Genomic DNA, 57,671 nt, shown 5'->3' with positions numbered 1-57,671 from the left:
CCTCAAGACCGAAGACAATCTGGCGTTCCAGGCACGCCTGGCCGGACGCCATGACCCGCTCTGGCAGGCGCAACTGATTGAACGCCTCGGCCTGGGTGATCTGCTCCATCGCTATCCAGAGCAATTGTCCGGCGGTCAACAGCAGCGGGTTGCCATCGGACGCGCACTCGCTTCGCGCCCTGCCCTGCTGCTGGCCGACGAGCCCACCGGCAACCTCGATGAAGCCACCAGCGATGAAGTGCTGCAATTGCTGCTGGACCTGCTGAATGACAGCAGCACCAGCCTGCTGATGGTCACTCACAGCTCCCGTGTCGCAGAACGATTGGCCCACAAGGTCACATTGCACAGGGGGCGCCTGGTCGTAACGGGCGAAGGCTGATATGCGAGTGTTTTATTGGACAGTGCGCGCCCTGCTCAGCCATTGGCGTCGCCATCCGGTGCAGTTTTTCAGTCTGCTCACCGGGCTATGGCTGGCTACCAGCCTGTTGACCGGTGTTCAGGCCTTGAACAGCCAGGCACGGGAAAGCTATCAGCGGGCCAGTCAGATGATTGGTGGCGAACCGCAAACCAGCCTGACAGCGCCAAACGGCGCGGCTTTCTCGCAGGATCTATTCATCGAGCTGCGGCGAGCCGGTTGGCCGGTATCGCCGATGGTGCAGAGTCGCATCACACTGAAGGGGCTGGAGGATCAACGCCTGCAACTGATCGGGATCGAACCGGTGACGTTGCCCAGTGGTTCAGCAGTGGCCGGGCAGACGCTGGATACCCGGCAAGTCCTCGACTTTCTCGCTCCGCCGGGCGCGACCTGGATTGCTCCTCAGACCCTTCAGGCACTTGGCCTGCAAGAGGGGCAGCGCCCGGAAACCCATGACGGTCTGGCCCTGCCGCCTCTGCACATCAAGAAAGATATGGCACCGGGAGTCTTGCTGACCGATATCGGCTTTGCTCAACCGCTGCTGCACCTGCCCGATCAATTGACCCGCCTGCTGCTGCCCAAGGAGTTTGCCGCTGACAATCCGGCTCTGCCGCCAGCCCTCAGCGAACAATTGGTGATCAAAAAGAGCGGCGAAGAAAATAATCTGCAACGCCTGACCGAAAGCTTTCACCTGAACCTGAATGCGCTGGGGGTGCTGTCCTTTGTGGTCGGGCTGTTTATTGTTCATGCCGCGATTGGTCTGGCACTGGAACAACGTCGGGGTCTGCTGCGCAACCTGCGGGCGTCAGGCGTCAGTGCTCGCCTGCTGATCGCTGCGCTGGCTCTGGAGCTTGGGGCAATGGCTTTGCTCGGCGGGCTGCTGGGCGTCGTCAGTGGTTACTGGCTGGCCAGTCTGTTGTTACCGGATGTCGCGGCCAGCCTGCGTGGCCTGTACGGGGCCGAGGTGGACGGACAGTTGAACCTGAATATCGGGTGGTGGCTCAGCGGCATTGCCTTGAGCCTGCTCGGCGCATTTCTGGCCGGGGCCAACAGTTTGTTGCGCGCCGCACGCCTGCCACTGCTGGCTTTGGCCAATGCACAAGCCTGGCAACAGGCCCATGCACGCTGGTTGCGGCGTCAGGCCTGGGTTGCCGCTGCCAGTGCAAGCGGGGCTCTGGCGGCCTGGCTTTTCGGCAACAGCCTGGGCTGGGGCTTTGTATTGATATCTGCCTTGCTGTTGAGTGCGGCGCTGGGGTTGCCGGTATTGCTGGATGCGCTGCTGAACGGATTGCTGAAGCGCAGCCGTTCGGTCCTGGGGCAGTGGTTTCTGGCCGATTGCAGACAGCAACTGCCCGCCTTGAGCCTGGCGTTGATGGCCCTGCTTCTGGCAATGGCAGCCAATGTCGGGGCCGGCAGCATGACTTCAGGCTTTCGCCAGACCTTCAGTCACTGGCTGGAGCAACGCCTGAGCGCAGAGCTTTACGTCACGCCGCAAACCCCGGATCAATCCAGAGAGATGCAGGCCTGGCTGGGCAAGCAGCCCGCCATCACGGCAGTGCTGCCCAACTGGCAGGTGCCGATCCAGTTGCAAGGCTGGCCTGCGGACCTGTTCGGCATCATCGAGCATGAGACTTATCGCCAGCACTGGGTATTACTGGAGTCGACGACAGAAGATCCCTGGAACCAACTCGCCCATCAGGACACCCTGATGCTCAGCGAGCAACTGGCCAGGCGGCTCAAGCTCGGGCTGGGCGATACCCTGAACATTCCTGTCCCTGCCGGTAAGTGGTCGCCACGTATCGTGGCTATCTACGCCGACTACGGTAATCCCAAAGGCCACCTGCTGGTCAATGCCAGGCACCTGCTTGAGCACTGGCCGCACCTGGCGCCCATTCGTTTCAACCTGCGAATCGATCATGCTGCCACACCGCCACTGGTGAGTGAACTGCAAACCCGGTTTGCACTCGACGACAATCGCATCATCGATCAAAGCCAGCTCAAGTACTGGTCGAATCAGGTGTTCGAGCGCACTTTCGCCGCCACTGCCGCACTCAACAGCCTGACGCTGGCTGTGGCGGGTGTGGCGCTGTTCATCGGTCTGCTGACGCAAAGCCAAAGCCGACTCGGACAACTGGCCCCGCTCTGGGCGCTGGGCGTTACCCGTCGCCAGTTGATGTTGCTCAATCTGGGCCAAACCTGGTTATTGGCTGTGCTGACACTCCTGCTCGCCCTCCCTCTTGGGCTCATGCTGACCTGGTGCCTGAATACCGTGATCAATGTCCAGGCATTCGGCTGGCGCTTGCCTTTACAGGTTTTCCCCCTGCAACTGCTGCAATTGATGGGGCTGGCGTTACTGGCCACCTTGCTGGCATCGGCCTGGCCACTGCTGAAGCTGCACCGCACCCGACCAGCCGACCTGCTCAGGACATTCGCCAATGAAAACTGACTGGCTGCGGCTGGCAGGCTTAACGCTGTTGCTCACCGCATGCGACCAGCAACCACCTCCAGAAACCGGCTTCGCCGGGATGGGCAACCAGGCCGACGAATATGCTCAGGTCAAACCAGGCCGGGTGTTTTCATTCCCTGAGGATCACGGCCCGCATCCCGGATTTCGTATCGAGTGGTGGTACATCACCGCCACCCTCAAGGACGAAAAGGGCCAGGACTTCGGCGTGCAATGGACGCTGTTCCGCAACGCCCTGCGCCCTGAACCAACCGGCACCGGCTGGAATGACAACACGATCTGGCTGGGCCATGCCGCCGCAACCTCTGCCAGCCAGCATCATGTGGCCGAGCGCTACGCCCGCGGCGGCGTCGGGCAGGCAGGCGTCAAGCTCACGCCCTTCTCGGCCTGGATCGACGACTGGTCGCTGAACAGCGAATCGCAGGCGCAAGACCCGCTGGCGAAGATGCAATTGCAGGCAGCCGGGAAGGACTTTCAATACGACCTGCAACTCACCTCCAGCAAACCCCTGGTGCTGCAGGGGGAACAGGGATATAGCCAGAAGTCCGATCAGGGCCAGGGCTCGTACTATTACAGCCAGCCCTTTTTCGAGGCCAGCGGCAGCCTGACGATGGATGGCAAGACCTATCAGGTCAGCGGTCACGCCTGGCTTGACCGGGAATGGAGCAGCCAGCCCTTGACCGCCAACCAGTCTGGCTGGGACTGGCTATCCCTGCATCTGGACGGCGACGAACACGTGATGCTGTATCGCATGCGCCACAAAAACGGCGAGCCTTACCTGAGCGGCACCTGGATCGGCGCAGACGGCACAACCCAAAGCCTGCATGCCCGTGACATCGACATGAAGCCCCTGAACGAAACCGAAGTCGCCGGGCGACGCTTGCCGACTCGCTGGTCGATCAGGATCCCCGGCAGGAATCTGGATATCACCACCGATGCCCTGAACCCCGGGTCATGGATGGGGTTGAGCATTCCTTACTGGGAAGGGCCGGTGAAAGTCAGCGGGAGTCAAAGCGGGGTCGGCTATCTGGAGATGACGGGGTATTAGGCGTTTTCTTTTTGCCGAAGCGAATTTCTTCGCGAGAAACCCATTGAGGAAATGCATCGACTTCAATGATGTCTCGCGGATAAATCCGCTCCTACACGGCCTGCTTATAACCTATTGATCTAAAACTCCCACAACGCCTACGGGTCAGTTTCTGGGTGACTGCACTTTTCGGTCACCTCCCCAACGGAAACCCGGTAAGGAATTATGTGCGGATTAGCAGGTGAATTACGTTTCGACCAACAACCAGCGGATCTTGCCGCTGTTGAACGCATTACCCATGATCTGGCGCCACGCGGCCCGGATGCCTGGGGCTTTCATAGTCAGGGGCCGATTGCCCTGGGCCATCGGCGGCTGAAGATCATGGACCTGTCCGACGGTTCGGCACAGCCCATGATCGATAGTCAGTTGGGCCTGTCCATGGCCTTCAACGGCGCCATCTACAACTTCCCCGAACTGCGGGACGAGCTGGAAGGGCTGGGTTATCAGTTCCATTCCGGTGGCGACACCGAGGTGTTGCTCAAGGGCTATCACGCCTGGGGCGTTGATATGCTGCCCAAGCTCAATGGCATGTTTGCGTTCGCCATTTGGGAGCGCGACACCCAGCAGTTGTTCATTGCCCGCGACCGTCTGGGCGTCAAGCCGCTGTATCTGTCGCATACCGACAAGCGCCTGCGTTTTGCATCGACGCTGCCGGCCCTGCTCAAGGGTGGCGATATCAGCCCGATGCTCGACCCGATCGCCCTCAATCACTATCTGAATTTCCATGCCGTGGTGCCTGCACCACGCACGCTGCTGGCCGGCGTCGAGAAACTGCCCCCAGCCAGCTGGATGCGCATTCAGGCCAACGGCAAGATCGAGCAGCAAACCTGGTGGCGTCTGCCTTACGGCCCCCATGACGACGAGCAGAATCTGACCCTGGAAGACTGGCGCGACCGCGTACTGGACAGCACCCGCGAAGCGGTAGCGATTCGTCAGCGTGCGGCGGTGGATGTGGGCGTGCTGCTTTCCGGCGGCGTCGATTCAAGCATGCTGGTGGGTCTGTTGCGTGAAGTCGGCGTCGAAGACCTGTCGACCTTTTCCATCGGTTTCCAGGATGCCGGTGGCGAGCGCGGGGATGAGTTCCAGTATTCGGACCTGATCGCCAGACACTATGGCACTCGTCACCATCAGTTGCGTATTCAGGAAAGCGAGATCATCGAGCAATTGCCTGCGGCCTTCCGGGCCATGAGCGAGCCGATGGTGAGTCACGACTGCATCGCGTTCTATCTGTTGTCACGGGAAGTGGCCAAGCACTGCAAGGTTGTGCAGAGCGGTCAGGGCGCGGACGAACTGTTTGCCGGTTATCACTGGTATCCGCAGGTCGATGGCGCGAGCGACCCGGTGGCCGCTTATCGTGCAGCGTTCGTGGACCGCAGCTACGACGAATACACCGCCACCGTACAAGCCAAATGGCTGACCGCCACTGACGCGGCAGGTGATTTCGTACGCGATCACTTTGCCCAGCCTGGCGCAACGGCTGCCGTGGACAAGGCTCTGCGTCTGGACAGCACCGTGATGCTGGTTGAAGACCCGGTCAAACGGGTGGACAACATGACCATGGCCTGGGGCCTGGAAGCACGGACACCGTTTCTCGACTATCGTCTGGTTGAGCTGTCTGCACGCATCCCCGGCAAGTTCAAACTGCCGGATGGCGGCAAACATGTCCTGAAGGAAGCGGCGCGACTGGTCATCCCTTCCGAGGTGATCGATCGCAAGAAAGGCTACTTCCCGGTGCCGGGCCTCAAGCATTTGCAGGGCGACACCCTCAACTGGGTGCGCGAGCTGCTGCTGGACTCCAGCCAGGATCGAGGCCTGTTCAACCCGGCGATGATCGACACGCTCTTGACCAACCCTCAGGGCCAACTCACGCCGTTACGCGGCTCCAAGCTGTGGCAATTGGCTGCGCTGAATCTGTGGCTCAGCGAACAAGGACTCTGATCGATGAAACACAATGCGACGGCTTACAGCCAACGATTGTTGCGCACACAGTCGCCCTCCTATGAACGCCTGCAAGCACGCTTCGCCGAAGACGGCAGCCAGCCGGATAACGAACCACTGGCGCTGCACTGCGGCTGGGGCCGCTTGTTGATTGGCCATACCTACCCCGACGCGACCGCGCTGGCCCAGGAACTGCTCAACGAAAAACCCGGCGAACGCGATATCGCGCTGTACGTGGCGGCGCCCCAGCAAGTGCTGGCACAGTCGCCGCAGCAGTTGTTCCTCGACCCGTCCGATACGTTGCGGCTGTGGTTCAGTGACTATCGCCCGGCGCAGCGTGTCTTTCGGGGCTTTCGCATCCGTCGGGCGCAGAACGAGGCCGACTGGCAGGCCATCAATAACCTGTACATCGCGCGCGGCATGCTGCCCATCGATCCTGCCCTGCTGACGCCACGCCACCTGGGCGGCCCCGTCTACTGGCTGGCCGAGGATGAAAGCAGCAACTCGGTGATCGGCAGTGTCATGGGCCTGAATCATCAGAAGGCATTCAACGACCCGGAAAACGGCAGCAGCCTGTGGTGCCTGGCAGTCGATCCGCAATGCACACGTCCCGGCGTTGGCGAAGTGCTGGTGCGTCATCTGATCGAGCATTTCATGAGCCGTGGCTTGAGCTATCTCGATCTGTCGGTACTGCACGACAACAATCAGGCCAAGGCGCTGTATGCCAAGCTGGGGTTTCGCAACCTGCCGACCTTTGCCATCAAGCGCAAGAACGGCATCAACGAATCGCTGTTCCTGGGCCCTGGCCCTCAGGCGGATTTCAATCCCTACGCACGGATCATCGTCGAAGAGGCGCACCGGCGCGGTATCGATGTGCAGGTCGATGATGCCGATGCCGGGCTGTTTACCTTGAGTTACGGCGGACGCCGCATTCGCTGCCGTGAATCGCTGAGCGATCTGACCAGCGCGGTCAGCATGACGCTGTGTCAGGACAAGAGCCTGACCCACCGGGCCCTCAAGGCAGCCGGCCTGCGCCTGCCTGCTCAACAGCGGGCAGACAGCGCCGATGACAATCTGGCGTTCCTTGAAGAACACGGGCGGATCGTGGTCAAGCCGCTGGATGGCGAGCAAGGTCAAGGGGTTGCCGTGGACCTGCGCACCTTCGATGAAGTGCAGGAAGCCATCGAGCGCGCCCGTCAGTTCGACACCCGCGTGATTCTGGAAAGCTTCCATGAAGGTCTGGACTTGCGCATCGTGGTCATCGGTTTTGAAGTGGTGGCCGCTGCGATTCGCCGTCCAGCGGAAATCATTGGCAACGGTCGCGACACCATCAAGCAATTGATCGAAGCTCAAAGCCGCCGTCGCTCTGCCGCAACCAGTGGCGAAAGCAAGATCCCGATGGATGAAGAAACCGAACGCACGGTACGCGACGCAGGCCATGACTACTCCAGCATCCTGCCAATGGACCAGCGCCTGGCCGTACGGCGCACCGCCAACCTTCACACCGGCGGCTGCCTTGAGGATGTCACTGCAATCCTGCATCCGGTGCTGAGCGACGCCGCAGTGCGTGCCGCACGGGCGCTGGACATCCCGGTAGTGGGCCTGGACCTGATGGTGCCTGCCGCCGACCAGCCCGAATACGTTTTCATTGAAGCCAACGAGCGCGTCGGACTCGCCAACCACGAACCACAACCCACCGCCGAACGTTTTGTCGACCTATTGTTTCCGCACAGCCTGCCTGTGCATGGTTGAACCATAGCTGCAAGTTTCAAGCGTCAAGCTACAAGTAAGGGCAGCTACCCCACTTGCAGCTTGCATCTTGAAGCTTGCAACTGCTTTAAGGAGCTCCCTCCATGCCTGTTGAGAAAATCCCCGATCCGGATCTGAACTACCTGCAGAAAGTACTGCTGGAAATGCTCGCCATTCCGAGCCCTACGGGTTTTACCGACACTATCGTGCGCTATGTCGCCGAACGCCTGGAAGAACTGGGCATCCCGTTTGAACTGACACGGCGCGGCACCATCCGCGCCACGCTCAAAGGTAAGCAGAACAGCCCCGACCGCGCGGTTTCTGCGCATCTGGACACCATTGGTGCGACCGTTCGCGAGGTCAAGGACAACGGACGTCTGGCACTGGCGGCGGTCGGCTGCTGGTCAAGCCGCTTTGCCGAAGGCAGCCGGGTCAGCGTGTTCACCGATACCGGCGTGATCCGTGGCAGCGTATTGCCGCTGATGGCGTCCGGTCATGCGTTCAATACCGCCGTGGATGAAATGCCCATCAGCTGGGAACATATCGAGCTGCGCCTGGATGCCTATTGCACGACCCGCGCCGACTGCGAATCGCTGGGGATCAATATCGGTGACTTCGTGGCCTTCGATCCGCTGCCGGAATTCACCGAAAGCGGCCATATCAGTGCCCGCCACCTGGACGACAAGGCAGGCGTGGCCGCATTGCTGGCGGCACTCAAGTCGATTGTCGACAGCGGTGAGGAACCACTGATCGATTGCCACCCACTGTTCACCATTACCGAGGAAACCGGTACCGGTGCAGCGGGCGTCCTGCCCTGGGATGTCAGCGAGTTTGTCGGCATCGATATCGCGCCGGTCGCACCCGGCCAGCACTCCAGCGAACATGCCGTGAGCGTGGCGATGCAGGATTCGGGCGGGCCTTACGACTATCACCTGTCGCGGCATCTGCTGCATCTGGGCGTGGAGAACGAATTGCCTGTGCGCCGCGACCTGTTTCGCTATTACTACAGCGATGCCCATTCGGCCGTGACTTCGGGGCATGACATTCGTACCGCGTTGCTGGCTTTTGGCTGCGATGCCACCCACGGTTACGAGCGCACGCATATCGACAGCCTCGCGGCCCTGAGCAAACTGCTGGGTGCCTACATGCTCAGCCCACCGGTATTCGCCAGCGACGCCAAACCGGCACAGACTTCACTGGAGCGTTTCAGTCATCAGATCGAACACGATGCACAGATGGAGTCCGACACCCGTGTGCCACCGGTGGATAGCCTGATCGGGCAGAATCGCGAAGAGGTTTGAGGTTCCTGGCCTTTCGCGAATGAATTCGCTCCTACCACGGTCTGTGTAGGAGCGACTTCAGTCGCGAAGAGGCCTATCATCGCGGGCTACCGATACGAGAACCAGCATGCTGATCCCTTACGACCAACTTGAACCCGACACCCTCACCCGCCTGATCGAAGACTTCGTAACCCGCGACGGTACGGACAATGGCGATGAAACACCTCTGCAAACCCGCGTGCTGCGCGTACGTCATGCCTTGAGCAAAGGTCAGGCGGTGATTTTCTTCGACCTCGAAAGCCAGCAGTGCCAGCTAATGCCCAGGCATGATGTGCCCAAAGACTACTTCGACTGAGGCTCAGGCCGCTGGCGACTCGGGAGCGGCCTCCTGCTGCGAGAGCTTTCTGGCTATGCGTCGAAACACTTCGGCACGGTGGATCTTGATGTCTTTGGGGGCGTCGATTCCGAGCCTGACCTGATTGCCGTTCACACCGAGGATTTGCACGGTGATGTTGTCACCGATGGAGAATGACTCGCCAATTTCCCGCGTCAATACCAGCATTTTTCCGACTCTCTTGTTATTGCAAAGAGTGCAGAGTGCGCCCCTGAAAAGGCCGCTTCAATGAGGCTGCGGTAAATCAGTAACGTCCTTCAATGCCAACAGATCACGCTGTCGGAAACGTCTTACTTGCAGACCTGACGAGTAGGAAAAATGCTGGTTGCAGACGCTCAGGACGCCGACCAGCGTGGCCCCAGCAGGATGATCGTCGCACCGATGACGCACAACGCAGCACCGAGCCAGTCGGTACTCAAGGGCCGAATCCGCTCGATCACTCCCAGCCACGCTATGGAAGCAATGATGTAGATCCCGCCATAAGCCGCATAGGCACGTCCGGCATAGGCCGCTTCAATACGGGTCAGCAACAGCGCGAACACCGTCAGGCTGATCAGGGCCGGTATCACCCACAAGGCCGTCTTGCCCTGGCGCAACCACATCCAGAACGCATAACAACCGAAGATCTCGAACAGGGCCGCAAGGAAAAACCAGAAGTAATTGAGCACGGGAAGTCTCGTCAGTCAGGGCTTGAATGGCGGCACCCTATCAGAAAAAGGCATTCCTGATCGGCCATGAAGCCCTGCCTGACAACGAATCAGGCTTTGGTCTGTCGGGCCTTGGCGCGCATCTTGGCGCACATGGTCGTCATTTCGTCATAGAGCGCCTGGGGATGCTTGCGCTTCAGCGTCCAGGCATCACGGCCCTGTTCATGGGGCAGGATCATGAACTCGCCCTTGGCCACTTCCTCAAAGATGTAATCGGCAATATCGCTGGCGGTGATCGGCGAGCTTTCCAGCAGTTTGCCAACCTGGGCTTTCATCGCAGGTGTCGGGCCACGGAAGGAGTCCAGCAGGTTGGTCTGAAAGAACGACGGGCACACCACATGCACGCCGACTTCCTGTTCCTTCAATTCCACCAGCAGGCTTTCCGACAGCGCCACCACGCCCGCCTTGGCGACGTTGTAATTGCTCATGGCCGGCCCCTGCATCAAGGCCGCCATGGAGGCGATATTGATGATCTTGCCCTTGCTGGCCTCCAGCATCGGCAGGAAGGCCTTGCAGCCCTTGACCACGCCCATGAGGTTGATCGCGATCTGCCAGTCCCAGTCCTCCAGGGACAACTCACTGAAGAAACCGCCCGACGCGACACCGGCGTTGTTGACGATGATATCGATGCCGTCGAAGCGTTCTTCGCAGGCTTGCGCCAACGCCATGAGCTGGCTGTAGTCGCGCACATCGCAGCGCTGGGTAAATCCATTGCCACCGGCTTCGCGTACCAACGCCAGGGTTTCCTGCAAACCGCTGTCGTTGACGTCGGACAATGCCAGACGCCAGCCTTCGCGAGCCCAGCGCAGTGCAATTTCACGGCCCAGGCCTGAGCCTGCGCCAGTAATCATGATGCGATTTTGCATAAAGAGTGCCTTGTGGTTTGCAGGACGTTGGCTGGAGTGTAATCACAGCTGACAGTCGGTAATGCCACCATCAAGGTGCTGAATGCCCAAGGCAAACCCGGGGCTTATGTCTGCCTGCTACGACGCACGAAGCGGATCAGCAGCCAGCCATAGATCGCGGCATTGATCGACACCACAACGGCGCCCAGCCACAACTGGATCTGCGGCGTCAGCGCCGCCGGGTAGATGAGAGGAATCAGATAATGCTCGATAAAGCCGCCGTCATACCCCTGCATACCGGCCTTTTGACGCAGGGCGTTTTCCAGAGGCGTCAACGGGCAATACAGGTGAAAGAACTCCACCGAAGCTCCCCACACCATGGCCGGGACATGAAGAAACCCTATCCAGGGCCTGCGCAATACGAGCAGGCCGCCAAACAGAACGAAGACAATGAACAACAGATGAAAAACGACAACGGCATCGGCCGCGAATCGATAAAGCATGAGAATCGTACCGTATAAAAGTTCAATTATTTTCAGGCTGACCATTTACCCATAAAACAGGACGTGCGTCATATAAAACCTGAAAAGTTCAATAATAATCACCCCTTTAAACAGGGTAAAACACCTTCGATAAAAACACTCAAGACATTGAAATACATAGCATTTTTTAATAATTCAAAATTCCTTGAAATATTCAGAACCTTTCAAGAATCGCAACAGTCGGATAATTCAAGCAGTGAAAATTTCATACCGACTGGTAAGCGTTTTAACTGCACACGTCATTCAACACTCACGGAAAGAAGGAACTCATCATGGGCATAAGCACGATTCTTATCATCGTTCTGATTCTGATACTGATCGGTGGTCTGCCGGTCTTCCCGCACTCCCGTAACTGGGGTTATGGCCCGTCGGGTGTTGTCGGTACGATCCTGATCATTCTGCTGGTTCTGGTATTGCTTGGCAGGATATGACCTTATCGGTCACCCAATGAAAAAGCAGCCCGAACGGGCTGCTTTTTTTATTGCCGATGAAACGTGGGCTTAGTGTGACGACGCACCGCTGGCGCCCAGGCCAGTCTGCGAGCGGACGAATTGCGGATAGAACAGGGCACGTTCGTCGTCTGCTGCCTTGGACTTGTCGGTGATGGAGAAGAACCAGATACCGACGAAGGCGATGATGATGGAGAACAGCGCCGGGTACTCGTACGGGAAAATGGCTTTCGGGTTGTGCAGGATCTGCACCCAGATGGTCGGACCCAGCACCATCAGCACCACAGCGCTGACAAGGCCCATCCAGCCGCCAATCATAGCGCCACGGGTGGTCAGGTTCTTCCAGTACATGGAGAGCAGCAGGACCGGGAAGTTGCAGCTTGCGGCGATGGAGAACGCCAGGCCTACCATGAACGCGATGTTCTGGCTTTCAAAGGCGATACCCAACAGGATGGCCACGACCGCCAGGGCGATAGTCGTCATCTTGGAAACGCGGATCTCATCCTTCTCGTTGGCCTTGCCTTTCTTGATCACGCTGGCATACAGGTCATGGGACACTGCCGACGCACCGGCCAGGGTCAAGCCTGCAACCACAGCCAGGATTGTGGCGAACGCCACCGCCGAGATGAAGCCCAGGAACAGACTGCCACCGACCGCGTTGGACAGATGCACCGCCGCCATGTTGTTACCACCGATCAAGGCACCTGCTGCATCCTTGAACGCAGGGTTGGTGCTGACCAGCAAGATAGCGCCGAAACCGATGATGAAAGTCAGGATGTAGAAGTAGCCGATGAAACCGGTGGCGTAGAACACCGACTTGCGGGCTTCCTTGGCATCGCTCACGGTGAAGAAGCGCATCAGGATGTGTGGCAGACCAGCAGTACCGAACATCAGTGCCAGACCGAGGGAGAACGCCGAGATCGGGTCTTTCACCAGACCGCCAGGGCTCATGATCGCTTCACCTTTAGGGTGAACGGCGACCGCCTGGGCGAACAGTTGGTTGAAGTCGAAGTTGACGTGCTTCATGACCATCAGCGCCATGAACGAGGCACCCGACAGCAGCATCACTGCCTTGATGATCTGTACCCAGGTGGTCGCCAGCATGCCGCCGAACAGCACATACAGGCACATCAGGATACCGACCAGAATCACCGCCACGGTGTAATCCAGACCGAACAACAGCTGGATCAGTTTACCGGCACCCACCATCTGGGCAATCAGGTAGAACGCCACCACCACCAGCGAACCGCAGGCGGACAGGGTGCGAATCTCTTTTTGCTTCAGGCGATAGGACGCTACGTCGGCGAAGGTGTACTTGCCCAGGTTACGCAGGCGTTCGGCGATCAGGAACAGAATGATCGGCCAGCCCACCAGGAAGCCGATCGAGTAGATCAGGCCATCGTAGCCGGAGGTGTAAACCAGTGCGGAAATACCCAGGAAAGACGCCGCCGACATGTAGTCGCCTGCAATCGCAAGACCGTTCTGGAAACCGGTGATCTTGCCGCCTGCCGCGTAGTAGTCGGACGCCGAGTTGTTTTTCTTGGATGCCCAGTAGGTGATGTAGAGGGTGAACGCCACGAACATGACGAACATGATGATCGCCGGTACGTTCAAAGGCTGCTTCTGCACCGCCCCGGTAAGGGCGTCTGCTGCCATGAGAGCGGGTGCGAATGCTGCAAGGCCTAGAGCCGCGGAGAGACGACGGATCATTGCTGAATCTCCTTGAGAATTGCATTGTTCAGTTCGTCGAACTCACCGTTGGCGCGGCGTACGTAGATTCCCGTCAGAATGAAAGCCGAGATGATCAGGCCGACCCCTATCGGCATGCCCCACGTAATGGTCGAAGTCGCGCTGATCTTGGCTCCCAGAATATGAGGCCCATACGCAATCATGAGAATGAATGCGGCATAGAGCCCGAGCATGATCGCCGAGAGAATCCAGGCGAAACGCTCTCTTTTGGAAACCAGCTCCTTGAAGCGCGGGCTGTTTTGAATCGAGAGGTAAATGCTGTCGTTCATTGTTTTTGTCCTCGCAGCACAGATGAGTTGTCACGCCATCAACTTTAGTCAGGTCCGGCACGTACTCCAGACGACCTTAGTATTAGAACGACATTAATCATTGAAGCACTTCAAGAGACTTTCGCAGGTGCCAATCAACCCCGGACAAACAAAAGGCCATCTGCCGAGAACGACAGATGGCCTTGATAGACCTGATACAGACGCTTTGGCGTTATTTAGCGGTCCATGCAGCCACACGCTCAGGGTGCTTGGCCACCCACTCCTTCGCCGCAACATCAGGTTTGGCACCATCCTGAATCGCCAGCATCACTTCACCGATCTCATCCTTGGATTCCCACTGGAATTTTTTCAGGAAGGCAACGACGTCAGGTGCTTTCTTCTCCAGGTTCAGGCTGGCAACGTTGTCGACCGTTTCTGCCGCGCCGTATACACCTTTAGGGTCTTCAAGAAAGCGCAGCTTCCATTTGGCAAACATCCAGTGCGGTACCCAACCGGTCACGGCGATGGAATCCTTGCGTTTCTCGGCACGGGTCAGTTCGGCAATCATCCCGGCTCCCGAACTGGCCTGCAGCTTGTAACCCTCCAGGCCATAGTCCTTGATGGCTTGATCGGTCTTGAGCATCACACCTGAGCCAGCATCGATACCGGTGATCTTTTTCTTGAAGGACTCATCGGTCTTGAGGTCTTCGATGGTCTTGGCCTTGACGTACTCCGGCACGATCAGGCCGATCTTGGCGTCCTTGAAGTTCGGGCCGTAGTTCACGACCTGATCCTTGTATTTGGTGTAGTACTCACCATGGGTGCCAGGCAACCAGGCCGACAGCATCATGTCCAGTTTGTCGGTGGCAACCGCCTGCCACATGATCCCGGCCGCAACGGATTGCAACTTGACGTCATACCCCAGTTTTGCCTTGAGCACTTCGGCGGCTACATGAGTCGTAGCGACACTGTCGGACCAGCCTTCGACGTAGCCGATGGTCAATGTCTTGGTTTCAGCAATGGCCAGCGTGGAGCTGACGGCCAGTACCAGAGCGGCACCTGCCCCCAGAATTTTTCGCATATTCATCATCACTTCCCCGGAAGTTGCGCACCGACGGGTGTCGGGCTGCATTAACGTTGTTTTTCAGGATCGCCCTTCATGCCCGGCTTTGGGGCAAGCTGCGCCCTACACGTTTAAGTCGTGCTCGCCCGCCATGACAGGCATCACATCGACCTCTCGATAATCAACCGGCTCAATGATCAGACATGCTCTGTCAGCGACACGGAGGAACCGGGAAACGACATCACCCAGCCATCAGCGACAATGCCCACGAAAAAAACCTGAAAAGCCGTCCGGTTTTTGCATGAAACAGAAAATGCAACGTCCATCGTCCTGTTGCAGGACCGCAAGCCATCAACCTGCCACTGCCCTGTTCTGGTTCACTGCGAACAAGGAAACAGGATGTGTTACCGCACATTGCTCAAGACGGGTAACACGGAAACAACCGCACTGCCCTTCTCGCCTTCCCCTCGTGACTGATTTTTTCAAGCCTTTGTTTTTAAAGGACTTTAAAAAGTTGGCACAGCTTCTGCTATCTCTTCGGTACAACAAGAATAAAAACAAGTAGCAAACCAACAAGAACAAGACGAAACGGCTCTGACATAACAAGAACAACACGGACAGAGGCGCAGCTAACAGATTTTTTTGGAGTGGATCGGCTTTACAGGGACCTCTTGAACGAGAGGCCTCGCAACCGGACAGAGAACAATAAAACTACCTTCAGGTAGCTTCCCGTACCGGATGGACCATGACGTTGTGCAGACCCATGGTTAAAGCAAATCAGCGCTCAAAAAAATACGTTTGCTCTTGATCCCGAATGGGGATCACACAAGAACGCAGTAAAGGGACAGGTCGCCAAAAACAAGAACAGGCCGCCCTATAAAAATAAAAAGAGCAGGCAAAAACACATTGAAGGAGAGCTCAGGCTCTCCTTTCGTGTTTTCTGGCGCTGCACATTTATTCGCGAACGGGCATTTCGCGAATGAATCCGTTCCTACCTCCTTCCTCAAAAACGACAAAAAAGCACACACGTGCATTGCAAAATCTACAGAACGTGTATTGTTTCGCTGGGCTTACAAAGGTTCGCATGTTTATACGGCACTTTGGCACTACACCGGTGGTCATAGCCTGCGTATCTCACCAGCACTTCTTTCCCAAGGGATTTAGTCATGCTCCGTTTTCTGCGCTTTGCTACCGTTCTTGGTGGCTTATGTTTGAGTGCGTCCGCTCTGGCGACCAACATTGATCCCGCCACCTATGGCTACCCGCTGACTAATCCGTTTGAAGCAACGATTGCGACCACGCCACCGGACATGCGTCCCGACCTGCCTGACGACGAAGATATCGATCAGGACGTCTACACGCTCAATCTGCACCCGGAGCGCGAGTTCACGCTGCCGGACAATTTCTGGGCCGTAAAAAAGCTGAGCTATCGCCTGGCCAGGCAAGACCATGCAGCACCGTTGATCTTCCTGATTGCCGGTACCGGCGCGCCCTATAACAGCACGCTCAATGAGTTCCTGAAAAAGCTGTATTACGGCGCCGGCTATCACGTCGTACAGTTGTCCTCGCCTACCAGCTACGACTTCATGAGTTCCGCTTCGCGTTTTGCCACGCCGGGGATATCCAAAGAGGATGCCGAAGACCTGTACCGGGTGATGCAAGCCATCCGCGCCCAACAGGCGCAACTGCCGGTGACCGAGTATTACCTGACCGGTTACAGCCTTGGAGCACTCAATGCCGCTTTCGTCAGCCAACTGGACGAAACCCGCCGCAGCTTCAACTTCAAGAAAGTCCTGCTGCTCAACCCGCCAGTCAACCTTTATACGTCCATCACCAATCTGGACAAGCTGGTACAGACCAACGTCAAGGGCATCAACGACACCACCACGTTCTATGAGCTGGTGCTGGCCAAACTGACGCGCTACTTCCGGCAGAAAGGCTATATCGATCTCAACGATGCACTGCTCTATGACTTCCAGCAGTCCAAGCAGCACCTGACCAATGAACAGATGGCAATGCTGATCGGCACCTCGTTCCGATTTTCGTCGGCCGACATTGCATTCACCTCCGACCTGATCAACCGTCGCGGTCTGATCACACCGCCCAAGTTCCCGATTACCGAAGGCACCAGCCTGACGCCATTCCTCAAGCGCGCCATGCAATGCGACTTCGACTGTTACCTGACCGAACAGGTCATCCCCATGTGGCGTGCCCGTACCGATGGTGGCAGCCTGTTGCAGCTCGTGGATCAAGTCAGCCTGTATGCACTCAAGGATTACCTGCACAGCAGCACCAAGATATCGGTCATGCATAACGCCGACGACGTGATTCTGGGCTCGGGTGACCTGGGCTTCCTGCGCAAGACTTTCGGTGATCGCCTGACCGTTTATCCATACGGCGGCCATTGCGGCAACATCAATTACCGCGTCAACAGTGACGCCATGCTGGAGTTCTTCCGTGGCTAAACGTCTTTTACTCCTTGCTGCCGTGTTGTGTGCAGGTACTGCCCAGGCCGCTGACGCGGACACCAGCAACAAAGCACAGCATCCAGCCACCGTGACGCGCCAGCTCGATGCCGATGGTTTTACCCAGCCGTTGAAATCGCTGCAGTTCAACCCCGGCCTGGACCAGCGCGAATTCGAGCGCGCCTCCATCAATGCCCTGGAAGTCTACGACCCGCTGGAATCCTGGAACCGCAGGGTCTACCACTTCAACTACCGTTTCGATGAGTGGGTCTTCCTGCCGACGGTCAACGGTTACCGCTACATCACACCGGGCTTCGTGCGCAGCGGCGTAAGTAACTTCTTCAGCAACCTGGGCGATGTGTCCAACCTGCTGAACAGCCTGTTGCAGTTCAAGGGCCAGCGTTCCATGCAAACCACGGGGCGCCTGCTGCTCAATACCACAATCGGCATCGCCGGCCTGTGGGACCCGGCCACCATGATGGGCCTGCCGCGCCAGACCGAAGACTTCGGCCAGACACTGGGCTTCTATGGTGTGCCTTCTGGTCCTTATCTGGTGCTGCCGCTGTTCGGCCCGTCGAACCTGCGTGACACCGGCGGCCTGGTATTCGACTACGCCGCAGAAACCCAGATCAACTTCCTGAACGTGGCCGAAGTCAGCAGCGACCACCCGGAAATCACCCTGCTGCGCGCCATTGACCGCCGCTATGTCACCAGTTTCCGTTACGGACAGCTGAACTCACCGTTCGAGTACGAAAAGGTGCGTTACGTCTACACCGAATCGCGCAAGTTGCAGATTGCCGAGTAACGAATGCGGCAATCAAAAACGCCCGGCCCGGGTTACCGGGTCGGGCGTTTTTCATAACACCTTCAAACTTCAGTGCGGTGCCGGACCGTAGTCGTTCGCACCGTCGGTGCCTGGCAAAAACAGCAAGGATATCTGGGCCAGCGGGCCCAGGATTGGAATAAGGCCAACCAGCACGCACCAGCCGCTGAGATTGATGTCGTGCAGCCTTCTGACGGTCAAAGAGAGATTGGTCATGAACATGGCCAATGACAGGAGAAAGGTCGTGCCCCCTATACCTGTCTCCGGATAAAGCCAGTCGGTACTGTGATCAATCGCCACTGCCACCGCGAAAAGCACGCTACAAAGCAGGGCGAAGACGAATAACTCCATCCTTGACGCCCGGCCACTGAAATCGAATGTTTTTGCAAACCCGTTATACAGATGATTCATTCCTGCTTCTCTTCTTGATGGCTGTATTGACATACCCAGTCAATGACTGAGCACGCCCCTTCCTGGCGGCGACCAATCTAGCGATTTTAAAAAATAGGGATGCAGTCACCCTCCGAAACATCCGTAGGAAAAATCAACAGAACCAAGATGCTCCATTCTTCGGACGGTGCCGGAGCAGGAAGAAGATCAGGGGGTTAAGCCCCGACAGCGTGCGGTCATAAGCAATGTTCCATAGCCAGCTCCCACCAGTTCAACCTGTCCGGGTTGAAAATTGCGGGTCAAAAGCCAGGCAAGAACCGCCCTCGACTTCGCCTCCATTCAGGCGCAGGATCGCTTCCTTTTCTTTTGCGTTGAAGCGCCATGCAGCAGTTAATCAGGGTAACGGCTCTGGCAATCAGCTTGACCTTGTCAGGCTGCGCCAGCCAACAGGAAAAGCTCTACTCATGGGCTCAAGCCAAGGACGCAGAAGCCAGCGTGGTTGAAACCCGCACCTTTGCGCTGCAAATCGTTACACCTCGATCTCTACCCAAAGGTGGCCGATTGAGCATTTTCATTGAAGGGGATGGCCGCGCCTGGGCAACGGGCAGCCAGCCAAGCCTTGACCCTTCGCCACGGCAACCGGACATGGCTCGCCTGGCTCTGGACCCGGATCACGCCGGCGTCTACGTTGCCAGGCCCTGCCAGTTCGTGATGTCCGAGGCATGTGTCAGTGAGGTGTGGACAGATACAAGGTTCAGCCGTCGCGTCATTGAAGCGTTCAACGATGTGATCGACCGCCTGAAGACTCGCTACAACGCCTCGTCAATCGAGTTGATAGGCTATTCGGGAGGGGCTGCGGTCGCTTTGTTGATCGCTGAAGAGCGAGACGACATTTCGCAGATCCAGACCATCGCCGGAAATGTCGATCCTCACGCCTGGGTCGCACTGCATCAGCTTTCGCCTTTGAAGGGCTCGCTGGATCCGCTGGAAAACAGCCTGCGACTCAAAAAGATTGCGCAACGGCACTTCGCTGGAACAACCGATACCGTTGTGCCGCCCGTACTGCTGACAGGCTTTCTCGCCAGAACCCGGCCTGATTGCAGTGAAGTCATCAGCCTGCCAGGTTCCCATGCAACGCTCATGGAGGCCGTTGATGGACAAATGCTTTCCCGCCCGATTCAGTGTCAGTAAGGCTGATGCCGATCAGTCAAGGCACAACAAAACTTGTGGGAGGCAGCTTGCTGGCGACAAAGGCCTGAAAAACGGCAGATATTCTGCGTTTGTACGCTGAATTCGCCAGCAAGCTGACTCCAACAAAGTGATTTATGGCCTGACTGACCAGCATTAGTCCGTAAGACCGGATTGAGCAGAGCAGCCTTCAACACACCGCAAAGGCTGCTCTGCTCCTACACGAACGCGAATATCAGAACGCATAGCGCGCCTTGAACATCAGGGTTTCAGCGTCGTAGCCCGAACGGCCCTGATAGGTGTAGCTGGTACCCAGAGTCAGTGCGCTGATGGCATAACTCACGCCAACAGAACCTTCGTAACTGTCGCGAGCCGATTTTGCCCCCGTGACCACGAAACTCGAACCGCCCTGAGCAAATGCCGACGTCTGGCTGATACGGTCACCGATCAGGTTGTGATAGGTCATCAGTGTCAGTTCAGGCGTGAGCGTGCCACCAAGCAAAGGTGCTTCGCTGGCAACCCGTAAACCGGCCCCGATCTCTCCGGTTTCAAAGCGCTGGTCACTGTTGCGCAAAGCTGCAGATGAGCCTCGCTCGGTGTACCCGTCGACCTGCACCTTGGAATAACGAGCCGCCACACGCGGTTCGATCAACAGTTGGTCGCTGAACCGCAAGCCATAGCCAACAAGCGTATTGATGCTCAGTACGTCACTGTCGAAGTTGCCTTTGGCCAGCGTGCCCGCCACATTGCGGCGGCTGTCGTTATCATTGCGGCCATAGGAAACGCTGCCTTGAGTAAACCAGTTGCCCTTCTCCCAGCTTCCGTACAGCGACAGCGCATTGCCCTGCACATCGGTCTTGTAACCAATGTCGGAGGTCGAGTTGGCATTCACATAGGAATAGGCAAAACCCAGAGTAGCACCGGAAGCAAGACGACCATCAATCCCCACAGCCACACCGCTGGCATTGGCCGAGTAGCCTTCCACACCGCCACGGCTGTCCTGATCCATATTGCTGTTCAACACCTGCATCCACACGCCGTTCTCAGCCACTTCATCGCCTGAGGAAAGCCCACTGCGCAAGCCCGTCATACGGGTATCGATTGCCGAACTGCTGGCTCCCTGCCCGGCCAAAGCTGCGTCCACTCCACCACGACTGACATCGGGTGATAACCGCTTGCCAAGCTCATCCAGTTCTTGAGCGGTGCTGGCGTTGGCGAACGACTGGAATACCCGGTCATTACTGTCGAGCTGGCCAATCACGTTGTTCTTGAAGCGGTTGATCAGGCCTTGTGTACGTTGATCGCTGCCTGCGCTGCCCAACTCCTGACTCACTTGCTGGTCGGACTTGAGCCTGACCACGGCCTCAACCGAATCGGCATCAACGCTATAGCTGGCAACATCGAGCAAGGTGGATACGCTACTCACGGTCAAACCGCTGTTCTGCACACTGGCCGCGGACAGCAAGGCGTAAGTCTTGCCCTCAGCGGTCGGGTTGAAATCACCGGGGTTGGCACTCAGGGTGATACGCGAACCCGATGCAAAACTCGCGGCACCTGCAACGCTCAGATAAGGCGTGGTATTTACAGTGCTATCGGACAGCCGCATATCCAGCGCGCCCTGATTGGCAAGTTGCAGATTGCCGGTAATGGCGCTGCCGGCACGATCCAGGTTCAGGGAGCCGCCCCGCTGGACAACAACATCGCTGTCGATGGTCGTCCCCGTGAAAGCCGCCTGGCCCTGAACATTCACCGCCGCCATTCTAAGCAGGTCACCGCGAATCTCGCCGCCGCTCCAGTTCAGCGTGGCCAGGTTACGCCCACGGATAGCAGCACCGGAATCACTGGCGATCAGCCCTGCTTTCTGATTGATTTCAAAACCGACGGGCAAGGCATCTCTCGTCACCACAATCGCATCACCTTGGGAGGTAATGGTTCCGGTGTTTACGATGCCTCTTGAACCGGAAGCATTGGTGGTCGTGAAATCGGTACCTTGGACCATGATGGCGTGTGCATTATTGTCCCCGGAGGCGCTGATACTGCCGCTGTTGTGCAAAACATCGAGCGTGCCATCCCACAAGGCGACACCTTCGGAAGCATTACCCCGAGCAATGATCGAACCGCTGTTTTCGACGTGCATCGGCGTTGATGGGGCCTCTAGATCCATACCGATGGAGTTGTCACCCACGGCCAGGATGGAACCCGAGTTAAGCAGTTTCCCTCCCACGCTCAACATTGCAGAACCATGCCAATCAAAGATCAGGCCAATAGCATCCTCACCGTGCACTTCAATGGAGCCCGAGTTGATAAAGTCACCGGCGATTTGTGAGCCATGCAGGTAAATGCCTTCTGCTCCGTTGAACAGGCTTGATGCGCTGCCTTCAACGATCAGGATCTTGCCGGCATTGACAACAGAACCTGTGACACTGATGTTACTGATATCGATGGCTGCGCCCCTATCGGCTCGCTGGAGCGTAATAGAGCCCTCGTTGCGCAGATCACCGTCAATCGAACCGCCGCCACCGGGACCGTTATTGACGCCAGCAGTGACAGAATCAAACATTGCGCCGAACTCCAGCGCCCTGACAGCAAAACCACCCGTATCGATGGTAATGTCCGCGGCGTTGATGAACGAACCGCTCAGTGCAGAGCGCCTGAACTGAAAGACGCTTTCATTCGCGGACGATTGCAGCGAAACCTGACCGATCAGGTTGAGCCCACCACTCAAGGTCTGATTGTTCAGCGCATTACGCCCCTGACTGACGTTGTAATCCAGCGCAAAAGCCTGGCAAGCACAGGCACCCACGATCAGTGCCAATAGCGTTTTCTGAAAATTCCGGTTCAAAGCCTGTGGTCCATCGATTTACTTCAGCAGCAGCCCTGCTCAGCTTGCATTCCACCGTGAATGCGTTTCGCACTCCGATCGTTTGGCGAGTCAGAGTCCTACGCGGCGTTGTCGGCGGTTTGATACAAAGCTTTAAAATAGCCTATACAAATATTCGCCAGACCAATCAACAAAACCGATAGTTAAGCTGGGAAATTCAAACCCATCCATCGATCAAACAGGCATACCATGGTCGCCATTGCCAACTGACCAGGAGTGCCCTTTTCATGGCTCAATTTCGTAAAGTGCTGTCGATCCAAGCTGGCCAGCCGACTTCAGACGGGGCCGGTGTGCGCCTGACGCGGGTGTTTGGCGGCCAGGGTGTCGAGCAGTTCGATCCGTTCCTGATGCTCGATGAGTTTGGTTCGGACAAGCCGGACGACTATATCGCCGGGTTTCCGCCTCATCCGCATCGCGGCTTTGAAACCGTGACTTATATGCTTGAAGGTCGCATGCGCCATGAAGATCACATGGGCAATGTCGGCCTGTTGCAGAGCGGCGGCGTGCAGTGGATGACGGCGGCACGCGGCATCATTCACAGTGAGATGCCGGAGCAGGAAGAAGGCGTGATGCGCGGCTTCCAGTTGTGGCTGAATCTGCCGGGCAAGAACAAGTTGATGGACGCCAGTTATCAGGACATCCAGCCGCAAGACATTCCCCGCCTGACCACTGAAGCCGGTGTTGAGGTGGTGGTCATTGCAGGCCGGTTTGACGATGGGCAGGTTCAACAGGACGGTGCCGTACAACGGCCGGATACCGAGCCGCAGTATTTCGACTTTCACCTGCCCGCAGGCCACAGCATCAGCCCGCGCATTCCCGAAGGACATCGGGCGTTGCTCTATGTGTATGAAGGCAGTATCGAAGTTGAAGGTTGCCCGCAGGCCGTTGGTGCAAGCCGTCTGGTGCGGCTGGCCGATGAAGGTGAGTTGCAGATCAACAGCTCAAGCGGTGCGCGAGTGCTGTTGATTGCCGGCAAGCCGTTGCGTGAGCCTGTGGTGCAATACGGGCCATTCGTGATGAATACCCGCGAAGAGATCGAACAGGCCTTGCGGGATTTCAGGGATGACCGCTTGACGGCTTGACGGCCTGACAGCAAGAAGCATCGCGAATGAATTCGCTTAGATGGTAATTCCGATCAGTCAGGTCATGCTCCGTGGGAGGGGCCTTGGCCGCGACTTCATTCAGGCGCTGAAAATGTGTTGCCTGTAAGCAAGTCGTCGCGGCCAAGGCCCCTCCCACAAGTGACTGGTATGCCTTAAAAACGATTACTCCAACCGCAAGAACCGTTTCAACTCGTCCCGCTGGGCCATGGCATCGCGACGACCGAGGTCGATCAGTTCGCTGCAATACCCCGCCTCGAACAGCAGATAGCTCAATACGCTGGCACCGCTGGTCTTGGTCGCACCAGGGCCGCGCAGGAAAGTGCGCAGGGCCGGTGGCAGTTCGTGGCGGTGGCGGGCAGCGATTTCATCCAGTGGCTGGCTCGGGGAAATCACCAGCACCTCCACGGGAGCCATTCCAGGTTGCCGTCTGGCCTGTTCATCGGCCAGCAACGAACTCATCAGGTTCAAACGTTCAAGCAATTCAATATCGCTTTCCAGATTGTCGATGAAGGTGCTGTTGAGCATATGGCCACTGATTTGCGCCAGACTCGGCTGAATACCACTGGTAGCCCGATGGATCTGTTTATTGGGCTGTACACCGCGAGGATTGCCACTGACGCCCACCACCAGCACCCGGTTGGCCCCCAGATGCAATGCCGGGCTGATGGGTGCCGACTGCCGCACCGCGCCATCGCCGAAATATTCATGATCGATCTTTACGGGCTCGAACAGCAGCGGAATCGCCGAGCTTGCCAGCAAATGATCCACGGTCAATTGAGTCGGCAGGCCAATGCGCCGATGGCGCAACCAGGGCTCGATGGTGCCTCCGCCCTGATAGAAGGTCACCGCTTGCCCGGACTCGTAGCCAAAGGCCGTGACCGCCACAGCCCGCAGATGATTGCTGTCGATGGCCGCATCGATACCTGACAGGTCCAGCCGGTCACTGAGCAAGTCACGCAAGGGAGAACTGTTGAGCAGCGCGACAGGAATGTCGCGGCCCAGCCCGGTCAGGCTGCGTCCGAAAAAACGCCCCGCCTGACGAATGACGCCGGGCCAGTCGCTGCGCAGTACCTGATGGCTGCGAAACGCCTGCCAGAACTCGGTCAACTGGCGGATGGCGATGCGAAAGTGCAGCGCGCCACTGGCCAGTTTCACCGCATTGATAGCGCCGGCCGAGGTGCCGACAATCACGGGAAACGGGTTGGCCGCCCCTGCGGGCAGGAGGTCGGCAATCCCCGCCAGTACACCGACCTGATAGGCGGCACGGGCGCCACCTCCAGACAGAATCAAACCGGTAACCGACTCTTTCTCGTTCACTGCATTTGTCACTACTGCACGTTCTGGCATCTACAACGAACCTCAGTGAACAACCATTCTTTTTATTTATGTTTTTTTGTATAGCTTCGGTTCGCCCTCCGGTCGACTTTTAAAACGTCGGTGCGCCCAGAGATATTGCTCCGGACATTCAGTGATGGCAATTTCAATCCACTGATTTATTCGCAGGCAATCCTCTTCATCGCTCTGACCGGGGAAATCCTGCAGCGGCGGATGAATCACCAGCCTGTAACCGCTACCGTCCGCCAGCCGCTGCTGGGTGAAGGGCACGACCTGAGCACGGCCCAGCTTGGCAAACTTGCTGGTCGCCGTCACTGTCGCAGCCTGAATGCCGAACAGCGGCACGAATACGCTCTGCTTGGCGCCATAATCCTGATCCGGTGCATACCAGATCGCACGGCCGGCACGCAGCAGCTTGAGCATGCCACGCACGTCTTCGCGCTCGACAGCCAGGGAGTCGAGGTTATGCCGCTCACGACCGCGACGCTGGACGAAATCGAACAACGGGTTCTTGTGCTCGCGGTACATGCCATCGATGGTGTGCTGCTGGCCCAATAACGCTGCACCAACCTCCAGGGTGGTGAAGTGCAGGGCCATGAGAATCACCCCTTCCCCCTGCTGTTGCGCACGCTGCAAATGCTCCAGCCCTTCGATGCGGGCAAGCCCGGCCAGGCGACGCCTGGACCACCACCAGCTCATGGCCATCTCGAAGAAGGCAATGCCGGTCGAAGCGAAGTTTTCCTTGAGCAACTGCTTGCGCTGGGCAGCAGACAAATGCGGGAAACACAGCTCCAGATTACGCGAGGCGATATATTTTCGATCAGTGGCCACGCAATACATCGCCGCGCCCAGCAGCCGACCGATCACCAGCAGTACTCGAAACGGTAACTGGACAATCAGCCACAAGAGCCCCAACCCCAGCCATAACGGCCAGAAACGGGGGTGAAGAAAACTGGCTTTAAAACGCGGGCGATCCATTTAAGCTTCCGTCAGGACAAAGGCTGCGCATTCTACATCGGTTCGACCCGGCTTGCGGCCCGAGGGCGTTCTCGTTATAAGTCTCGGCACTTTTAGCGACAAGCTGTTGTGTATCCCGACCATGAGCCAGATCGAATCGCAAAACCCGGACCCAGTGTTTCAGCTCAAAGGCAGCATGCTTGCCATCACCGTCATGGAGCTGGCCCGGAACAACCTCGACGCCCTGGACCGTCAATTGGCGGCCAAGGTTGCCCAGGCCCCCAACTTTTTCAGCAATACACCGCTGATCCTGGCACTGGACAAACTCTCGCCCAATGAAGGGAACGTGGATCTGCCCGGTCTGATGCGCGTCTGCCGTCAGCATGGCCTGCGCACCCTGGCGATACGGGCCAACCGCATCGAAGACATTGCCGCCGCCATCGCCGTCGATCTTCCCGTGCTGCCGCCATCCGGCGCCCGGGAACGTGTGCTGGAGCCTGTCGAAGCAGAGGCACCGAAAAAGATTCCCGAGAAACCGCCCGAGCCAACCGTCAAGCCAACGCGCGTGATAACCGCTCCAGTGCGCGGCGGACAGCAGATTTATGCCCAGGGTGGCGATCTGGTTGTCGTGGCTCCGGTCAGCCCCGGTGCGGAACTTCTGGCCGATGGCAACATCCATGTTTACGGCCCGATGCGCGGCAGGGCACTGGCAGGCATCAAGGGCGACACCAAGGCACGGATCTTTTGCCAGCAACTGGGCGCCGAACTGATTTCAATCGCCGGGCAATACAAGGTTTCCGAGGACTTGCGCAGGGACCCTCTCTGGGGGGCTCCGGTACAAGTCAGCCTGTCCGGCGACGTGTTGAACATCATTCGTCTTTAACGGATACTGCCGCAATTTTCAAAGCATCTCTGACTCGTCGCGAAAACGTAGTAAAGGTTGTAGGAAATCCTGAGAAACACCTGTTTCTCGACTGTTGCATCAACCGAAAGCAGTAGCGTAGAGCTATCTTTCATGGCCGAGCTTCCGTGATTTCCATCATTCTTCGATTAACGTCGCTTCAAGGGATGCTCTTCAGGGACTAACTGTCCTTTTCCTCTAGGGGTGATACACCTTGGCCAAGATTCTCGTGGTTACATCCGGCAAGGGTGGTGTGGGCAAGACCACCACCAGCGCCGCCATCGGCACAGGCCTCGCTCTGCGTGGCCATAAAACAGTGATCGTCGATTTCGACGTCGGCTTGCGTAACCTGGACCTGATCATGGGTTGCGAGCGCCGCGTGGTGTACGACTTCGTCAACGTCGTCAACAACGAAGCGACACTCACCCAGGCCCTGATCAAAGACAAGCGCCTTGAAAACCTCTACGTGCTTGCGGCAAGCCAGACCCGCGACAAGGATGCGCTGACCGTCGAAGGCGTCGAGAAGATCCTCGACGAACTCAAGGAAAACTTCGAGTTCGTGATCTGCGACTCCCCGGCCGGTATCGAAAAAGGTGCTCACCTGGCCATGTACTTCGCTGATGAAGCGATTGTCGTGACCAACCCGGAAGTCTCTTCGGTACGTGACTCGGACCGCATGCTGGGCCTGCTGGCCAGCAAGTCCCGCCGCGCAGAGCGCAACGAAGATCCGATCAAGGAACACCTGCTGCTGACCCGCTACAATCCGGAGCGCGTCACCAAGGGTGAAATGCTGGGCGTCGAAGACGTCGAGGAAATCCTCTCGATCCGCCTGCTGGGCGTGATTCCAGAGTCACAGGCAGTCCTGAAGGCTTCCAACCAGGGTATCCCGGTCATTCTCGACGACCAGAGCGACGCCGGTCAGGCGTACAGCGATGCGGTCGATCGTTTGCTGGGCAAGGACGTTGCTCATCGTTTCGTCGATGTGCAGAAGAAAGGATGGTTTGAGCGTCTTTTTGGAGGCCGCTAAATGAATATTTTTGACTTCTTTCGTGACCGCAAAAAAGAAAGCACGGCCTCGGTAGCGAAAGAGCGTCTACAGATCATCGTGGCGCACGAACGCGGCCAGCGAAGCACTCCTACGCCTGACTATCTTCCTGCCCTGCAGAAAGAGCTGGTGGAAGTGATCCGCAAATACGTCAACATCGAGTCCGATCAGGTACAGGTCGCTCTGGAAAACCAGGGCAGTTGTTCGATTCTGGAACTCAACATCACCCTGCCAGATCGCTGATCCGGCGGTTGCCCACGGCGGCATGAGCGACACTTTCCTCGGAGTGCCGTCCATGCCGCCGTTGGCGTTTACAGCGTTTCGAGGCCGTTGCATGCCGTTGTCGAACATCCGCATCATCCATCAGGACGCCGCCGTTCTGGTCATCGATAAACCCACATTGCTGCTTTCAGTCCCAGGTCGCGCCGACGACAACAAGGACTGCCTGATTACCCGCCTGCAGGAAAACGGCTATCCCGAAGCCCGTATCGTTCACCGACTGGACTGGGAAACCTCCGGCATCATCCTGCTTGCCCGCGACGCCGATACCCATCGCGAACTGTCTCGCCAGTTCCATGACCGCGAAACAGAAAAGGCCTACACCGCCCTGTGCTGGGGTCAGCCGACGCTGGACAGCGGCAGCATTGACCTGCCTCTGCGCTACGACCCGCCGACCAAACCCCGGCATGTGGTGGATCATGAGCACGGTAAACATGCGCTGACCTTCTGGAAGATCGTGGAACGCTACGACACTCACTGTCGCGTGGAACTCACGCCGATCACCGGTCGCTCCCATCAGTTGCGTGTACACATGCTGTCCATCGGGCATCCGCTGCTGGGTGATGGCTTGTATGCCCATCCCGAGGCATTGGCGGCCTATCCACGCCTGTGCCTGCACGCCAGCATGCTGAGCTTCACCCATCCGGTCAGTGGCGAACGATTGAAGTTCGAGTGTGCGGCACCGTTTTAAACAGTTCGCGAATGAATTCGCCCGCGTAGCGAATTCATTCGCGAAAAAGCACGACCCAGGCCAATACGGTAAACTCGCGCCATTGCTGTCTGGAGCTACTTATGCGCGAAGAGCTGAACAAAGGCCTGATCGACTTTCTCAAGGCCTCCCCTACCCCGTTCCACGCCACTGCAACCCTTGTAAATCACCTTGAAGCAGCCGGCTTCCAGCGTCTGGACGAGCGTGAAACCTGGGCTGTCGAAACCGGTGGGCGTTATTACGTCACCCGCAACGACTCCTCCATCGTCGCCTTCAGAATGGGTCGTCATTCGCCACTGACCGGCGGGATTCGCATGGTCGGTGCCCATACCGACAGCCCGTGCCTGCGGGTCAAACCGCAGCCGGAACTACAGCGTCAGGGTTTCTGGCAACTGGGCGTGGAAGTCTACGGCGGCGCGCTGCTGGCGCCCTGGTTCGACCGTGACCTGTCGCTGGCCGGGCGTGTCACCTTCCGTCGCGACGGCAAGGTCGAAAGCCAGTTGATCGATTTCAAGTTGCCCATCGCGATCATTCCCAACCTGGCCATCCACCTCAATCGTACGGCCAATGAAGGCTGGGCGATCAATGCCCAGAACGAACTGCCGCCGATCCTGGCCCAAGTAGCCGGTGACGAACGCGCCGACTTCCGCGCCCTGCTCACCGAGCAACTGGCCCGCGAGCACGACCTGAACGCCGATGTGGTGCTCGATTACGAGTTGAGTTTCTACGACACCCAGAGCGCAGCCGTGGTCGGCCTCAATGGCGACTTCATTGCCGGTGCCCGTCTGGACAATCTGCTGTCCTGCTTCGCAGGCTTGCAAGCGCTGCTCAACAGCGACACCGATGAAACCGCTCTGCTGGTGTGTACCGATCACGAAGAAGTCGGTTCTTCATCGACCTGCGGCGCAGACGGCCCGATGCTGGAGCAGATCATCCAGCGTCTGCTGCCCAACGGCGAAGACTATGTGCGCACCATCCAGAAGTCGCTGCTGATCTCGGCGGACAACGCCCATGGCGTTCACCCCAACTACGCCGAAAAGCACGACGCCAACCATGGCCCGAAACTCAATGCCGGGCCGGTCATCAAGGTCAACAGCAACCAGCGCTACGCCACCAACAGCGAAACCGCAGGGTTCTTCCGCCACCTGTGCATGGCCGAAGAAGTACCGGTGCAAAGCTTTGTGGTGCGCAGCGACATGGCCTGCGGCTCGACCATCGGCCCGATCACAGCCAGCCATCTGGGCATTCGCACCGTGGATATCGGTTTGCCGACCTTTGCCATGCATTCGATCCGCGAACTGGCCGGCAGTCATGACCTGTCGCATCTGGTGAAAGTGCTCAGTGCGTTTTACGCCAGCCACGAGTTGCCGTAACTCCCCGTCTTCGCGAGTGAGCGGTTCGCAGCCCGGCCCGTTCACTCGCGCATTGCGCTACATCAAAACGCCAGCCCCAAACCCATCTAGACTCATAGGTGCCGAGTCAGTGAGGTACAGGGCCATGGATCCGTTCCATTCAATGCTGATGATTACCGTGATCGGGATGCTGTTGCTCAGCGTCGGCTTCAGTTACCGGGATCGGGGTGCTGGTGTGTTCATGATCTGGATCGGCATGGTCTTCGTGATCGGCACGGTCGGCTTCAAGATTCTCGAAAAGCTGACCTGATCATGAGGCTAGGCACTCACTTGAGCCTCGCCGAGAGTGGGCAGGCTTGACAGAAAATCCCCCGCCACCGCACTGACATGAATAGCGTCGTGCCGCCAATATTCCAGGTCGCAATCGATCAGGCGACCGCGCTGATCGTAGTTGACCCGCGCAATGCACAAACCCGGGCTGCCCACTGAAACCTTGAGCGCCGCGCAGGCATCGGCATGCAGCGCCGTAGGCACAATCTCGAAATGCACCTGGCCATAGCACAGGTCATAACGGCTGGCGTACAACTCGGTAAGCGACTGGCTGAGATCGCAATCAAGGATGCCGGGGAAATACTCAGGGTTCAGGTAATGCTCGACATACAGCACCAGACGCTGGTCGATGCGCCGCGCCCGGCAGATCTGGATCACGCTGGAAAGCGCTGGCAACTGGAGTTTTTCACAGATTTTCGCTGAAGCCGGTTGCAATCGCGCTGAAATGATCTGGGTTTCAGCCACGCGCCCTTGTGCCTGGACCATCGCATGAAAGTGGCTGCGACGGATCAGGTCATAGGCCAGACGCGGAGGCGAGACAAACCAGCCGCGTCGCTCCTCGCGATAGATCAGCCCCTGAGCCTCCAGTTGCACCAGGGCTTCACGCAGGGTGATACGAGTCGTATCAAATACCTCACTGAGCTTGCGCTCGGCAGGCAGCTTGCTACCGGACGGTAACAAACCGTGCTCGATCTGCTCCTGCAAGGCGTTGCAAATAGTTGTTACCGCTCGTGGTACATCTTCGCGCATTGAGATACCTGACTGGACTAGACCAGCTCCATTAAAGGGCACGATTCAAGACTTGAGCCCCCCATTGAAAGTGTTTTCAAGCCTAGGTCGCCTATATGACCATCATGTGACAAATCGCATCACGATCCATGCCAATGGTCGCTTGAACACCCTGAAATCCCTTGGGAAGCAAGCTATTCAAGATGGTCTACGCTTAGCTCGCAACGCAGCACACATGCTCTGACCATAGAACAGAAAACAACTCTCGACACAAAAATGTCATGCAAGAAGCCTAACTTGGCTCAGGTATTGCTGATCTAGACCAAACTATCCGCAAAGAACGCTTCCGAAAGGAAGTGCAAAAGGAGATTTGAATGAAACACCTATTGTTGGCATCACTCCTCGGTTCCGCCATTGCCTTGAGCACCTCGGCCATGGCAGCGGACACAGACCTCAAGACGCTGGAAGCCGCAGCCAGGACCGAAGGCGCGATCAATAGCGTCGGCATGCCGGATGACTGGGCTAACTGGAAAGCCACCTGGGCCGACCTCGAAAGCAAATACGGCCTCAAGCACATGGACACCGACATGAGTTCGGCTCAGGAAGTGGCCAAGTTCGATGCGGAAAAAGACAACGCCAGCGCCGATATCGGTGACGTGGGTGCAGCCTTCGGCCCGATCGCTGTCGCCAAGGGCGTTACCCAGCCTTACAAGCCAAGCACCTGGGAACAAGTCCCGGACTGGGCCAAGGACAAGGAAGGTCACTGGGCACTGGCCTATACCGGCACCATCGCCTTCATCGTCAACAAGAAGCTGTTGCATGGTTCTGAAGTCCCGACCAAATGGTCTGACCTCAAGAGCGGCAAATACAAGGTCACTATCGGTGACGTGAGCACCGCAGCCCAGGCGGCCAACGGCGTGCTGGCGGCCTCCATCGCCATGAAAGGCGACGAGAGCAACGTCGCTCCTGGCCTGCAACTGTTCACCGAACTGGCCAAGCAGAAACGCCTGGCACTCAATAATCCGAATATCCAGAGCATGGAGAAAGGTGAAGTCGAAGTCGGTATCGTCTGGGACTTCAACGGCCTGAGCTACAAGGCCAAGATGACCAACCCGGACGATTACGTGGTGCTGATCCCGTCCGATGGTTCGGTGATTTCCGGCTACACCACCATCATCAACAAATACGCCAAACACCCGAACGCGGCCAAACTGGCGCGTGAGTACATCTTCAGCGACGCAGGCCAGATCAACCTGGCAAAAGGCAACGCACGTCCGATTCGTGCCGAGCACCTTACCCTGCCCGCCGAGGTCCAGGCCAAGCTGCTGCCAAACGAGCAATACAAAGGCGTCACCCCGATCAAGAGCGCGGCGGCGTGGGAAGCGACGTCCAAGAAGCTGCCTCAGATGTGGAACGAGCAGGTCATCGTCGAAATGAACTGATCAAGGCCAAGGGCGAGCCAGCATGCCTGCTCGCCCTTACCTGTGTATCGATTGCAGTTGGAGCGACCCGCTCATGAAACACAATGTCATCCTCATCGTGCTCGATGGCCTCAACTACGAAGTGGCAAGGCATGCGATGGGTCATCTCCAGGCTTACAGCAGTGCAGGACGGGCCGTGCTGTACAAGCTTGAATCCGAGTTGCCGGCGCTGTCGCGCCCTTTGTACGAATGCATTCTGACCGGGGTCACGCCCCTGGAAAGCGGCATTGTGCACAACCAGGTTTCACGCCTGTCCAACCAGCGCAGCATGTTCCACTACGCCACCGATGCCGGGCTCACCACGGCAGCGGCGGCCTATCACTGGGTCAGCGAACTGTATAATCGCACGCCCTTCGACGCCGCCCGCGACCGTCACACCGACGATCCGGCGCTGCCGATCCAGCACGGGCACTTTTACTACGCCGACCATTACCCCGATTCGCACCTGTTTGCCGACGCCGAAAGCCTGCGAGTCAGGCACGCACCGAATCTGCTGTTGATCCACCCCATGAATATCGACGACGCCGGGCACAAGCACGGCCTCGACAGCCCCCAATACCGTAACAGCGCACGCAGCGCCGACATCCTGATTGCCGATTACCTGCAACGCTGGCTCGATGCCGGTTATCAGGTACTGGTCACCGCAGATCACGGCATGAACAACGATCGATCACATAACGGGCTACTCCCCGAAGAACGTGAAGTACCGCTGTTCGTGCTGGGCGATGCATTCAGCCTCGATGCCCAGGCAGCCCCCAGACAAACCGAGCTATGCGGCACTGTCTGCGAACTGCTCGGCGTGCCCCACGACAAACCGGTATGCCGGGAGATCCTCAATTGACTACCAACAATCGTGGTAAATGGCTCGGGCTGCTATGCCTGCTGCCGTTTGCCCTGTTCTTCATCGTGTTTCAAATTGCGCCGCTGGCCTGGGTTGCGATCAACAGCCTGCACTCCGAAACAGGCTGGGGGTTTGACAACTTCGCCAAGGCATTCAATTCCCGCTTCTATCGCCAGGCCATTCAGTTCAGCCTGGAGATCAGTTTCTGGTCCAGCCTGTTCGGCATCGTGATCGCGGTACTGGGCAGCCACTCGCTGCGCAACGTGGATTCGCGGCTACGGGATTTCGTCAATTCCTTCGCCAACATGACCAGCAACTTCTCTGGCGTGCCGCTGGCCTTTGCATTCATCATCCTGCTGGGCTTCAACGGGGCCGTGACGTTGATGCTCAAGAAGGCCGGGATCATTGAAGACTTCAACCTGTATTCCAAGACCGGCCTGATCATTCTCTACACCTATTTCCAGATCCCGCTGGGCGTATTGCTGCTTTACCCGGCCTTCGATGCCTTGCGCGAAGACTGGCGCGAGTCCTCGGCCTTGCTCGGTGCCAGCAGCTTCCAGTACTGGCGCCATATCGGTCTGCCGGTCCTGGCACCTGCGCTGCTGGGGACCTTCGTGATTCTGCTGGCCAATGCCTTGGGGGCTTATGCCACCGTTTACGCCTTGACCACCGGCAACTTCAACGTGCTGCCCATCCGCATCGCAGCCATGGTTTCCGGGGATATCAGCCTTGATCCGAACATGGCCAGTGCCCTGGCAATGATTCTGGTCGGCCTGATGACGCTGGTCACTGTCGTTCATCAATGGTTGCTGAAGAGGAGCTACCATGTCTCGCGCTGAAAGAGGTCCCGCCGGGATCTACCACCGCTTCGTGGTGTATGTCCTGTTCCTGATCCTGCTGCTGCCACTGGCTGGCACGCTGCTGTATTCACTGTCCACCAGTTGGTCGGCGAGCATTCTGCCCAGCGGCCTGACCTTCAAGTGGTACATCGCACTGTGGAGCGACCCGCGCTTTCTCACTGCGTTCGGTCAGTCGCTGCTGGTCTGTGTGGGCGCCCTGATTCTGTCCGTGGTGTTGATCCTGCCACTGCTGTTCGTGGTGCATTACCACTTCCCACGCCTGGATGCGCTGATGAACATCCTGATCCTGCTGCCTTTCGCAGTACCGCCCGTGGCCTCGTCCGTGGGCTTGTTGCAACTCTATGGCTCCGGGCCGTTTGCCATGGTCGGCACGCCCTGGATTCTGATTGGCTGCTACTTCACCGTCGCACTGCCGTTCATGTATCGGGCCATCAGCAACAACTTGCAGGCGATCAACCTCACCGACCTGATGGACGCCGCCCAACTGCTGGGCGCCAATACCTGGCAGGCGGCTTTCATGGTGGTGCTGCCCAACCTGCGCAAAGGCTTGCTGGTCGCGTTGCTGCTGTCGTTCTCCTTCCTGTTCGGCGAGTTCGTGTTCGCCAACCTGCTGGTCGGGACCCGCTATGAAACCCTGCAGGTGTACCTAAACAACATGCGCAACAGCAGCGGGCACTTCAACAGTGCGCTGGTGATCTCTTATTTCCTCTTCGTGCTGGTGCTGACCTGGGCCGCCAACCGACTGAACAAGGACAAAGACTGATATGAGTTTTGTCAGTATCGAAAACCTGCAGAAAAGCTACGCAAGCACAGCGGTGTTCAGCGACATCAACTGCACGATCGAACGCGGTGAATTCGTGACCCTGCTCGGCCCGTCGGGCTGCGGCAAGTCAACATTGCTGCGCTGCATCGCCGGGCTGACGTCAGTGAACAGCGGTAGCATCCTGCTCGATGGTCAGGACCTGGTGCCGCTTACTCCGCAAAAGCGCAATATCGGCATGGTGTTCCAGAGCTATGCGCTGTTCCCCAACATGACTGTGGAACAGAACGTAGCGTTCGGCCTGCGCATCCAGAAGGTCAACGCCGACGACACTCACAAGCGGGTCGCCGAAGTGCTGAAGCTGGTCGAGCTGACCGACCTGGCCAGCCGTTACCCGCACCAGATGTCCGGCGGCCAGTGCCAGCGCGTCGCTCTGGCCCGCTCGCTGGTCACTCGCCCTCGCCTGCTGCTGCTCGACGAGCCGCTGTCGGCGCTGGATGCACGGATTCGCAAACACCTGCGCGAACAGATCCGCGCCATCCAGCGCGAACTGGGCCTGACCACGATCTTCGTCACCCACGACCAGGAAGAAGCGCTGACCATGTCAGACCGCATTTTCCTGATGAACCAGGGTCGAATCGTCCAGAGCGGCGATGCCGAAACCCTCTACACCGCGCCGGCAGACGTCTTTGCAGCGGGCTTCATCGGCAACTACAACCTGCTGGAACCCGATGACGCCTCCCGCCTGATGCAGCGCCCGATCAACAGCCGCGTCGCGATCCGCCCTGAAGCCATCCAGCTCAGCCTGACCGGCGCACTGGAAGGCGAAGTTCTCAGTCACAGCCTGCTGGGTAACGTGATCCGCTATCGTGTCCAGGCACGAGACGTGGAACTGGTGGTCGACGTACTCAACCGCAGCGCAGAAGATCTACACCCCGATGGGCGACGAGTGAGCCTCAAGATAGAACTTTCGGCGTTGTGTGAGGTGGGTTAGGGGCAACGGCAAGTTGTAAGCCGCAAGCTGCAAGCTCAAGCAGTTTTGCGTGCTCTTCACTTGCAGCTTGAAGCTTGTAACTTGACGCTGCCGCGCCCACGCCCTACCCACTACCGAACAACAATCCAAGGAGGCACGCATGCCTTTAGCAATTTTCGATCTGGACGAAACCCTGATCGGCGGCGACTGCGCCAGCTTGTGGAGCGAGCAGATGGGCCGCCTGGGCTGGGTCGATCCCGAGTCGTTCATGCAACGCAACAATGAACTGATGGCCGCCTATAGCGCGGGCAAACTGGCCATGGAAGATTACATGGCGTTCAGCCTGGAACCCATGGCTGGCCGTACACCAGAAGAAGTCGATCATCTGGTCGGCCCCTGGGTGGAAGACATCATTGAACCCATCATCTACAGCGACGCCTGCAAATGCATCGCGCAGCATCGGGCCAAAGGCGACCGCATTCTGGTGATCTCTGCGTCTGGCGTACACCTGGTCAAACCCATTGCCGAGCGTCTGGGCATCGATGAAGTACTGGGGATCGATCTGGATGTGCAGAACGGTGTCTACAGCGGTGCAACAGTCGGCGTGCTGACCTACCGCGAAGGCAAGATCACCCGCCTGATGGACTGGCTGGACGCCGAAGGTGAAAACCTCGAAGGTGCCAGCTTCTACTCCGACTCCCGCAATGACCTGCCGCTGCTGCTCAAGGTTGACTATCCCCATGTGGTCAACCCGGATGCCGTGTTACGCGAGCATGCCGAAAAGGCTGGCTGGCCGGTGCATTCCTGGAAGTAATTCAACATCATGAATTAAAACGCATTTCCGTAGGAGCGAATCGGGCGGCGCTCCGCTCATTCGCGAAGGCCCTTCGCGAATGAATTCGCTCCTACGGAAATGGCGCTAAACGAGGCTCTCGTCGATCACCAGCACAATCTTGCCCGACACCTGGTTGGTCGCCAGCTCAGCAAATGCGGCTTCGGCGTCCTTGATCGGGAAGGCCCTGGCCAGTTGCGGCTTGAGGCGTCCTTCAGTGAATAGCGGCCAGACGTGCTGGCCCAGGTCACTGAGCAGGTCCGCCTTGAACTGCTCGTCACGGCTGCGCAAGGTCGAACCGAGCAACTGGATACGCTTGCCCAATACTTGAGCCAGGTCCAGTTGAGCCTCGCGCCCACCCATCAAGCCGATCAGCACCCAACGGCCATCGAGCCCCAGCAGCTTGACGTTCAGGGCCGCGTAATTGGCGCCGACCGGGTCGAGGATTACATCGAAGGGGGCGAAGTCACTCAGGCTTTCCAGACTGTCGCTGCGCACGACACCACCCTGGGCACCCAGTTCGACACAATACGCCAGACGCTCGGTGGAGCCGACGCTGACCCATACCGGGCTGCCAAACGCCTTGCAGAGCTGAATGCCAGCAGAACCGACGCCACTTGCTCCGGCGTGCAGCAAGACTTTTTCACCAGGCTTCAGGCCTGCCAGTTGAAACAGATTCAGCCATGCCGTGGCATAGACTTCCGGGATCGCGGCGGCTTCATGCAGCGACAGCCCCTCGGGCACGGGCAGCACATGACGCGCGTCGACCACCACCTCTTCAGCCATGGCACCGCCCGCCAACAACGCGCAGACGCGGTCTCCGACCTGCCAGGAAGTGCCCGGCCCGACTTCGTCGATCACACCCGAGCACTCAAGCCCCAGAACCGAGCTAACGCCTGGGGGTGGCGGATACAGCCCGGCACGCTGCAACAAATCGGCCCGATTCAGGCCCGCAGCGGCCACTTTGATACGAACCTGCCCCACATCAAGAGCCGGACTTGGCTCTTCGACCCATTCCACACGTCCTTCAACGCCTTGTAATACCTTCACAGTGCCTCCGTCGTGAGTCAGAACTGAGCCCAAGGCAGCCACCCCGGGCTTTTGCATTATGCGACCGTGTCCACGAACGGGCGACCTTTAATCTGCCCGACTGTCCGGCACTGTCATTTCTGACAGTGACATGCAGATTCATCGGTTAAATACTCCCCCGACACTGTCGCATCGCAGGACTCCGGAAAGGATTTTGGAGGATTCAAGCCATGGCCAGCACTCATCTGAAACACACGGCGTTCGATTGCATCGCCACGGCCTGCTCCCATCTCCAGCCCGCTACTCAATCGGCGGGTATCGCTGCGGTGTACCCACCTTCAAGGAAGTCATGACATAGCAGGAGCCATTCATGAATACATCCTTTACCTCACTCAGCCAACAACCCGGGCAATTGCCCGCTCTGCAGATCCCGTCAATCGACCTCGGCGGAAACGATGGGTTGGGCTGGGTCCAACTCAAGGATCCGCAAAAAGGCGTAGCGCTGTTTGCGTTCACGCCAGTCGGTACGGCCAAAGGCGACCTCATCGAATTGTGGTGGAACGGCAAGGTCATCCAGAGCCTGCTCGCAAACCCTGATCGGGCCTCCATCGACTTTTCGGCGCTGCCTCAGGACATTCCCGATGAGCCGGAAGTTTGCGAGGTGTTCTACCGGATCACACCTGCTGCAGGCGGTACACCCGAGGATTCTCCCGTGCGCCAGGTACGGGTCAAACGCAGCGTACCTGGTGGCCTTGATACGGATAACCACACGCCCTACATCAATGACACTCTGGCACCTGTAGAAAATCTGCCCTCGAATATCGAGGTGCCAACAGACCTGCCGCTGACCATCGCCGCCTGGGACAACATGCAGGAAGGCGACGTCCTCCGCCTATTCTGGGCGAGCAACGAATTCTTCGTCGAGAACCCGCCGCTGCCAGCAGAGCAGGCGGGCAAACCGCAAACCATCATCGTGAGCGCCGCGCTGCAGAAAGCGGCTGGCAACTGTGAAAATCTGACGGTCTATTACGAGATCCGCGACCAGGTAAGCAACTGGTCGGGCTATTCGCTCGCCGCCTTCACCGCCGTCGATATTTTCGTCACACCCGCTCCGACGGTGAGCGAAGCACCTGAAGGCGTACTGGACCCACTCCAGGCCGTGGCAGGTGCAACCGTGGTGGTCGCATACCTTGGCATGCTTGAAACCGATAGTATCCGCGTACGCTGGGACGGCAACGAGGATGCCACCGCCCCTGTTTCCCAGCCCGGTAACCCTGCGGGGAGTGTCGAATTTACCGTGCCCCCCGCCACCATTGCCTCCGCGCTAGGGAAAACACTGGAGGTCACCTATGTCGTGGCCCGTGGCACGAACGAGCAGGAATCAGATGCGCTGTCTCTGGAGGTACAGGCATTACCCGGCTCGTCTCTGCCTACACCGAAAATCACACAAGCCACGTACCCCAGCAAGTTGCTGTACATCAACCCATTAAACAGTGATGCCGACCTGACCGTCGAGGCCTGGCCTCTCATCGCAACAGGTCAGCGTGTCTGGCTGCGTTTTGAAGGCACCGCCCGCGATGGCTCGGCCTATAAGTGGGATCACCCGGTCTGGCAGGACTTCGCGATCACCAGCGATACGGCCCAAAGCACCCAAGTAGCCTTGAATGAACTGCAAAAACTCAAGCACCACACCTACATGCGATTGATCATGGAAGTATCGTTCGATGGAGGGCTGACCCGGACGCCGTTTCCAGTCGACAACCTGAGCATTACCCATTACTACCCGGTAAGCGGTTCCGAGAACTGGGAAAGTTTCCCCACCCAGCAGTTAGCGATCAATAAAACCGTGCACTGCTCGGATGACATGACTCTTTTCATCTATATAAGGCCACTTTCGATTGTAAACGTCAGCACAGTTCATCCAACCCTCGGTAACCGTACACTGGAGGCCATAGGAGAAAACCAGTTCACGCTCCGCTTTTCCGGTTTAATCAAGACCCTGAAGCTGTCTCATGTTGGTGCGGATCCCACCCGGGATCACATCGCCTTTTACGACACTGGTGAAAAACTTATCGTTGATGCACCACTACAATCTGGCACCGGGATCGTTTCTCAGGAAATTCACCTGGGCCAGGCGTGTTTTTCTTGCAAGGTATACCTAGGTCAGCAACAAAACACCGTACTCCTGGATAACCTGCGCTGGACGGAATGGGTCCCTTGAGCCTGCACCCGCCCCTGAGTCTATGACGCAGCATTGCAATTGCAGATGAATTCCGGGGCGGACTGCGGCCAGAGTCAGGCGGGACTTTGATGGCATATACCTGACCCGCCTGCCCCTGCTTTCAAAGCGCACGGGTTGAGCAAAAGCTGAATGCTGGCTGAATCAACTCTACTTGGCTCCAATGCCCGTCAAGCCCTCGGAGGCTCATATATTGCATCGTGTGCCGTGACGGGCAGCCATCCGGATACGAACGCACTCTGCATTCATCACCGAACCTGATGGCTTCAGCCCCGCTACATATGCTTCAACGCCTTGCAATGCCTTCACAGTGCCGCCATAGTGAGTCAAGACTGAGCCCGAAGCTGTTTAGCCGGGCTTTTGCATTGTGCGGCCGGGTCCGAAGGAACCGGCGACCTCAAAGACGGCCTAATATGCGTTATCAATTGTCACCACGTCGAATCAGCATGAAGCACTTACTCCCAAGCACCGCCCTTGCACTGTCTATCGGTCTTAGCCTGTTGCCGATGTCAGCCAGCACTTTTGCCGCCAACAGCTGGGATAACCTTCAGCCGGACCGCGACGAAGTGGTTGCCAGTCTCAACGTGGTTGAGCTGCTCAAGCGACATCACTACAGCAAACCACCGCTGGATGACAAACGCTCGGTCATCATCTATCAGAGCTACCTGAAGCTTCTGGACCCGTCTCGCAGCTATTTCACAGCCAGCGATATCACTGAGTTCGACAAGTGGCAGACCCAGTTCGACGACTTCCTCAAGAGCGGCGACCTGAACCCTGGCTTCATCATCTACAAACGTTATCTGGATCGCGTCAAGGCGCGTATGGACTTCGTTCTGGCAGAGTTGAACAAAGGCGTCGACAAGCTCGACTTCAGCGCCAAGGAAACCCTGCTGGTCGACCGCAAGGACGCCGCATGGCCCAAGAATGAAGCCGAACTGGACGAACTGTGGCGCAAGCGCGTCAAGGATGAAGTCCTGCGTCTGAAGATCGCCGGCAAGGATCCCTCGAAGATCCAGGAAACCCTGACCAAGCGTTACAAGAATCAACTGGCGCGCCTGGGCCAGACCCGCGCCGAGGACATCTTCCAGGCGTACATCAACACCTTCGCCATGTCCTACGATCCGCACACCAACTACCTGTCTCCTGACAGCGCGGAAAACTTCGACATCAACATGAGCCTGTCGCTGGAAGGCATCGGCGCTGTGTTGCAGAGCGACAACGACAACGTGAAGATCGTGCGTCTGGTGCCGGCAGGTCCGGCAGCCAAGACCAAGCAGGTCGCTCCGGCCGACAAGATCGTCGGTGTTGCCCAGGGCGACAAGGAAATGGTCGATGTCATCGGCTGGCGCCTGGACGAAGTGGTCAAACTGATTCGCGGGCCTAAAGGCTCGGTCGTACGCCTGGAAGTCATTCCTGCCAGCAACGCACCGAACGACCAGACCAGCAAGATCGTGTCCATCACTCGTGAAGCGGTCAAGCTTGAAGAGCAGGCGGCGAAAAAGTCGATCCTGCACCTGAATCAGGATGGCAAGGACTACAAGCTCGGCGTCATCGAGATTCCAGCCTTCTATCTGGACTTCAAGGCTTACCGTGCTGGCGACCCGCAGTACAAGAGCACCACCCGCGACGTCAAGAAACTGCTGACCGAACTCAAGGCAGAGAATGTCGATGGCGTCGTGCTGGACTTGCGTAACAACGGCGGCGGCTCCCTGCAGGAAGCTACCGAACTGACCAGCCTGTTCATCGAACAGGGTCCGACCGTTCTGGTGCGCAATGCCGACGGCAAGGTCGATGTACTCGAAGACGAAGCCAAAGGCGCCTTCTACAAAGGCCCGATGGCACTGCTGGTGAACCGTTTGTCAGCGTCCGCCTCTGAGATTTTCGCAGGCGCCATGCAGGACTATCACCGCGCGCTGGTGATTGGCGGCCAGACCTTCGGTAAAGGCACCGTACAAACCATTCAGCCGCTCAACCACGGCGAGCTGAAACTGACACTGGCCAAGTTCTATCGGGTATCCGGTCAGAGCACCCAGCATCAGGGCGTAGTGCCGGATATCACTTACCCGTCGCTGATCGACACCAAGGAAATCGGTGAGAGTGCCCTGCCCGAGGCCATGCCATGGGACAGCATCAAACCGGCGATCAAGCCTGCAATCGATCCGTTCAAGCCATTCCTGGCGCAGTTGCAGTCGCGACATGAAGCCCGCACGGCCAAGAACGCCGAGTTTGTCTTCATCGAAGACCGCCTTGCACTGGCCAAGAAGCTGATGAGCGAAAAAACCGTCAGCCTCAATGAAGTGGATCGTCGTGCCGAACACAGCGCGATCGAAAGCAAGCAACTGGCCCTTGAAAACACTCGCCGCAAAGCCAAGGGCGAAGAGCCGCTCAAGGAACTGAAAAAAGAGGACGAGGATGCCCTGCCAGTAGAGAACGAGAAGACTAAACCCGAGGATGATGCCTACCTGGCAGAAACCGGGCGCATTCTGATCGACTATCTGGGGCTGAGCGCTTCGGTAGCAAAGAAGTGACGGTTACTCATTAATGGCAAATTAATGGCATATGTCATTAAACAGTCATTGATCTGTAGTGTAATAAGGGGCTGAGCGTAAGCGCGTTCAGCCCCTTTTTTATATCCAGAGACCGCCATGACGATGAATGAGCAGTTGAGTGCACTGAGTTCTATTCTGGCTCGTAGTGATTTGCACAGCCTGTTCCAGCCCATCGTCTCACTCTCGGGGCGCAGCATTCTGGGGTATGAAGCCCTGAGCCGCGGCCCGTCAAACAGCAAGTTGCACTCCCCTATCAATCTGTTTTCCGTAGCGCGCCAGGCCGGTCGACTCAGCGAACTGGAACTGATGTGCCGCGACGGAGCCTGCCGTCGGTTCAGCCAGCAAAAACTGCCGGGCAAGCTGTTTCTCAATGTCTCCCCCGAATCCCTGCTGGAAATTTCCCACCCACCGGGCCGCACCCTTGAAATGCTGCAACGCTACGGCATCGCCCCGAAAGATGTGGTGATAGAACTGACCGAGCAGATGCCCACGGATGATTTCGAGCTGCTGTACAACGCGCTGCACCATTATCGCGATATGGGTTTTTCCATCGCACTGGATGACCTGGGTGCCGGTTACTCCAGCCTGCGGCTTTGGTCGGAACTACGCCCCGACTACGTGAAAATCGACCGGCATTTCATCGACGGCATTCATCAGGATGCGGTCAAGCGTGAGTTCGTCGGCTCCATGCTGCAAATGGCCAAGGCATCACGGGCCACCGTAATCGCTGAAGGCATTGAATTGCCGGAAGAGCTCGCCGCGCTGACCGATATGGGCGTGGACCTGGTACAAGGCTATCTCCTGGCCCGCCCGCAAGAACGCCCGCCACGCGACATTCGCGTCATGCTGCCCAAGACCGAGGTGGCGACTACGTCCCTGAACGAAGAAGCCTCGGACCTGAGCGCCCTGCTCAACCCGCAACCCTCGGTAAACCAGGAAACCCCGACCGCCGACGTGCTGGAGGCCTTCCGCAAACAGGCCAACCTCAACTCACTGGCCGTTCTGGACGAAAACTTCCGGCCCTGCGGCATCGTGCATCGCCACTCATTGTCCGAAGTGTTGCTCAAGCCATTCGGGACCGAGCTGTTTGCCCGCAAGCCCATCAGCCGCTTGATGAGCGATGACTTTCTGGCCGTGGAAGTGAATCAATCCCTCCAACAGGTCAGCCGTCTGCTGACCAGCCGGGCACGCCAGCGCATTGAAGAAGACTTCATCATCACCAGCAACGGCACCTACATCGGGTTGGGCCGGGTGATTGATGTCCTGAAGCTGATTACCGAGCTGAAGATCCAGCAAGCACGCTACGCGAACCCGTTGACCCTGCTGCCGGGCAATGTGCCAATCCAGCAATGCCTGACGCGCCTGTTGCAACAAGGGCGCGCATCGATGATCTGCTATGTCGATATCGACAGTTTCAAGCCCTTCAACGATATCTACGGCTACGCCCGTGGCGACGAAGTCTTGCTTTGCCTGGCGCAGTGCCTGAATGACCGCATCGACCCGAGCCGGGACTTTGTCGGCCATATTGGCGGTGATGATTTCCTGATGGTGCTGGGTTTCGAGGACTGGGAAAGGCGCCTGCAGGCTCTGCTCGATGATTTCCAGAACCAGTGCCGACGCTTTTACAGAGCGGAACACCTGCAATCGGGTTGCTTCATTGCCTTGAACCGCCAAGGTCAGCGTCAGGAGTTTCCACTGCTGTCGCTATCGATCGGTGTAGTGCATCTGCGCGAAGAAAGCTGCTCGCAAGTGAACGCCAGTCAGTTGGCCGACCTGGCCTCGCAGGCCAAGCACTTCGCCAAGGATGTCGCGGGTGCCAGCGTGCATGTGATCGATTCGTTGCGTCTGGACTTGTTGTCCAACGCCTGAATCGATTCGCGAATGAATTGGCTCCTAAAGCGGTTCAGGGTAGGAAAACTCGAACACTCGCACCACTTCCGAGGCATGCCAGGCGGCAGCGGCGACGCCATCGGAGGGTCCGGAGAACCTGCCCAGCCGTTCTACACACTCGAAGAAGCCGGGACGCGGCAAACGACTCGCGCCCTGACTGATGACCAGCGAGCTGCGCAGTGGCTGTTCGGCACGTACGTCCAGAGCAGCCAGATGCTCAAGGGCTGCGGTGAGGGTCTGCATGGCCGGGCTGGGCAATTGCAGGCGCTCCAGCAAGGCCCGATAGGTCACCAGATGACGCTGGCGGCGCGCATGTTCCAGTTCATTCAACAGCCCATCCCAATGCTGACGACTGATGCGCACACTCATGGCTGGCTTCTCCAGCCTGGAAGCCCCAGTTCCCATGCCAGGCTGCGCTTGATGGCAGCATCGGGTTCACGGGTTCCATTCTCGATCAGTTCCAGATAAGACGGGCTGATGCCTACGGAGCGCGCCAGGCTTGCGACTTCAAGCCCCTTGGCCTCGCGCAGGGAACCCAACTGATCAAAACCCGGGTAGTCGGCGCTTGAGGCTTGGCCAGATGCCTGGACAGGCTCTGGACGTGTCTTGCCCGCAAGGCCCGCTGCATTCAGGAGTGCCTGATATTGAGCCCACGGCAGGACTGCATATTCCGGCTCTCCATCACGAGAAATCACTTGAAGATCCATACGCTTCCTCCTGTAGGACAAAAACACATTTTGTATAGGCTTGCTCCATACGCGGCCATATTAACAGCGGATTAACCCAGCTTGTGTAACAGCGCTGAAACGTTCAACGTTTACCGCCTTCACGTTCCAGCAGTGCCTGGGTTTCAGGCAATCGTTCGACGACGATGAGCTTCTCCGGCGACTGACGCTCGCGCCATGCGCGAAAGGCGTCAAGCTCATCGGTCAGGTTCTTCATGATCCAGGCCAGGACGGCAATGTCATCGAACATTCCCAGACCCGGAATCCAGTCGGGAATCGCATCCAGCGGGCTGAGGAAGTACATCAGGCCCGCCACGATGGACAATATGGCCTTGGGATTGATGTCCCGGTACTCACCGCGCCAGTAGGCCAGGCACAAGGACTGCAGCAGGCGCAGGTCTTCCTTGATACGCCCCAGCCGGCTGCCTTCGGTAGCCCCTTTGCGCGCCACGGCAAACAGAAGGCCCGGCAGCCGGCCCGCAGCGAGCAGGCGCCGGGCTCCGGGCAGGTAACGAATGAAGTTCCAAGGTGCTTTCATGTTCACTCCCGTTTAAAAAGGTGGTGTCAGTAAACAAGTACCAGCCTGCTGCTCCGTTCAAAGGTTATCCACATAAGCTGTGGATAACCTTGTGAACAGCGTCTGTTTTCATGCCTGTGCGCCCCGTTCTACGGGGGTCCAGGTTAAATCGGGCATTTTTTACTCACATAAAAAAAGCCCATGAAATCGTTGACTTACATGTTTAGCGCGGCTACCGCAATGCAGTCACAGGACTGTCAGACAATCCTCACCGCCCCTCTGATAGTGGGACTGTACGGACAACAAAGCGTTCGGGAAATACGGCAGATACAAAAACGCCCTGTCGAGACAGGGCGTTTTCAGACAACCGGGCGAAGTATTACTTCTTGGCCTTGGCCGGAGCCGGTTCTTCTTCAGCTTCAGGTGCCGCAGCCGGGTCCTTGATGCCGATCAGTTCCAGATCGAAGACCAGTACCGAGTTGGCAGGGATCATAGGGCTCGGGCTCTGTGCGCCGTAGGCCAGATCGCTAGGGATGAAGAGTTTGACCTTCTCGCCAACGTGCATCAGTTGCAGGCCTTCGACCCAGCCAGGAATCACGCCGCCAACAGGCAGATCGATCGGGCTGCCGCGCTCGACGGAGCTGTCGAACACCTTGCCGTCGGTCAGCTTGCCTTCGTAATGAACGGTTACAACATCAGTCGGCTTTGGCTGAGGGCCATCGGCTTTCTTGACGATTTCATACTGCAGGCCGGAAGCGGTGGTGACCACACCTGGTTTCTTGCCGTTTTCTTCGAGGAATTTCTTGCCGGCTGCCGCCGACTCTTCGCTCAGCTTGGCCATACGCTCTTCGGCACGCTTTTGCAGCGCAGCGAAGGCTTCAACCAGCTCTTCGTCTTTCAGTTTCTGATCTTTCTTGCCGACGGCATCTTCGATACCCAGGGCCACGGCCTTGGAATCCAGATCGTCCATACCTTCCTGAGCCAGGCTTTTGCCCATGTTCAGACCAATACCATACGACGCTTTTTGTGCCGGGGTTTTCAGCTCTACAGTGCTGGCTTGCTTGTCACAACCTGCGAGTACCAGACCGACCAGGGCAATCGCCGCTGCCAACCGATGCTGTTTCATGCTAATTCCTTGTCCATGCGCCAATAGGGCAAACGAGTAAAGCCGCGAGCTTATCAGGCCGCCGCGATCAATGGCTACCGGCATGAGAGGCGCCAATGCTCGATAAGTTCAGGTAAATAAAGGTTTTCTCTGGTTTACGTGGCACCGTTCAGTCGCAGTTCAGTTTTCAGGTCCGGTGGCAGACGGGACAATCACACCCGCTTGCGGCCAGTTCCGACTGCGACTGATCACTCGCAGCCGCCCCGCCTGCGCCACCATGCGTATGAAATCGGCCGATCTGAGCGTGCCTGCGGCCAGTTGCGCCTGTACCGACTCACTTCCCGAATAAATCCGCGAAACCCGCCTGAGCAACTGATATTCCTCGACCGAATGACTGGGGGTATAGCCCAGCAACGCTCCATCGGGAGACGAGAAGTAAACCTCGGACATCGCGAAGCCATAGCGCACAGGCACCCATTTCGAGCGACGGGCCGGAATGTAGCGATACTCGAACATGAGATGCAGATCGTCCGGCTGAAAGAAGTTGCGCCCGTCCAGTCGCTCGCCCTCGGCAATCAGGGTATCGGGCGAAAAGTACATGCCGTCGATGCGATATCCCTCAGGCAACGGTGGCCGGTAATAGGCATCGGGATGAAATGCCGAACAGGGCGCGTAGACCATGTTCCCGTCCTCCAGACGCGGCTCCGCCGCCCGGTACACGCCCCGCAGAGGATCGACCAGCAGAAAACCGATGGCCTGGAAATGATCCCGGGCGCCGATACGACCATGCACATAGCGTACGGCGTCATCGGCACTGGAGAATTCCGGGCTCAGGCGCAACGGCTTCGGCGGCCAGACCGTCTCGCAGGTAGCGGGAGCCGGTATCCTGGGACAAGGCTGCCAGTCATTCGCCACCTTGCCGGGTTTACCCCACAACCGGCTGGTGACGACGACCTGCAAATCCCCGGCCTGGGCCAGCAACCGGACCAGATCGCTAGGCATGAGCGTTCGCGCCTGCAAGGCCCTGTGTATTTCGCCGAGCACGTACTGATGAGGCCTGTCCGCAGGGCCGGACACTCGCCTGAAAAGGGCTTGTTCAGCATCGGAATGCGACAGGGTGTACTTGATCAATGAGCCGTCCGGCCCGGACAGGTAAGTCACCGAACAAAACTCATGATCGTCGATCACCGCATGGATATCGGCCACGGAAAGGCTGTTCGGGTAGGTGGCCTTTTCACTTTCAGGCCACTCATCGAGGCCGGCAAACAGCGAAGGATGGGAGTGATAGATCGCATAATCGGAATGCCCCGCCGGATAAAGGACATACCCATCCTGCCCGTAACTCGGAAAGACCTCATTGGGATTGAAATCAAAGGTATTGCCGGCCATGGGTTCGGTGGCGACGTACTTGCCATCGTTACGCACAAGGATGAAACCGCCGTATTCCCGATCACGCCTGTTGCCGATGACTTCATGGACATAACGCGCCACATCATCGGGATGATCGAAGGGACCGCTGAGCGCGGGCATGCGCGGATGAGAAGCAACAGAGCGCCTGGCACGCCGTAGTCTGGGTTGCATATGAAAGCTCCTTGATAGCATTGGACTGAATGAGTCCAAAGCGTAAGGAGCTCTCAGGGGAAACATGACATATGCGGATATGACATCCGCGCCTGTCATCTCACCCAGGCGTCACAGCCCGGCCTGTTGTGGCTGAGCCGCATCCTGCGCCGCCTGAAGGACCCGCAACAGGTTCTCGCCCCAGATATTGGCCAGGTCCTTTTCTGTGTAACCCGCGCGCAACAGGCGCTCACTGATTTTCGGCAACAGGCTGACATCTTCCAGCCCCACCACACCGCCGCCGCCATCCCAGTCAGCGCCAATGCCCACATGCTCAGGCCCCACCACTTCGAGGATATGCAGCAGGTGTTTCATGAACACTTCAAAATCGGGCTTGGCCGGCCCGTAACGCTTTTTGATCGCGGCGACCTCGCTGTGCAATTCCTTGACCTGATCGGGCGACAAGGCTGCCAGGTTCCGATAACGGGCATAGAGCGGTGCCAGTGCCTTCTGCCGTTCGGGGTCGACCTTCTGGGGTATCAGATAATCGCCGTAACTGTTGACCTGCACCACACCGCCCTTGGCCGCAAGCTGTCGCAGCCTCTCATCGTCGAGGTTGCGCGGATGCGCGTTGACCGCCTTGCTGCTGGTGTGGGAAGCGATGACCGGCGCCTTCGAGGTGGCCAATACCTGATCGAACACCGCGTCCGACGCATGGGAAACATCCAGCAGAATCCCCAGACGATTGGCCGCCGCCACCAGATCTCTACCCTTGGGGCTCAGGCCGTTCCACTCGGGCAAGGCCGTGGCCGAATCGGCAATCTCATTGGTGCTGAAATGCACCAGGCCCAGCATGCGCAGACCTTGTCGGTAATAGGTCTGGATCAGTTGCGGGTCCGACCCCAGCGGGTCGGCGTTTTCCATGCTGATAAATACTACGCGCTTGCCCTGCGCGGCAATGCGCCGGGCATCGGCGGCCGTCAGGGCCAGCTCGAACTTGTCCGGGGAGCGATTGGCCAGGTCGCGAATCCGCGCCAGCATGGCAAGGCCGTAGTTGCTGGCATAGGCCCGCCCCTCTTCGGTTCTCGGGCCCGGAGCGGTGTAGATCACCCAGAAGCCGCCATCCAGACCACCGTCGATCATGCGTGGCAGATCCACCTGGCTGCCATCTTCACGGTAAGTGTGCCGGGCCAGAATGTCCCAGCCGGGACGCGAAAGCTGCATCGGTGTATCCAGGTGGCTGTCTAGCACCAGCAGCCGATTGTGCAGCGCCAGAGTGCTGTCGCGGACTTCATTGTCAGCCAGTGTGGTTTGCGAAGCGATGACCAGCGCCAGAGGTGCCAGACAAGACAGAAGACGTTTGCAGGTCATGGCTCAGAACTCCGCACTCAAGGTGGTCTGGAAGGTGCGGGGCGAACCGGGTCGATAAAAGGCTGGCCCGCTGGTGCTGGTCAGGATGTAGCCCAGGTAATCCTTGTCGAACAGGTTGTCGATGTTGAAACGCAGCTTGACGCTCTTGAGCGGCCCGTAGCACAGGTTGTCTCCGCCAAGATCCAGGTAGGCGTTGTAGAGCGTGTAGCCCGGCACCGACTCGGTATTGGTGAAGTTGCTGTAGCGCGAGCCGATATGGCGGGCTGAAAAATTCAGCACCGCCCAGGGCTGCAACTCGTAGGTGACGCCCGCTTGCGCCAGCCAGCGAGGACTGTCGGGGATGTCGTTGTCACGCAGGGCAAAACCGGCGGCATCGTCCTTGAAGCGGGCGATGTTGTAGGTCAGGTTGCCGTTGAGCACGACCTTGTTCGACAGAACGGGTGGCTTCCACTGCCCGCTGAGTTCAGTGCCATACGCCTCTGCCTTGCCGACATTCTGGAAGAACGTCTCCACCGTGCTGCTGCCCGCCACCGGCGATGCGAAAGCCTGCAGGCGGTTATCGAACTCGGTGCGATAGAAAGCCCAGGACGCATTGAACGTCGGCCGGTTGAGGCGATAACCCACCTCATAGTTTTTCGAGGTTTCCGCTTCCGGTGCCGGAGCGTTCGGGCTGGCGGAGCGGAAAACGTCATCGGCACCACGCGGCAGCGCCATGTTTTCCGAGTAGGACGCGAACACCTGGGAGTTGGCCGTCACGTCATAGACCAGCCCCACCTGCGGCAGGAAATGATCGTTCCATGAGGTGCTCAGGCGCGGTTGCCGGTTGGCAATGTAATCGCCTGCATTGCGATAGCCTTCGATGCGGTAATCCAGGTCCAGGCGTTTGAAACCGTATTGCAGCCTCAGCCGGTCATCGAGCAGGGTCCAGGTGTCCTTGAGGTGAAACTGCACAGAGTCGCGGGTCGAACTGAAGTCGCCTTGCAGATGCACGGGCTCATTGCGCAGCGGCGTACCTGCCGGGCTTCCGTCCAGCAGGTTGTAACGCGCCTGCAAGCGGTTGAAGACATCCTTTTCAACCCAGACGCCCGTCTCGATGGCATGGTTGCCCACATGCCAGGTCAGGCTGCTGAGCGCGCCATAGCGATGACCGCTGAGCGCGGAGAGCCCGTACTGCACGCCACGCGGCGCAACCAGTCCAGCGACGCTGCCACTCTGCGCGTTATACAGCGCCAATGATGTCGCATAGGCTTCAGGTGAAACACCATAGCCCTTCTTGGCTTCGTAATAGACGCTGGTGCGGCTTTCCAGATCCGGATTCAGCTGGAAATTGCCGGTCAGGCTATAGAGCGTATCGCGACGCTGGTTGATCGCCTGTTTGTAATACTGGTTGTAGCCGGCGTTGCTGTAAGGCACGCCAGCGGCCGTTTCCGGCAAATCAGGGGGCTCACCCAGATAGGCGAAGTCGCGGCCGGATCGACCGAACTCGTCATTGGCGGTGCCGTTGTACTGCGCCAGATTCACATAAGGCGAGTCGTAATCGAAAAAGTCGTTATGCACGGCGCGAAACAGCAGTTCATGCCCTTCACCAAACTCGTACCGGACCTTGCCTTCAAGGTGTTCACGATCGATGGTGCCAGGGCCACGCCATAAATCACCGTCGATTTTCGAGCGGCTGAAATAGGCTGAAAGCCCTTGGTACTCGCCGGTTTCCAGCTTGATGAAACTGCGTCGCAGGCTGTCGCTGCCCAGCGTGTAGGACGTGCTGATCCCGCTTTCGCGAGCAGGGTTGGACGAGACGTAATCGACGTAAGGCCCAAGCGAGGTATAGCCCGGCTGCGAGACGTCGCCCGCGCCGGTGGAAGCGGTCACCCGCTGGGTGTTTTCGTTATCGACATAGCGATAGATCGGGCTGCCGCCAAACTGGTCGCTGCGCCCCAGCGGCACGCCGTCGATGGAAAAACCGATCTGCTGAAAGTTGAAGGCCCTTACGAACACCGAGTTGCCGAACTCGTATAAACCCAGCGCATCGTTGACCTGCACGTTGAAGCCCGGCAAGGCTTCGAGCATTTTCAGACCGGAAGTTCCCGCTGGCGCCGACAGCAAGGCCTGATGGGAAATGGACAAGGTATTGCTGATCTGATCGGTGCCGATGGCCTCGTCAGCCTGGGTCACTCGCGCCCCCACCACTTCGACCTTTTCCAGACGGGCATCCTGTGACACCTGAGTACTGGCCTCCCGCGCCAGAGCCGATTCGCTCGCCAACCCGATCATCAGCAAGCCACTCAACCATGACTGCCTTTGCACACTGCCACTCTGTAACGCTGCACGCTGATGAGTCATCGCTCTTCCTTGTCGGCATTTCGCAGGCACGCAAAGCCCCGCCAGGGTTTGAGCGCTGCGCGCCCGAACCCCGGTATCCGATGTCTTGGTTTTGAAAAAGTCTGGGAAAAAGCTTGAAGCCTTACGCTGTTCTGGCAGCGATGGCCTCGATTTCCACCAGAGCGCCCGGCAATGGCAGGGCTACGACTTGCAGCGCAGTGCGCGCCGGTTTGTTGGGCTGTTCAGTCGTGCCGAAGAACTGCGTGTAGCCCGCCTGCAAACCGGCGAAATCCAGCTTGCCACCGGTTTCCTCGGCTCCCACCAGAAACACCCGCAATTGCACGATATCGCCCAGATCCAGATCCTGTTGCCTGAGGATATTGCGTATCTTGTTGAACACCGAAACGGTCTGGGTTTCGGTATTGCCGAACGCCGCGGGTGTACCCTTTGGGGCTTGCGGGTCGGCGACATCCGGCAAGGTGCCGCTGACGAATATCAGGCTGGCCGATGCCGGAACGGTCACGGTCTGCGAGATGGGAAAGTCACCGACACTGGTGCGTTTGATCTGGTCGCTCATGGTTGTTACTCCTTCAATGGATAGTCATAGCGCGCCAATGGCGGCTTTGTGTCGCTGCTCGATAACCCGTTCGCCCAATTGCGCCACGACATGGCGTGCAGAGTTGGCTGCCGACTCCTGCCAGATGCCGACTCCGCTTTGCACAAGCCCGTCGCCTGCGAAATACACCCGGCCATGGGCCTCTTCCAGCAAGGCGCTGGCCTGTGCCGGAAACAGTTCGCGCTGCAGCCACGGGCCTTCGCTGTAGGGGATCTGCTCCCAGGACACTGCCAGTGGATTGCGCAACTGCTGCGAGTAACCCGGGTGCAGTAATTCAACCGCCTCTCTGGAAGTCGCAAACTGGGTATTGAAAGGTTGTGTGCCGAAGGTATCGGCGCCCTCGCCCGTGACATACCCGGCCACCAGCAACCCTTCGCGGGTATTGAGATCGTTGCTCGGATACCAGAGCAGTCGCGCCGGATGCTCGATCCAGGAAATCCCGCCATAGGTGCGGTACTCGCTTTCCCAGAATCGCGGCGACTGCCAGGCCACCTTGGTTGCGTGGCCGTTATGGGTGCTGAGCAGCGCGGCCTTGACCGGATCGCTGAAATCCGTGTCGAGCCTGGCCAGCAGTGGCAGCGGCAAGGTGGACACCAGATAGTCGGCACGTACCACTTGCTCGCGGCCGCTGTGCTGATCGTGATAAGTGACCGCCACACCGTCCTCAAGCTGGCGGATGCGACGCACCTGTGCGCCCAGTTGCACCTGATCGGTCAGGCGGCTGTAGAAGGCGTCGGTGATGCGGTCCATCCCGCCCACCGGCTGAAACATCGTGGCCGAGAACTCGGGAAACTCGGAATGCAGGAGTGCGCCCCACAACTCGGGGTGTAGCAGCCGATCCAGCGCCACTGGCGCCAGACTCCCCGGCAGGGCACCCGGATGGCTGGGTGAATCCTGATGGCCGGAGCGAATGCTGCCTTCGTAGGCCAGCTCCTGAGACAGGTCGCCATAGACCTGCAAGAACGCCAGCAGACGAGTGCGTTCTTCGGCGCTCAATACATCGTCCAGCGCATCACGTTGCACCGCCGTGGCCAACAGCCCGGAAAGATGCCCGCGAGCATCGTTGATCGCCTGGCCTACCGTAAAAGCAGGCTGTTCAAGGTCTGGACGCACTTGCGCGCCATGGCTGGTGTTGACCAGCACCTCAAGCGGCACCCCCAGCTCGCTGCAATAGTCGAGCAAGGTCCGGTGCTGACTCGGAATCCGCGCAGGACCGGCATTGAAATACACCCCCTTATCGAACTGCGCGGTTTGCGTGCGGCCATCGAGGTAATCGACCTTATCGCCGTTGCGCAGGGTCCAGGTGCGACCGCCCACGCGGTTGCGAGCCTCCAGCACTTGTACCTTGAAGCCGGCGCGGCTCAATTCCAGTGCAGTGACCAGCCCGGCAATACCGGCACCGAGTACCAGCACGCTGGTGCCCTGCCCCGTATCGGCTTTCAGCTTCAAGGGTTGTGGCCGCCGATGAGACGAAGGCCCCAGCCCCAGCGCAGCCAGCGCCCCCTTGACGGCTTGCTCGCCGCCTACTGCCGCAATACTGGAAAGCGCTTCACGTCGTGTCAGTCCCATTTCATGTCCTCCCTGAATGGCTCAATCCGGCAAGCCTGGCGGGTTGATCTCCGATTGATCGATACGCTCCACATCCAGCCCCCAGCGCTTGAGCACCTGGTCATATTGCCCACCGGCAATCACGCCCTGGAGCGCAGTGTGGATCGGCTTGATCAGGCCGTTGTCCTTGCGCGTGGTCACTGCGATATCGGCGCGACGCGGCCAGCCACCGTTGACGATGCCCACCCGCTTGATGCCGTTGGTCAGCGCCTGCGAATAGGCCGAAAGTGCATTGGGGCCAAAGGTGGCATCGACGCGACCCGATTGAACGGCCAACTGCGCAGCCGCCACGTCGTCGTAGTACTGCAACAAGGCGGGCTTGATACCGGCCTTTTCGTTTTCCTCGTTCCAGGCCAGCAGGACTTTCTCCTGATTGGTGCCGGAGCCGACGATGATCTTCAGCCCGGCAATATCGCTGGCCTGTTTGATGGAGGTAATCTTGCTGTTGGCCTTCACATAGAAGCCCAGCACGTCCTGCCGATAGGTGGCGAAATCAAAACGCTTCTTGCGCGCCTCGGTAACGGTCACGTTACTGATCACCGCATCGTATTTGCCCGAACTGACGCCCAGCGGCCAGTCTTCCCAACTGGTCTGAACCACATTCAGTTGCAAACCAAGACTGTCAGCCACCAGTTGCGCGGTGTCGGCTTCGCTGCCGATGGTGGTCTTGTCGTCGGAGGCCAGCAGAGCCAGAGGCGGCCCGGCAGTTCCAGAGACGGCAACCGTGAATTTGCCAGGCTGGGCGAACTTGAAGCCCTGTGGAATCTGCGCAATGGCTTCCTCGTTGCGCGGCGCACGGATGCGCTGCTGGTCAGGGCTCAGATTGATCTTTTGCACGGTCGGCGGCGTAGCGCTCTCAGCGGCCAACACGGGTTGAGCCAGGCCGATGGCTATCGTCAGCAGCGCCAGGCGCGCGGTATTTGCAAGCATGCGAAGTCACTCCTTTAACACTCGAAAAATTCACAGCACCTTGCCCAGGAAGGCGATGGTGCGAGGATGGCGGGGTTGGCGAAATATCTGTTCGGGAGGCCCTTCTTCGATCAACTGGCCTTCGCAGAGAAACACCACATGGTCGGCCACTTCCCTGGCAAACCCGATTTCATGGGTCACGACCACCAGCGTCACACCAAGCCGGGTCAGGCCCTTGATGACGTCCAGCACCTCACCGACCAGTTCCGGGTCCAGCGCGGAGGTCGGCTCGTCGAACAGCAGCACTTTGGGATCGAGCGCCAGGGCACGGGCGATGGCTACACGCTGCTGTTGACCACCGGAAAGCTGCCGTGGATAAGCGTCGGCCTTGTCTTGCAGGCCTACCTTGCCCAGCAGTTCCAGTGCCCGGTCGCGGGCCTCGGATTTGCTCCAGCGCTTGTGGGCCAGAGGGGCTTCGGCGATGTTTTCCCAGGCCGTGAGGTGCGGGAACAGATTGAAGTTCTGGAACACGAAACCCACGTCGATGCGACGCTTGAGAATCTCGCTCTCCTTGAGCTCATAGAGCAGATCGCCCTTGCGCCGGTAGCCGACATATTCACCGTCGATGGTGATGTGCCCGCTGTCGATTTTCTCCAGATGATTGATGGTCCTGAGCAAGGTCGACTTGCCGGAACCGGAAGGCCCGAGGATCACCGTGACCTTGCCCGGCTCGATGGTCAGGTCGATATTCTTGAGCACTTCCTGATTGCCGAAACGCTTGCCCACGTTCTGTATCTGGATACGACCGGCGCGTACCGCCATTGCAGACTCAGCCATGGGTCTTCTCCTTGAACCAGTGACGCAGGCGTTGCAAGGGAGTCGGCGGCAGGACACGCGCCGTGCCCCGGGCAAAATGGCGCTCGATGTAGTACTGGGCGCAGGTCAGTAAAGTGGTGATGATCAGGTACCAGACCGTGGCGACGATCAGCAGCGGAATCACGGCCTGGGTGCGGTTGTAGATCACCTGCACGGTGTAGAACAGGTCCGGCAGGGCCAGCACGTAAACGATGGAAGTCCCCTTGACCAGGCCAATGATTTCGTTGAATCCCGAAGGCAGGATCGAACGCAGGGCCTGGGGCAGGATGATGCGGAAAATCCGCCGCTGCGCCGGCAAGCCCAGTGCTGCGGCCGCTTCATGCTGACCGTTGTCGACGCTGATGATGCCGCCACGAATGATTTCCGCGGTATAGGCCGCCTGCATCAGGCTCAGCCCCAGCACCGCCACGGTGAACTGGCTCAACACATCGACTGTGGACCATTCGGCCAGCACGATTTCGGTGAACGGCACACCCAGCACGATGTGATCGTAGAGGTAGGCAAAGTTGTAGAGGATGATCAGTACCAGCAAGGCTGGCATCGAACGGAAAAACCAGATGTAGCCCCAGGCCAGTGACGCCAGCAGCGGCGACTTCGACAGGCGCGCCAGTGCCAGCGCCGTCCCCAGCAGGATACTGAACACCGTGCTCAGGACCGTGAGCAGCAAGGTCTGCCCCAGCCCGCGCAACACCGACGGCGAGAAGAACCACTTGGCAAACACATCCCACTCCCAGCGCGGGTTGGTGGCCAGCGAATGGACGATGCCAAACAACACCAGTGCGGCAAAGACAGAGCCTACCCAACGCCACGGATGACGGGCCGGGACAATCTGCAATGCTCTGGCAGGAGCCGCTGCCTGAGCCTCGGGCACCTTGTAGTGAGTCTCCTCGCTTCGGAGGTCGAACGGTTTGGCGACAATGGGCATCTCGGGTTCCTCGCACGCAATGACACGTGATCGCGTCTTGTTAATGTCGAACAGCCTGGGCGCAGTGACTGCGCGCTCACTTAAAAGGCATACGTCAGGCGGGTGTAGTAATAGCCACCGGTAAATCCGAAGGGCGAGTAAGTGCCGTAGCTACTGGTCATGGTGTTGCTGGGGATGCCCTGCTTCTTGGGATAGACGTCAAACAGGTTCTTGGCGCCCACGGCGATGTTCAGGTCTTTGGTGAGGTTGTAGCCGACGTCCAGATCGGT

At 58.3% G+C, this 57,671-nt stretch carries 53 protein-coding genes (2 of these 53 cut by a window edge); 27 read left to right on the top strand and 26 right to left on the bottom strand.

The window, feature by feature from the left end:
• From Q6A51_RS07950 to Q6A51_RS07920, 7 genes are all read left to right on the top strand, one after another.
• Positions 1–379, top strand: the 3' portion of a protein-coding gene (locus Q6A51_RS07950; protein WP_201019279.1) for an ABC transporter ATP-binding protein. 290 nt of this gene lie to the left of the window's left edge; the window shows 379 of its 669 coding nt (coding positions 291–669); its start codon lies beyond the left edge, outside the window; its stop codon occupies positions 377–379.
• A 1-nt stretch (position 380) separates the two neighbouring features.
• The gene (locus Q6A51_RS07945) at positions 381–2,861 is read left to right on the top strand and encodes an ABC transporter permease (protein WP_304574496.1); all 2,481 of its coding nucleotides are present in this window, start codon (positions 381–383) and stop codon (positions 2,859–2,861) included.
• Positions 2,851–3,927, top strand: coding sequence for a lipocalin-like domain-containing protein (locus Q6A51_RS07940; RefSeq protein ID WP_304574495.1), 1,077 nt, complete (start codon positions 2,851–2,853; stop codon positions 3,925–3,927). Before Q6A51_RS07945 ends, Q6A51_RS07940 begins: the two co-directional genes overlap by 11 nt.
• 204 nt (positions 3,928–4,131) lie before the next feature.
• Positions 4,132–5,904, top strand: a complete 1,773-nt coding sequence (locus Q6A51_RS07935; RefSeq protein ID WP_201019282.1) for an N-acetylglutaminylglutamine amidotransferase — start codon at positions 4,132–4,134, stop codon at positions 5,902–5,904.
• Positions 5,905–5,907: 3 nt separating this feature from the next.
• A complete protein-coding gene (ngg, locus tag Q6A51_RS07930; protein ID WP_201019283.1) occupies positions 5,908–7,656 on the top strand; it encodes an N-acetylglutaminylglutamine synthetase in 1,749 nt (582 codons plus the stop codon).
• Between the two features lie 101 nt (positions 7,657–7,757).
• Positions 7,758–8,954 carry an osmoprotectant NAGGN system M42 family peptidase gene (locus Q6A51_RS07925; protein WP_201019284.1) on the top strand — a complete coding sequence of 399 codons (1,197 nt, stop codon included), beginning with the start codon at positions 7,758–7,760 and terminating at the stop codon, positions 8,952–8,954.
• A gap of 106 nt (positions 8,955–9,060) precedes the next feature.
• Positions 9,061–9,288: a YheU family protein gene (locus tag Q6A51_RS07920; RefSeq protein ID WP_201019285.1), complete on the top strand. Its 228-nt coding sequence runs from the start codon at positions 9,061–9,063 to the stop codon at positions 9,286–9,288.
• Between the two features lie 3 nt (positions 9,289–9,291).
• Here the strand turns inward: Q6A51_RS07920 and csrA are convergent, their stop codons facing one another.
• The 4 genes from csrA to Q6A51_RS07900 all read right to left on the bottom strand — a co-directional run bounded on the left by csrA (position 9,292) and on the right by Q6A51_RS07900 (position 11,382).
• Positions 9,292–9,495 (bottom strand): carbon storage regulator CsrA, encoded by a 204-nt coding sequence (csrA, locus tag Q6A51_RS07915; RefSeq protein ID WP_201019286.1) that lies wholly within the window; start codon positions 9,493–9,495, stop codon positions 9,292–9,294.
• Between the two features lie 167 nt (positions 9,496–9,662).
• Positions 9,663–9,995: a YnfA family protein gene (locus Q6A51_RS07910; protein ID WP_304574494.1), complete on the bottom strand. Its 333-nt coding sequence runs from the start codon at positions 9,993–9,995 to the stop codon at positions 9,663–9,665.
• Positions 9,996–10,084: 89 nt separating this feature from the next.
• Positions 10,085–10,900: an SDR family oxidoreductase gene (locus Q6A51_RS07905; protein WP_201019288.1), complete on the bottom strand. Its 816-nt coding sequence runs from the start codon at positions 10,898–10,900 to the stop codon at positions 10,085–10,087.
• A gap of 104 nt (positions 10,901–11,004) precedes the next feature.
• Complete coding sequence (locus Q6A51_RS07900) at positions 11,005–11,382, bottom strand: DUF2784 domain-containing protein (RefSeq protein WP_201019289.1); 378 nt, start codon at positions 11,380–11,382, stop codon at positions 11,005–11,007.
• Between the two features lie 311 nt (positions 11,383–11,693).
• Here Q6A51_RS07900 and Q6A51_RS07895 point away from each other — a divergent pair, with 311 nt between their 5' ends.
• Positions 11,694–11,852 carry a DUF3309 family protein gene (locus tag Q6A51_RS07895; protein ID WP_122314699.1) on the top strand — a complete coding sequence of 53 codons (159 nt, stop codon included), beginning with the start codon at positions 11,694–11,696 and terminating at the stop codon, positions 11,850–11,852.
• Between the two features lie 69 nt (positions 11,853–11,921).
• Here the strand turns inward: Q6A51_RS07895 and Q6A51_RS07890 are convergent, their stop codons facing one another.
• The 3 genes from Q6A51_RS07890 to Q6A51_RS07880 form a co-directional block, all read right to left on the bottom strand.
• Positions 11,922–13,580 carry a cation acetate symporter gene (locus Q6A51_RS07890; RefSeq protein WP_201019290.1) on the bottom strand — a complete coding sequence of 553 codons (1,659 nt, stop codon included), beginning with the start codon at positions 13,578–13,580 and terminating at the stop codon, positions 11,922–11,924.
• Positions 13,577–13,888, bottom strand: coding sequence for a DUF485 domain-containing protein (locus Q6A51_RS07885; RefSeq protein WP_200999788.1), 312 nt, complete (start codon positions 13,886–13,888; stop codon positions 13,577–13,579). Before Q6A51_RS07885 ends, Q6A51_RS07890 begins: the two co-directional genes overlap by 4 nt.
• Positions 13,889–14,099: 211 nt before the next feature.
• A complete protein-coding gene (locus Q6A51_RS07880) occupies positions 14,100–14,954 on the bottom strand; it encodes a glycine betaine ABC transporter substrate-binding protein (protein ID WP_304574493.1) in 855 nt (284 codons plus the stop codon).
• 1,142 nt (positions 14,955–16,096) lie between these two features.
• On the opposite strand from Q6A51_RS07880, the gene Q6A51_RS07875 reads away from it, so the two are divergent.
• A complete protein-coding gene (locus Q6A51_RS07875; RefSeq protein ID WP_200999790.1) occupies positions 16,097–17,395 on the top strand; it encodes a serine/threonine protein kinase in 1,299 nt (432 codons plus the stop codon).
• Complete coding sequence (locus Q6A51_RS07870; RefSeq protein WP_304574492.1) at positions 17,388–18,200, top strand: MlaA family lipoprotein; 813 nt, start codon at positions 17,388–17,390, stop codon at positions 18,198–18,200. Before Q6A51_RS07875 ends, Q6A51_RS07870 begins: the two co-directional genes overlap by 8 nt.
• Positions 18,201–18,269: 69 nt before the next feature.
• On the opposite strand, the gene Q6A51_RS07865 is transcribed toward Q6A51_RS07870, so the two are convergent.
• On the bottom strand, positions 18,270–18,629 hold the full coding sequence (locus tag Q6A51_RS07865; protein WP_304574491.1) for a DUF805 domain-containing protein: 360 nt from the start codon (positions 18,627–18,629) through the stop codon (positions 18,270–18,272).
• Between the two features lie 360 nt (positions 18,630–18,989).
• Here Q6A51_RS07865 and Q6A51_RS07860 point away from each other — a divergent pair, with 360 nt between their 5' ends.
• Positions 18,990–19,799, top strand: a complete 810-nt coding sequence (locus tag Q6A51_RS07860) for an alpha/beta hydrolase (protein WP_304574490.1) — start codon at positions 18,990–18,992, stop codon at positions 19,797–19,799.
• 232 nt (positions 19,800–20,031) lie between these two features.
• Here Q6A51_RS07860 and Q6A51_RS07855 read toward each other — a convergent pair whose 3' ends face one another.
• On the bottom strand, positions 20,032–22,638 hold the full coding sequence (locus Q6A51_RS07855; RefSeq protein WP_304574489.1) for an autotransporter family protein: 2,607 nt from the start codon (positions 22,636–22,638) through the stop codon (positions 20,032–20,034).
• Between the two features lie 266 nt (positions 22,639–22,904).
• Between Q6A51_RS07855 and Q6A51_RS07850 the strand changes: the two genes are divergently transcribed.
• Positions 22,905–23,759, top strand: a complete 855-nt coding sequence (locus Q6A51_RS07850; protein WP_304574488.1) for a pirin family protein — start codon at positions 22,905–22,907, stop codon at positions 23,757–23,759.
• A 183-nt stretch (positions 23,760–23,942) separates the two neighbouring features.
• Here the strand turns inward: Q6A51_RS07850 and Q6A51_RS07845 are convergent, their stop codons facing one another.
• Together Q6A51_RS07845 and Q6A51_RS07840 are read right to left on the bottom strand one after the other, a co-directional pair.
• The gene (locus Q6A51_RS07845; protein ID WP_200999797.1) at positions 23,943–25,127 is read right to left on the bottom strand and encodes a patatin-like phospholipase family protein; all 1,185 of its coding nucleotides are present in this window, start codon (positions 25,125–25,127) and stop codon (positions 23,943–23,945) included.
• A 36-nt stretch (positions 25,128–25,163) separates the two neighbouring features.
• Positions 25,164–26,093 carry a lipid A biosynthesis lauroyl acyltransferase gene (locus Q6A51_RS07840; RefSeq protein WP_200999798.1) on the bottom strand — a complete coding sequence of 310 codons (930 nt, stop codon included), beginning with the start codon at positions 26,091–26,093 and terminating at the stop codon, positions 25,164–25,166.
• A 121-nt stretch (positions 26,094–26,214) separates the two neighbouring features.
• On the opposite strand from Q6A51_RS07840, the gene minC reads away from it, so the two are divergent.
• The 6 genes from minC (at position 26,215) to Q6A51_RS07810 (ending at position 30,668) form a co-directional block, all read left to right on the top strand.
• Positions 26,215–26,955, top strand: a complete 741-nt coding sequence (gene minC / locus Q6A51_RS07835) for a septum site-determining protein MinC (protein ID WP_201019297.1) — start codon at positions 26,215–26,217, stop codon at positions 26,953–26,955.
• Between the two features lie 232 nt (positions 26,956–27,187).
• Positions 27,188–28,000: a septum site-determining protein MinD gene (gene minD / locus Q6A51_RS07830; RefSeq protein WP_200999800.1), complete on the top strand. Its 813-nt coding sequence runs from the start codon at positions 27,188–27,190 to the stop codon at positions 27,998–28,000.
• Entirely contained in the window at positions 28,001–28,261 is a 261-nt protein-coding gene (gene minE / locus Q6A51_RS07825; protein WP_025261136.1) for a cell division topological specificity factor MinE, read from the top strand.
• A 91-nt stretch (positions 28,262–28,352) separates the two neighbouring features.
• Positions 28,353–28,988 carry an RluA family pseudouridine synthase gene (locus tag Q6A51_RS07820; protein ID WP_221575562.1) on the top strand — a complete coding sequence of 212 codons (636 nt, stop codon included), beginning with the start codon at positions 28,353–28,355 and terminating at the stop codon, positions 28,986–28,988.
• A 101-nt stretch (positions 28,989–29,089) separates the two neighbouring features.
• On the top strand, positions 29,090–30,379 hold the full coding sequence (locus Q6A51_RS07815) for a M18 family aminopeptidase (RefSeq protein ID WP_200999801.1): 1,290 nt from the start codon (positions 29,090–29,092) through the stop codon (positions 30,377–30,379).
• A gap of 124 nt (positions 30,380–30,503) precedes the next feature.
• Positions 30,504–30,668: a hypothetical protein gene (locus Q6A51_RS07810; RefSeq protein WP_200999802.1), complete on the top strand. Its 165-nt coding sequence runs from the start codon at positions 30,504–30,506 to the stop codon at positions 30,666–30,668.
• A gap of 8 nt (positions 30,669–30,676) precedes the next feature.
• Here the strand turns inward: Q6A51_RS07810 and Q6A51_RS07805 are convergent, their stop codons facing one another.
• Entirely contained in the window at positions 30,677–31,438 is a 762-nt protein-coding gene (locus Q6A51_RS07805; RefSeq protein ID WP_201019298.1) for a UTRA domain-containing protein, read from the bottom strand.
• A gap of 353 nt (positions 31,439–31,791) precedes the next feature.
• Between Q6A51_RS07805 and Q6A51_RS07800 the strand changes: the two genes are divergently transcribed.
• From Q6A51_RS07800 to Q6A51_RS07775, 6 genes are all read left to right on the top strand, one after another.
• On the top strand, positions 31,792–32,859 hold the full coding sequence (locus Q6A51_RS07800; protein ID WP_201019299.1) for an ABC transporter substrate-binding protein: 1,068 nt from the start codon (positions 31,792–31,794) through the stop codon (positions 32,857–32,859).
• A gap of 73 nt (positions 32,860–32,932) precedes the next feature.
• On the top strand, positions 32,933–33,739 hold the full coding sequence (locus Q6A51_RS07795) for an alkaline phosphatase family protein (RefSeq protein ID WP_201019300.1): 807 nt from the start codon (positions 32,933–32,935) through the stop codon (positions 33,737–33,739).
• Complete coding sequence (locus tag Q6A51_RS07790) at positions 33,736–34,578, top strand: ABC transporter permease (RefSeq protein ID WP_304574487.1); 843 nt, start codon at positions 33,736–33,738, stop codon at positions 34,576–34,578. Before Q6A51_RS07795 ends, Q6A51_RS07790 begins: the two co-directional genes overlap by 4 nt.
• Positions 34,565–35,362, top strand: coding sequence for an ABC transporter permease (locus tag Q6A51_RS07785; RefSeq protein ID WP_201019301.1), 798 nt, complete (start codon positions 34,565–34,567; stop codon positions 35,360–35,362). The genes Q6A51_RS07790 and Q6A51_RS07785 overlap by 14 nt, the downstream gene beginning before the upstream one ends.
• A gap of 1 nt (position 35,363) precedes the next feature.
• Entirely contained in the window at positions 35,364–36,353 is a 990-nt protein-coding gene (locus Q6A51_RS07780) for an ABC transporter ATP-binding protein (protein ID WP_200999808.1), read from the top strand.
• A 139-nt stretch (positions 36,354–36,492) separates the two neighbouring features.
• Positions 36,493–37,146: an HAD family hydrolase gene (locus Q6A51_RS07775; RefSeq protein ID WP_304574486.1), complete on the top strand. Its 654-nt coding sequence runs from the start codon at positions 36,493–36,495 to the stop codon at positions 37,144–37,146.
• A gap of 105 nt (positions 37,147–37,251) precedes the next feature.
• Here the strand turns inward: Q6A51_RS07775 and Q6A51_RS07770 are convergent, their stop codons facing one another.
• Positions 37,252–38,214, bottom strand: coding sequence for an NAD(P)H-quinone oxidoreductase (locus tag Q6A51_RS07770; RefSeq protein WP_304574485.1), 963 nt, complete (start codon positions 38,212–38,214; stop codon positions 37,252–37,254).
• 349 nt (positions 38,215–38,563) lie between these two features.
• Here Q6A51_RS07770 and Q6A51_RS07765 point away from each other — a divergent pair, with 349 nt between their 5' ends.
• From Q6A51_RS07765 to Q6A51_RS07755, 3 genes are all read left to right on the top strand, one after another.
• A complete protein-coding gene (locus Q6A51_RS07765; protein WP_304574484.1) occupies positions 38,564–40,414 on the top strand; it encodes a hypothetical protein in 1,851 nt (616 codons plus the stop codon).
• Between the two features lie 464 nt (positions 40,415–40,878).
• The gene (locus Q6A51_RS07760; RefSeq protein WP_304574483.1) at positions 40,879–42,960 is read left to right on the top strand and encodes a carboxy terminal-processing peptidase; all 2,082 of its coding nucleotides are present in this window, start codon (positions 40,879–40,881) and stop codon (positions 42,958–42,960) included.
• A 117-nt stretch (positions 42,961–43,077) separates the two neighbouring features.
• A complete protein-coding gene (locus tag Q6A51_RS07755; RefSeq protein WP_304574482.1) occupies positions 43,078–44,850 on the top strand; it encodes a bifunctional diguanylate cyclase/phosphodiesterase in 1,773 nt (590 codons plus the stop codon).
• 24 nt (positions 44,851–44,874) lie between these two features.
• On the opposite strand, the gene Q6A51_RS07750 is transcribed toward Q6A51_RS07755, so the two are convergent.
• The 13 genes from Q6A51_RS07750 to Q6A51_RS07690 form a co-directional block, all read right to left on the bottom strand.
• Complete coding sequence (locus tag Q6A51_RS07750; protein ID WP_201019308.1) at positions 44,875–45,240, bottom strand: hypothetical protein; 366 nt, start codon at positions 45,238–45,240, stop codon at positions 44,875–44,877.
• Complete coding sequence (locus Q6A51_RS07745; RefSeq protein ID WP_201019309.1) at positions 45,237–45,578, bottom strand: helix-turn-helix domain-containing protein; 342 nt, start codon at positions 45,576–45,578, stop codon at positions 45,237–45,239. The genes Q6A51_RS07750 and Q6A51_RS07745 overlap by 4 nt, the downstream gene beginning before the upstream one ends.
• A gap of 103 nt (positions 45,579–45,681) precedes the next feature.
• Positions 45,682–46,134, bottom strand: a complete 453-nt coding sequence (locus Q6A51_RS07740) for a YkvA family protein (protein ID WP_200999816.1) — start codon at positions 46,132–46,134, stop codon at positions 45,682–45,684.
• 358 nt (positions 46,135–46,492) lie between these two features.
• A complete protein-coding gene (locus tag Q6A51_RS07735) occupies positions 46,493–47,239 on the bottom strand; it encodes an FKBP-type peptidyl-prolyl cis-trans isomerase (RefSeq protein WP_201019310.1) in 747 nt (248 codons plus the stop codon).
• Positions 47,240–47,398: 159 nt separating this feature from the next.
• A complete protein-coding gene (locus tag Q6A51_RS07730) occupies positions 47,399–48,799 on the bottom strand; it encodes a DUF4329 domain-containing protein (protein ID WP_304574481.1) in 1,401 nt (466 codons plus the stop codon).
• Positions 48,800–48,910: 111 nt separating this feature from the next.
• A complete protein-coding gene (locus Q6A51_RS07725) occupies positions 48,911–50,149 on the bottom strand; it encodes a dipeptidase (protein ID WP_304574480.1) in 1,239 nt (412 codons plus the stop codon).
• A 3-nt stretch (positions 50,150–50,152) separates the two neighbouring features.
• Entirely contained in the window at positions 50,153–52,489 is a 2,337-nt protein-coding gene (locus Q6A51_RS07720; RefSeq protein WP_304574479.1) for a TonB-dependent receptor, read from the bottom strand.
• Positions 52,490–52,610: 121 nt separating this feature from the next.
• Positions 52,611–53,045 carry a RidA family protein gene (locus Q6A51_RS07715; RefSeq protein ID WP_304574478.1) on the bottom strand — a complete coding sequence of 145 codons (435 nt, stop codon included), beginning with the start codon at positions 53,043–53,045 and terminating at the stop codon, positions 52,611–52,613.
• 24 nt (positions 53,046–53,069) lie between these two features.
• The gene (locus Q6A51_RS07710; RefSeq protein WP_304574477.1) at positions 53,070–54,653 is read right to left on the bottom strand and encodes a flavin monoamine oxidase family protein; all 1,584 of its coding nucleotides are present in this window, start codon (positions 54,651–54,653) and stop codon (positions 53,070–53,072) included.
• 21 nt (positions 54,654–54,674) lie between these two features.
• Entirely contained in the window at positions 54,675–55,622 is a 948-nt protein-coding gene (locus Q6A51_RS07705; RefSeq protein ID WP_304574476.1) for an ABC transporter substrate-binding protein, read from the bottom strand.
• Positions 55,623–55,652: 30 nt separating this feature from the next.
• Positions 55,653–56,438 (bottom strand): amino acid ABC transporter ATP-binding protein, encoded by a 786-nt coding sequence (locus Q6A51_RS07700; protein WP_201019316.1) that lies wholly within the window; start codon positions 56,436–56,438, stop codon positions 55,653–55,655.
• Positions 56,431–57,402, bottom strand: coding sequence for an amino acid ABC transporter permease (locus tag Q6A51_RS07695; protein ID WP_304574475.1), 972 nt, complete (start codon positions 57,400–57,402; stop codon positions 56,431–56,433). Before Q6A51_RS07695 ends, Q6A51_RS07700 begins: the two co-directional genes overlap by 8 nt.
• A gap of 80 nt (positions 57,403–57,482) precedes the next feature.
• On the bottom strand, positions 57,483–57,671 hold the 3' end of the coding sequence (locus tag Q6A51_RS07690; protein WP_304574525.1) for a TonB-dependent receptor plug domain-containing protein. 2,190 nt of this gene lie beyond the right edge of the window; 189 of the gene's 2,379 nt are visible here — the last part of the coding sequence; the start codon falls outside the window, past its right edge; its stop codon occupies positions 57,483–57,485.

This window comes from Pseudomonas serbiensis (genome assembly GCF_030580745.1).
GTDB classification, from domain to species: domain Bacteria; phylum Pseudomonadota; class Gammaproteobacteria; order Pseudomonadales; family Pseudomonadaceae; genus Aquipseudomonas; species Aquipseudomonas serbiensis.
The sequence above is the reverse complement of the archived record's forward strand: the minus strand, read 5'-3'. Positions and strand labels throughout refer to the sequence as shown.

Bases quoted from the DNA above. Each gene is read 5' to 3' on its own strand.
- Q6A51_RS07945 (WP_304574496.1), top strand. From the start codon at position 381: ATGCGAGTGTTTTATTGGACAGTGCGCGCCCTGCTCAGCCATTGGCGT.
- Q6A51_RS07940 (WP_304574495.1), top strand. From the start codon at position 2,851: ATGAAAACTGACTGGCTGCGGCTGGCAGGCTTAACGCTGTTGCTCACC.
- Q6A51_RS07935 (WP_201019282.1), top strand. From the start codon at position 4,132: ATGTGCGGATTAGCAGGTGAATTACGTTTCGACCAACAACCAGCGGAT.
- ngg (WP_201019283.1), top strand. From the start codon at position 5,908: ATGAAACACAATGCGACGGCTTACAGCCAACGATTGTTGCGCACACAG.
- Q6A51_RS07925 (WP_201019284.1), top strand. From the start codon at position 7,758: ATGCCTGTTGAGAAAATCCCCGATCCGGATCTGAACTACCTGCAGAAA.
- Q6A51_RS07920 (WP_201019285.1), top strand. From the start codon at position 9,061: ATGCTGATCCCTTACGACCAACTTGAACCCGACACCCTCACCCGCCTG.
- csrA (WP_201019286.1), bottom strand. From the start codon at position 9,495: ATGCTGGTATTGACGCGGGAAATTGGCGAGTCATTCTCCATCGGTGAC.
- Q6A51_RS07905 (WP_201019288.1), bottom strand. From the start codon at position 10,900: ATGCAAAATCGCATCATGATTACTGGCGCAGGCTCAGGCCTGGGCCGT.
- Q6A51_RS07900 (WP_201019289.1), bottom strand. From the start codon at position 11,382: ATGCTTTATCGATTCGCGGCCGATGCCGTTGTCGTTTTTCATCTGTTG.
- Q6A51_RS07895 (WP_122314699.1), top strand. From the start codon at position 11,694: ATGGGCATAAGCACGATTCTTATCATCGTTCTGATTCTGATACTGATC.
- Q6A51_RS07890 (WP_201019290.1), bottom strand. From the start codon at position 13,580: ATGATCCGTCGTCTCTCCGCGGCTCTAGGCCTTGCAGCATTCGCACCC.
- Q6A51_RS07885 (WP_200999788.1), bottom strand. From the start codon at position 13,888: ATGAACGACAGCATTTACCTCTCGATTCAAAACAGCCCGCGCTTCAAG.
- Q6A51_RS07880 (WP_304574493.1), bottom strand. From the start codon at position 14,954: ATGAATATGCGAAAAATTCTGGGGGCAGGTGCCGCTCTGGTACTGGCC.
- Q6A51_RS07875 (WP_200999790.1), top strand. From the start codon at position 16,097: ATGCTCCGTTTTCTGCGCTTTGCTACCGTTCTTGGTGGCTTATGTTTG.
- Q6A51_RS07865 (WP_304574491.1), bottom strand. From the start codon at position 18,629: ATGAATCATCTGTATAACGGGTTTGCAAAAACATTCGATTTCAGTGGC.
- Q6A51_RS07860 (WP_304574490.1), top strand. From the start codon at position 18,990: ATGCAGCAGTTAATCAGGGTAACGGCTCTGGCAATCAGCTTGACCTTG.
- Q6A51_RS07850 (WP_304574488.1), top strand. From the start codon at position 22,905: ATGGCTCAATTTCGTAAAGTGCTGTCGATCCAAGCTGGCCAGCCGACT.
- Q6A51_RS07845 (WP_200999797.1), bottom strand. From the start codon at position 25,127: ATGCCAGAACGTGCAGTAGTGACAAATGCAGTGAACGAGAAAGAGTCG.
- Q6A51_RS07840 (WP_200999798.1), bottom strand. From the start codon at position 26,093: ATGGATCGCCCGCGTTTTAAAGCCAGTTTTCTTCACCCCCGTTTCTGG.
- minC (WP_201019297.1), top strand. From the start codon at position 26,215: ATGAGCCAGATCGAATCGCAAAACCCGGACCCAGTGTTTCAGCTCAAA.
- minE (WP_025261136.1), top strand. From the start codon at position 28,001: ATGAATATTTTTGACTTCTTTCGTGACCGCAAAAAAGAAAGCACGGCC.
- Q6A51_RS07820 (WP_221575562.1), top strand. From the start codon at position 28,353: ATGCCGTTGTCGAACATCCGCATCATCCATCAGGACGCCGCCGTTCTG.
- Q6A51_RS07815 (WP_200999801.1), top strand. From the start codon at position 29,090: ATGCGCGAAGAGCTGAACAAAGGCCTGATCGACTTTCTCAAGGCCTCC.
- Q6A51_RS07810 (WP_200999802.1), top strand. From the start codon at position 30,504: ATGGATCCGTTCCATTCAATGCTGATGATTACCGTGATCGGGATGCTG.
- Q6A51_RS07805 (WP_201019298.1), bottom strand. From the start codon at position 31,438: ATGCGCGAAGATGTACCACGAGCGGTAACAACTATTTGCAACGCCTTG.
- Q6A51_RS07800 (WP_201019299.1), top strand. From the start codon at position 31,792: ATGAAACACCTATTGTTGGCATCACTCCTCGGTTCCGCCATTGCCTTG.
- Q6A51_RS07795 (WP_201019300.1), top strand. From the start codon at position 32,933: ATGAAACACAATGTCATCCTCATCGTGCTCGATGGCCTCAACTACGAA.
- Q6A51_RS07785 (WP_201019301.1), top strand. From the start codon at position 34,565: ATGTCTCGCGCTGAAAGAGGTCCCGCCGGGATCTACCACCGCTTCGTG.
- Q6A51_RS07780 (WP_200999808.1), top strand. From the start codon at position 35,364: ATGAGTTTTGTCAGTATCGAAAACCTGCAGAAAAGCTACGCAAGCACA.
- Q6A51_RS07775 (WP_304574486.1), top strand. From the start codon at position 36,493: ATGCCTTTAGCAATTTTCGATCTGGACGAAACCCTGATCGGCGGCGAC.
- Q6A51_RS07765 (WP_304574484.1), top strand. From the start codon at position 38,564: ATGAATACATCCTTTACCTCACTCAGCCAACAACCCGGGCAATTGCCC.
- Q6A51_RS07760 (WP_304574483.1), top strand. From the start codon at position 40,879: ATGAAGCACTTACTCCCAAGCACCGCCCTTGCACTGTCTATCGGTCTT.
- Q6A51_RS07755 (WP_304574482.1), top strand. From the start codon at position 43,078: ATGACGATGAATGAGCAGTTGAGTGCACTGAGTTCTATTCTGGCTCGT.
- Q6A51_RS07750 (WP_201019308.1), bottom strand. From the start codon at position 45,240: ATGAGTGTGCGCATCAGTCGTCAGCATTGGGATGGGCTGTTGAATGAA.
- Q6A51_RS07745 (WP_201019309.1), bottom strand. From the start codon at position 45,578: ATGGATCTTCAAGTGATTTCTCGTGATGGAGAGCCGGAATATGCAGTC.
- Q6A51_RS07740 (WP_200999816.1), bottom strand. From the start codon at position 46,134: ATGAAAGCACCTTGGAACTTCATTCGTTACCTGCCCGGAGCCCGGCGC.
- Q6A51_RS07735 (WP_201019310.1), bottom strand. From the start codon at position 47,239: ATGAAACAGCATCGGTTGGCAGCGGCGATTGCCCTGGTCGGTCTGGTA.
- Q6A51_RS07730 (WP_304574481.1), bottom strand. From the start codon at position 48,799: ATGCAACCCAGACTACGGCGTGCCAGGCGCTCTGTTGCTTCTCATCCG.
- Q6A51_RS07725 (WP_304574480.1), bottom strand. From the start codon at position 50,149: ATGACCTGCAAACGTCTTCTGTCTTGTCTGGCACCTCTGGCGCTGGTC.
- Q6A51_RS07720 (WP_304574479.1), bottom strand. From the start codon at position 52,489: ATGACTCATCAGCGTGCAGCGTTACAGAGTGGCAGTGTGCAAAGGCAG.
- Q6A51_RS07715 (WP_304574478.1), bottom strand. From the start codon at position 53,045: ATGAGCGACCAGATCAAACGCACCAGTGTCGGTGACTTTCCCATCTCG.
- Q6A51_RS07710 (WP_304574477.1), bottom strand. From the start codon at position 54,653: ATGGGACTGACACGACGTGAAGCGCTTTCCAGTATTGCGGCAGTAGGC.
- Q6A51_RS07705 (WP_304574476.1), bottom strand. From the start codon at position 55,622: ATGCTTGCAAATACCGCGCGCCTGGCGCTGCTGACGATAGCCATCGGC.
- Q6A51_RS07700 (WP_201019316.1), bottom strand. From the start codon at position 56,438: ATGGCTGAGTCTGCAATGGCGGTACGCGCCGGTCGTATCCAGATACAG.
- Q6A51_RS07695 (WP_304574475.1), bottom strand. From the start codon at position 57,402: ATGCCCATTGTCGCCAAACCGTTCGACCTCCGAAGCGAGGAGACTCAC.